Annotated in this window: 27 protein-coding genes and 1 pseudogene (2 of these 28 cut by a window edge); 21 read left to right on the top strand and 7 right to left on the bottom strand. The window is 74.4% G+C overall.

Features of this window, described 5'->3' with window-relative positions; translation table 11 throughout:
• The 3 genes and pseudogenes from ACIQWA_RS19375 to ACIQWA_RS19365 form a co-directional block, all read right to left on the bottom strand.
• Positions 1-2,599, bottom strand: a pseudogene (locus ACIQWA_RS19375) (type I polyketide synthase); its annotated part reaches 2,693 nt to the left of the window's first position; the annotation flags it as partial.
• Between the two features lie 89 nt (positions 2,600-2,688).
• Positions 2,689-5,619: a type I polyketide synthase gene (locus ACIQWA_RS19370; RefSeq protein ID WP_402484284.1), complete on the bottom strand. Its 2,931-nt coding sequence runs from the start codon at positions 5,617-5,619 to the stop codon at positions 2,689-2,691.
• A gap of 110 nt (positions 5,620-5,729) precedes the next feature.
• Positions 5,730-7,646: a BTAD domain-containing putative transcriptional regulator gene (locus ACIQWA_RS19365; RefSeq protein WP_402483984.1), complete on the bottom strand. Its 1,917-nt coding sequence runs from the start codon at positions 7,644-7,646 to the stop codon at positions 5,730-5,732.
• Positions 7,647-8,057: 411 nt separating this feature from the next.
• Here ACIQWA_RS19365 and ACIQWA_RS19360 point away from each other — a divergent pair, with 411 nt between their 5' ends.
• Both ACIQWA_RS19360 and ACIQWA_RS19355 read left to right on the top strand, forming a co-directional pair.
• Entirely contained in the window at positions 8,058-8,756 is a 699-nt protein-coding gene (locus ACIQWA_RS19360) for a helix-turn-helix transcriptional regulator (protein WP_402483982.1), read from the top strand.
• 103 nt (positions 8,757-8,859) lie between these two features.
• A complete protein-coding gene (locus ACIQWA_RS19355) occupies positions 8,860-10,200 on the top strand; it encodes an NAD(P)/FAD-dependent oxidoreductase (protein WP_360233786.1) in 1,341 nt (446 codons plus the stop codon).
• Positions 10,201-10,275: 75 nt separating this feature from the next.
• On the opposite strand, the gene ACIQWA_RS19350 is transcribed toward ACIQWA_RS19355, so the two are convergent.
• Positions 10,276-11,823, bottom strand: a complete 1,548-nt coding sequence (locus ACIQWA_RS19350) for an MFS transporter (RefSeq protein ID WP_402483980.1) — start codon at positions 11,821-11,823, stop codon at positions 10,276-10,278.
• A gap of 215 nt (positions 11,824-12,038) precedes the next feature.
• On the opposite strand from ACIQWA_RS19350, the gene ACIQWA_RS19345 reads away from it, so the two are divergent.
• From ACIQWA_RS19345 to ACIQWA_RS19300, 10 genes are all read left to right on the top strand, one after another.
• Positions 12,039-12,440, top strand: coding sequence for a nuclear transport factor 2 family protein (locus tag ACIQWA_RS19345; protein ID WP_360233780.1), 402 nt, complete (start codon positions 12,039-12,041; stop codon positions 12,438-12,440).
• 85 nt (positions 12,441-12,525) lie between these two features.
• Entirely contained in the window at positions 12,526-13,788 is a 1,263-nt protein-coding gene (locus ACIQWA_RS19340; protein ID WP_402483978.1) for an NAD(P)/FAD-dependent oxidoreductase, read from the top strand.
• Positions 13,785-15,041: a cation:proton antiporter gene (locus ACIQWA_RS19335; RefSeq protein WP_402483976.1), complete on the top strand. Its 1,257-nt coding sequence runs from the start codon at positions 13,785-13,787 to the stop codon at positions 15,039-15,041. Before ACIQWA_RS19340 ends, ACIQWA_RS19335 begins: the two co-directional genes overlap by 4 nt.
• Before the next feature lie 27 nt (positions 15,042-15,068).
• Complete coding sequence (locus tag ACIQWA_RS19330) at positions 15,069-16,733, top strand: NAD(P)/FAD-dependent oxidoreductase (RefSeq protein WP_402483974.1); 1,665 nt, start codon at positions 15,069-15,071, stop codon at positions 16,731-16,733.
• Positions 16,730-22,903 carry an SDR family NAD(P)-dependent oxidoreductase gene (locus tag ACIQWA_RS19325; protein WP_402483972.1) on the top strand — a complete coding sequence of 2,058 codons (6,174 nt, stop codon included), beginning with the start codon at positions 16,730-16,732 and terminating at the stop codon, positions 22,901-22,903. Before ACIQWA_RS19330 ends, ACIQWA_RS19325 begins: the two co-directional genes overlap by 4 nt.
• Positions 22,904-22,950: 47 nt before the next feature.
• Positions 22,951-31,848, top strand: a complete 8,898-nt coding sequence (locus ACIQWA_RS19320) for an SDR family NAD(P)-dependent oxidoreductase (protein ID WP_402483970.1) — start codon at positions 22,951-22,953, stop codon at positions 31,846-31,848.
• An 8-nt stretch (positions 31,849-31,856) separates the two neighbouring features.
• Positions 31,857-34,229, top strand: a complete 2,373-nt coding sequence (locus ACIQWA_RS19315) for a beta-ketoacyl synthase N-terminal-like domain-containing protein (RefSeq protein ID WP_402483968.1) — start codon at positions 31,857-31,859, stop codon at positions 34,227-34,229.
• Positions 34,226-35,005 (top strand): thioesterase II family protein, encoded by a 780-nt coding sequence (locus ACIQWA_RS19310; protein WP_402483966.1) that lies wholly within the window; start codon positions 34,226-34,228, stop codon positions 35,003-35,005. Before ACIQWA_RS19315 ends, ACIQWA_RS19310 begins: the two co-directional genes overlap by 4 nt.
• Before the next feature lie 16 nt (positions 35,006-35,021).
• Complete coding sequence (locus ACIQWA_RS19305; RefSeq protein WP_402483964.1) at positions 35,022-35,549, top strand: flavin reductase family protein; 528 nt, start codon at positions 35,022-35,024, stop codon at positions 35,547-35,549.
• A gap of 133 nt (positions 35,550-35,682) precedes the next feature.
• The gene (locus tag ACIQWA_RS19300) at positions 35,683-36,951 is read left to right on the top strand and encodes an AMP-binding protein (protein WP_402483962.1); all 1,269 of its coding nucleotides are present in this window, start codon (positions 35,683-35,685) and stop codon (positions 36,949-36,951) included.
• A gap of 117 nt (positions 36,952-37,068) precedes the next feature.
• Here ACIQWA_RS19300 and ACIQWA_RS19295 read toward each other — a convergent pair whose 3' ends face one another.
• Positions 37,069-38,526 (bottom strand): MFS transporter, encoded by a 1,458-nt coding sequence (locus tag ACIQWA_RS19295; RefSeq protein ID WP_402483961.1) that lies wholly within the window; start codon positions 38,524-38,526, stop codon positions 37,069-37,071.
• 109 nt (positions 38,527-38,635) lie between these two features.
• A complete protein-coding gene (locus tag ACIQWA_RS19290; protein ID WP_402483959.1) occupies positions 38,636-39,838 on the bottom strand; it encodes an MFS transporter in 1,203 nt (400 codons plus the stop codon).
• An 83-nt stretch (positions 39,839-39,921) separates the two neighbouring features.
• On the opposite strand from ACIQWA_RS19290, the gene ACIQWA_RS19285 reads away from it, so the two are divergent.
• The 9 genes from ACIQWA_RS19285 (at position 39,922) to ACIQWA_RS19245 (ending at position 54,663) form a co-directional block, all read left to right on the top strand.
• A complete protein-coding gene (locus tag ACIQWA_RS19285; protein ID WP_402483958.1) occupies positions 39,922-40,548 on the top strand; it encodes a TetR/AcrR family transcriptional regulator in 627 nt (208 codons plus the stop codon).
• 60 nt (positions 40,549-40,608) lie between these two features.
• The gene (locus ACIQWA_RS19280) at positions 40,609-42,849 is read left to right on the top strand and encodes an MMPL family transporter (protein WP_402483956.1); all 2,241 of its coding nucleotides are present in this window, start codon (positions 40,609-40,611) and stop codon (positions 42,847-42,849) included.
• A gap of 328 nt (positions 42,850-43,177) precedes the next feature.
• The gene (locus ACIQWA_RS19275; protein WP_402483954.1) at positions 43,178-45,619 is read left to right on the top strand and encodes a hypothetical protein; all 2,442 of its coding nucleotides are present in this window, start codon (positions 43,178-43,180) and stop codon (positions 45,617-45,619) included.
• The gene (locus tag ACIQWA_RS19270) at positions 45,616-48,156 is read left to right on the top strand and encodes an aminotransferase class III-fold pyridoxal phosphate-dependent enzyme (protein ID WP_402483952.1); all 2,541 of its coding nucleotides are present in this window, start codon (positions 45,616-45,618) and stop codon (positions 48,154-48,156) included. Before ACIQWA_RS19275 ends, ACIQWA_RS19270 begins: the two co-directional genes overlap by 4 nt.
• Complete coding sequence (locus ACIQWA_RS19265; RefSeq protein WP_360233732.1) at positions 48,153-48,425, top strand: acyl carrier protein; 273 nt, start codon at positions 48,153-48,155, stop codon at positions 48,423-48,425. Before ACIQWA_RS19270 ends, ACIQWA_RS19265 begins: the two co-directional genes overlap by 4 nt.
• On the top strand, positions 48,422-49,669 hold the full coding sequence (fabF, locus tag ACIQWA_RS19260; RefSeq protein ID WP_402483950.1) for a beta-ketoacyl-ACP synthase II: 1,248 nt from the start codon (positions 48,422-48,424) through the stop codon (positions 49,667-49,669). Before ACIQWA_RS19265 ends, fabF begins: the two co-directional genes overlap by 4 nt.
• A gap of 173 nt (positions 49,670-49,842) precedes the next feature.
• Positions 49,843-51,723, top strand: a complete 1,881-nt coding sequence (locus ACIQWA_RS19255) for a 2-oxoacid:acceptor oxidoreductase subunit alpha (RefSeq protein WP_402483948.1) — start codon at positions 49,843-49,845, stop codon at positions 51,721-51,723.
• Positions 51,720-52,760 carry a 2-oxoacid:ferredoxin oxidoreductase subunit beta gene (locus ACIQWA_RS19250; protein WP_402483946.1) on the top strand — a complete coding sequence of 347 codons (1,041 nt, stop codon included), beginning with the start codon at positions 51,720-51,722 and terminating at the stop codon, positions 52,758-52,760. Before ACIQWA_RS19255 ends, ACIQWA_RS19250 begins: the two co-directional genes overlap by 4 nt.
• A gap of 106 nt (positions 52,761-52,866) precedes the next feature.
• A complete protein-coding gene (locus ACIQWA_RS19245) occupies positions 52,867-54,663 on the top strand; it encodes an NAD(P)/FAD-dependent oxidoreductase (protein WP_402483944.1) in 1,797 nt (598 codons plus the stop codon).
• 317 nt (positions 54,664-54,980) lie between these two features.
• Here ACIQWA_RS19245 and ACIQWA_RS19240 read toward each other — a convergent pair whose 3' ends face one another.
• On the bottom strand, positions 54,981-57,671 hold the 3' portion of the coding sequence (locus ACIQWA_RS19240; RefSeq protein ID WP_402483942.1) for a ricin-type beta-trefoil lectin domain protein. It continues 123 nt past the right edge of the window; only the last 2,691 of its 2,814 coding nucleotides appear in the window; the start codon falls outside the window, past its right edge — the gene reads right to left on this strand; the stop codon is at positions 54,981-54,983.

Genomic DNA, 57,671 nt, shown 5'->3' with positions numbered 1-57,671 from the left:
CGGGCCCGTACAGCTCCTCGGGCCAGCGCACCGCCACGCCGTCCGCCTGCAGCCGGGCCAGCGCGGCCAGCAGGGTGCGGACCTCGGGACGGCCGCGGCGCAGCACCGTCACGGCGCCCTCGGTGCGGCCCTGGACGCCGCTCTGCTTGACCAGGCCGGTCAGGGTCGCGCCGGGGCCCAGTTCCAGCCAGTTGGCGACGCCCTGGCCCGCCAGGTGCCGTACGCCGGCCAGGAAGCGGACCGGGCGGCGGAGCTGGTCGGCCCAGTGACCGGGCGAGCGCAGCTGCTCGGCGGTGACGGGCAGGCCGGTGAGGTTGGAGACCAGGGGGATCCGCGCCGGGCGGAACTCGAGACCGGCGGCGGCCCTGCGGAAGTCGTCGAGCACCGGGTCCATCTGGGCGGAGTGGAAGGCGTGGCTGACCCGCAGCCGGGTGGTGGTGCGGCCGCGCGCGGCCCAGGCGGCGGCCACCCGCAGCACCGCCTGCTCCTCGCCGGAGACGACCGTCGCCCCGGGGGAGTTGACGGCGGCGACGGACACGGCGGGCTCGGCGGCCAGGGTCTGCGCCAGCTCCTCCTCGGTGGCCTCCACCTGCACCATGGCCCCGTTCCCGGGGGCGGCCTGCATCAGCCGGGCGCGCGCGCCGACCAGCGCGCAGGCGTCCGGCAGGGACAGCACCCCGGCGGCGTACGCGCCGCTCAGCTCGCCCACCGAGTGGCCGAGCAGGAAGTCCGGCTCGACGCCGAAGGAACGGACCAGCCGGTACAGCGCGGTCTCCAGCGCGAACAGCGCGGGCTGCGCGTAGCCCGTCCGCTCCAGCAGGGCGGAGGACTCCTCGGACTCCTCGGCGAACACCAGGTCGCGCAGCGGGCGGTCGAGCAGGGGGTCGAGCAGCGAGCACGCCTCGTCGAAGGCGTCCGCGAACACCGGGAAGGCGGCGTGGAGTTCACGGCCCGTGCCGGGCCGCTGGGCGCCCTGGCCGGAGAACAGGAAGGCGGTCCGGCCGGGGCGGGCCACGCCGCGCACGGCCCCGGCCGGGTCCTCGCCGCGGGCGAGCGCGGCCAGGCCGGTCAGCAGGTCCTCGCGGCCCTCGGCGAGCAGCGTCGCGCGGTGCTCGAACAGGGTGCGGCCGGTGGCCAACGAGCGGCCGAGGTCGCGGGGCTGCGCCGCCGGGTCGGCGGCGAGCCGGCGGTGCAGCCGGTCGGCCTGGGCACGCAGCGCGCCGGCGTCACGGGCGGCCAGCGTCACCGGGACGGGGTGCGGCGCGGGGGCCTGCTCGGCGGCGGGGGCGGGGGTCTGGTCGGTGGCGGGGGCCTGTTCCAGGATCAGGTGGGCGTTGGTGCCGCTGATGCCGAAGGAGGAGACCGCGCAGCGGCGCGGCCGCTCGGCGGCGGGCCAGGCGGTGGGCTCGGGGACGAGCGCGATCCGGCTGCCCTCCCAGTCGACGTGCGGGGTCGGCCGGTCGGTGTGCAGCGTGGCCGGGACGATCCCGTGCCGCATCGCCAGCACCATCTTGACCATGCCCGCCGCACCGGCCGCCGCCTGGGTGTGGCCGAGGTTGGACTTCAGCGAGCCGACCAGCAGGTCGGCCGCCTTGCCGCGCCGCTCGCCGCCGTACGCGGCGATCAGGGCGCCGGCCTCGATCGGGTCGCCCTGGACGGTGCCGGTGCCGTGCGCCTCGACCACGTCGACCTCGGACGGGGTGAGCCCGGCGGCCTCGAGGGCCTTGCGGATGACCCGGGTCTGGGCGGTGCCGCTGGGCGCGGTGAGGCCGTTGCTGGCGCCGTCCTGGTTGATCGCGGAGCCGCGGATCACGGCCAGCACGGGGTGGCCCTCGCGCTGCGCGGTGGAGAGCCGCTCGAGGGCCAGCATCACGGCGCCCTCGCTCCAGCCGGTGCCGTCGGCGGCGGCGGCGAAGGGTTTGCAGCGGCCGTCGGGGGCCAGACCGCGCTGGCGGGCGAACTCCAGGAACATGCCGGGGTGCGGCATCACCGAGGCGCCGCCGGCCAGCACCAGGTCGCACTCGTCAGCGCGCAGCGACCGGCACGCCTGGTGCACGGCGACCAGGGAGGAGGAGCAGGCGGTGTCGAAGGTGACGGCGGGGCCGGTCAGGCCGAGGGTGTACGCGATCCGGCCGGAGGCGACGGCGTCGGAGGTGCCGGTGAGCAGGTAGCCGGCCGAGTCCCCGGTGGACTCGGCCAGGGTGCCGCCGTAGCCGTTGTGGCTGAGCCCGACGAAGACGCCGGTGGCGCTGCCGCGCAGCGAGGCCGGGTCGACGCCCGCCCGCTCGACGGCCTCCCAGGCCGTCTCCAGCAGCAGCCGCTGCTGCGGGTCGGCGGCGGCCGCCTCGCGCGGGGAGATGCCGAAGAAGGAGGCGTCGAACTCGGCGGCGCCGTGCAGGAATCCGCCGCTGCGGGTGTATGTCGAGCCGGGGCGGCCGGGCTCGGGGTGGTAGAGGCCCTCGACGTCCCAGCCGCGGTCGGCGGGGAAGTCGGTGACGGCGTCGCGGCCGTCGACCAGGAGCTGCCAGAGGTCCTCGGGGGTGTCGACGCCCCCGGGGAGGCGGCAGCCGATCCCGACCACGGCGATCGGTTCGGTGGCCCGCTCCTCGGTCTCGCGCAGCCGGGCTTCCGTCGCGTAGAGATCGAGGGTGACCTTCTTCAGGTACGTGCTGAGCCGGTCCGCGTTCGTCACTGTTGGCCTCTGTTGTCGATGAGATCGAGAATCTCTTCGGTGGTGGCGGAGAGGATGGCCTGGGCCAGGCCGTCGTTCGTCGCCTCGGGCGGGTCGATCTGCCGGAGCAGGGCGCGCAGACGGGCCGCCGCGGCGCCGCGGGTGGCCCCGTCGGTCTCGGCGGCGAGATCGGGGCCCAGGGCGTCGATCCGGTCGAGCAGGGTCGGGGCGGCCTCGGCCGGGTCGGCGAGCAGGGTGTCCAGGTGCTCGGCGAGGGCCTCCGGGGTGGGGTGGTCGTAGACGAGCACGGTCGGCAGGTCGAGGTCGAGGTCGACGCCGAGCAGTTCGAGCAGCTCCTCGAGGCCGAGCGAGTCGAAGCCGAGGTCGCGGAAGGGCACGCCGGTGGGCAGGTCGGCGGCCGCGCGGCCGAGGACGGTGGCGGCGTGGGCGGTCACCAGCTCCCGGACCCGGCGCGGGCCTTCGGGGGCGGCCGTGGGCGCGGGCTCCTCGGCGGCGGGCGCCGGGGCCGGTCGGGCGGGCGCCGGGCCCGGTCGGGCGGGCGGGGCCTCGTCGAGCCAGTGCCGCTCGCGCTGGAAGGCGTAGGTCGGCAGGTCGATCCGGCGGGCGGGCGCGCCGCCCAGGACGGCGGCCCAGTCGACCGGGGCTCCGTGGAGGTGCGCCTCGGCGAGTGCGGTGCGGAAGCCGGCCGGGTCGGCGGGGCCGGGGCGCAGCGCGCTGCCGGTGAAGGCCCGTCGACCGGTGCCGGTGGCGGCCCGCTCGAGCGGGCCGAGCTCCAGCAGGACGGTGTGACCGTCGGCCAGCAGGGTGTCGACGGCCTTGTCGAGGGGGCCCCGGCTCGGTACACCGCGCCGCCAGTACGCGGCGGTGGGCCCGGCGTCGGGCCCGGCGCCCGGCACCGGGTGAGGGCGGGCGGCCAGCCGGGCGGCCTCGTCGAGGGTGAGCGCCCCGGCGGCGTGGGCGGCGGCGGGTTCGCCGTCGCCGGTGCCGAGGACCGCGTCGGGGTGGACGCCGGCCCGGCGCCAGAGCTCCGCGAGGGCGGTGGTGAGCGCGAACAGCGTCGACCGGGCGACGTCCTCCCGGGCGAGCAGGGCCGGGTCGGCGGCGGTGCCGGGCCGCAGCAGGTCCAGCAGCGACCAGTCGGTGTGCGGGGCGAGCGCGTCCGCGCAGTCGGCCAGCCGGTCGGCGAACACCGGTTCGGTGGCGATCAGGTGGTCCAGGACGGGCTCCGCGAAGATGCCGCGCCACCCGACGCCCCGGCCGGGGAACAGCAGGGCGACCGTGCCGCCGGTCGCGGTGCCGGTGAGCAGCCCGGGGGCCGTACGGCCTTCGGCGAGCGCGGCGAGCGCGGCGTGCCGGGTGGCCCGGTCGGTGCCGATGACCGCCGCGCGGTCGGGGAAGGCCGTACGGGTGGTCGCGAGGGCATGGCCGACGGCGGCGGGGTCGAGTTCGGGCCGGTGCTGGGCGAACTCCAGCAGCCGGCGGGCCTGGCCGCCCAGCGCGGCGGGGCTGCGGCCGGAGAGCAGCCAGACCACGGGCGCTGGGTCCGAGGCGCCGTCGGAACCGTCGGCGTCGACGGAACCGTCGGCGTCGACGGAGGCTTCGGCGTCGACGGAACCGTCGTCGCCGACCAAGGCTTCGGGCGCGGCCAGCACCATGTGGCAGTTGGTGCCGCCGACCCCGAACGAGCTGACCCCGGCCAGGAGTCGGCGCCGCGGATCCGGCCAGGGCCGGGTCTCGCGGACCACGGCGAGGTTGAGCGCCTCGGTCGGGATGTCCGGGTTGGGCCGCTCGTGGTTGAGGCTGGCGGGCAGCAGCCGGTGCTCGAGGCTGAGGGCGGTCTTCAACAGGCCGACGATCCCGGCGGCGCCCTCCAGGTGACCGACGTTGGTCTTGGCCGAGCCGACCAGCAACGGGTCGCCGGCGGGGCGGACGGCGCCGACGGCCTCGCCGAGGGCGGCGGCCTCGATCGGGTCGCCGACCCGGGTGCCGGTGCCGTGCAGTTCGACGTACTGGAGGTCGGCGGGGGAGACGCGGGCCTGGCGGCAGGCCGCCCGCACGGCCTCGCGCTGGGCGGCGGCGGACGGTACGGTCAGGCCCTCGGAGGCGCCGTCGTTGTTGACGGCGCTGCCGAGGATCACGCATCGAATCCGGTCGCCGTCGGCGAGGGCGTCGTCCAGCGGTTTCAGCACGACCAGGCCGCCGCCCTCGCCCCGGACGTACCCGTTGGCGCGGTCGTCGAAGGTGTGGCAGCGGCCGTCGGGGGAGAGGCCGCCGAACCGGAGGACCCGGAGGGTGGAGTCCGCGAGCAGGTTGAGGTTGACACCGCCGGCCAGGGCGATCGCGGACTCGCCGCGGCGAAGGCTCTCGCAGGCCAGGTGGACGGCGACCAGCGAGGAGGACTGCCCGCTGTCCACGACCAGGCTGGGGCCGCGCAGGCCGAGCACGTACGAGAGCCGGTTGGCGATGATGCCGCGCTGGGTGCCGGTGAGGGTGTGGCGATCGATGCCGGCCGCGCCCAGACGGTCGGTCAGGGCGGCGTAGTCGTCGAGGATCGCGCCGACGAACACGCCGGTGGGAGTGCCCGCCAGGGCGGCGGGGAGCAGCCCGGCGTGCTCGAGGGCCTCCCAGCCGAGCTCCAGCAGCAGCCGCTGCTGCGGGTCGGTGGCGGCCGCCTCCCGGGGGGAGATGGTGAAGAAGTCGGCGTCGAACAGGTCGATTCCGTCGAGGAAGCCTCCGAACCGGATGTCCTCGGCCAATGGCTCGTCGCGTCGCCAGCGGTCTGCGGGGGCTTCGGACACCGCTGACCGCGCGTTTATCAGCGCATTCCAGAAGGAATCCGGATCAGGCGCACCGGGAAGTCGACAGGATAAACCGATGACAGCTATCGGCCGTGCCGCCGACGACAATTCGGGTGCAATTCGCCGCATAACCCCGTGCTCCCCCGATGAGTTCTTCGCCACCGCGTTTCTTCCGGTCCGTCGGCGGGGCGGTTGAAATTCTGCACGATCCGTTGAACGCATTGCATCTCCGATATTGCTCAGCCGTCCCGCTCGGTGGAGCAGGCGACCAGCTCCGGCAGCCCGTCGTCGGCCGGGACCGGCTCGCGGTCCAGCCGGTCGCGGGCGGTGGCCCGGTCGGTCCGCTGGCCGCGGGCGCACTCGGCGGCGTACAGGCCGATCAGGTTGTGGAACCGGTAGCGGTCCCGGCCGACCTCCTCGAGCAGGTGGTGGTCGGCGAGGGCGGCCAGGCGGCGGGCGGCGGACTCCCGGCCGGTGCCGGTCAGGGCGGCGGTGAGCTCGACGGTGATCAGCTCGTTGCCGTGCTGCCCGAGGGCGCTGAAGGTCCGTGCGACCTCCGCGGTCAGCGAGCGGACGGAGGCGGCGAAGGCACTGCGCAGGCTCGCGGCGACGTCGTCCTCGATGGCCAGGCGGTCGAGCCGGGCGGTGTCGTCGGCGGCGTCGTCGACCAGTTCGGCCAGGGTGACGGCGGGTTTGGCGACCAGGCCGACGGCGGCGATCCGCAGGGCCAGCGGCAGGTTGCCGCAGATCCGGGCCAGGCTGTAGGCGGCCGCCTGCTGGTCGGCCACCCGGTCCTCGCCGAGCAGCCGGGTCAGCAGTTCGACGGACTCGGTGGGGGCCAGCGGGGCCAGTTCGAGGCGGTAGGCGCCGTCGCGGGCGGCCAGGCCGAACTGCCGCCGCCGGCTGGTGACCAGGACGCAGGCGGGGCCGCGCGGGACCAGTGGGCGGACCTGTTCGGCGTTCAGCGCGTCGTCGACGACGATCAGCACCTTGCGCCCGTGCAGCAGGCTGCGGAACAGGGTGGTCCGGCCGGGCAGGCCCCGGGGTAACTGGTCCTGCTCCACGCCGAGGCTGCGCAGCAGCAGGGCGAGGGCGCCGTGGGCGTCGACCGGCTCCTCGCCGGGGCGGGAGCCGCGCAGGTCGACGTAGAGCTGCCCCTCGGGGTAGTGGTCGGCGAGCCGGCGGGCCAGCCGCAGCGCGACGGCGGTCTTGCCGACGCCGGGCGGGCCCTCGACCACGGCGGTCACGGCGTGCTGCTCGGAGCGGCCGTGCTCGCGCAGGACGACGTTCCGCAGCCGGGCCAGCTCCTCCGTACGGCCGGTGAAGTCGCGGGTGCCGGGCGGGAGTTGGGCGGGCTTGACCAGCGGCGGGGCGATCGGCCGGACGGTCGGGGCGAGCGGTCGGGGGCCGGGGGCGGGCAGGTCCAGGTCGGCGTGGTCGCCGAGGATCTGCTGGTGGAGGCGGCGCAGTTCGGCGCCGGGGTCGATGCCGAGCTCCTCCTGGAGCAGCTGCCGGGTCTGCCGGTAGACGGTGAGCGCGTGGGCGCGTCGGCCGGCGCGGTGCAGGGCGAGCATCAGCAGCCAGCGCAGGCGTTCGCGCAGCGGCTCCTTGGCGACGAGGTCGGTGAGCACGGTGGTGGTCTCCGCGTGCCGGCCGGTCTCCAGGGTGGCCTCGGCCCACTCCTCGACGGCGGTGAGCCGCAGCTCGTGCAGCCGGGCCTGCTCCAGGGCGGCGAACGGGCCGGGGACGTTGGCGTACGCGTCGCCGTGCCAGAGCGCCAGCGCGCTCTCGTAGGCCGCGATCGCGCCGTCCCGGTCGCCGGCCGCGAGCAGCCGGCGGGCCCGGGTGTGCTCCGTGGTGAAGCGGTCCACGTCGACCGCTTGGGGGTCGAGCCGCAGCGCGTAGCCGCCGCCGGCCGATACCAGGAGTCCGCCGGACTCGCGTGGTCCACGGTTCGGTTCGAGCGCGCGGCGCAGTCCGCCCACGTACGTGTGGACGCCGTTGACGGCGGTCGGGGGGACGTCGGTGCCCCAGACCGCGTCGATGATCTGGTCGATACCGGCCACCTGGTTCGGTCGGCTCGCCAGCAATCCGAGGACGGCCCGCTGCTTCGGCGGCCCGAGGACGACCTCGCGGTCCGCGTACCACATTCTCATCGGGCCCAAGAGCTCTAGGTGCATTCTTCCCCCGGATCTTCGGTCGCCGAAATGTTCGGAGCCTTCACTATGCTGTTCCGGTTGAATTCCCGTCACCGCCGAGATTGCTCACTGCCGTGGAGTTCGGAGTCAGCGGCTCCGGTTGTGTGCAAACTCAGTGTCCGGTGAAGGCCCGGTTTGCCGCACGGTGTGCGGCGGTGGTGTCGGTGGTGTCGGTCGGTGCCGTCCACGATCGGGACGTCCGCGACCGAGCGGTCGCGCTCGCCGGGACGGTCCTTGACGACGGCTCCGCCCTCTGTTTCCCTGTCTCGAACTGATCCTGGCCGCAAGGCCGTTGGTCGACGGGGGATTCCGATGAGAGTGGAGATCGAACGGGTTGTCAGTGGAATAAGAGAGGGGTACGCCGAGGGGTTGACCCTGGCGGAACTCGGGGAGATGGCGCGGCTGAGCCCGTTCCACATGGCGCGGCTGTTCCGGCAGGAGACCGGTCTGCCGCCGGCGTCGTTCCTGACCACGGTGCGTCTGGAGGAGGCACGGCGACGGCTGCTGCGCAGCTCCGACAGCGTCGCCGACATCGCCGTCCGGTGCGGCTACACCAGCGTGGGGGCGTTCACCACCCGGTTCACCAAGGAGGTGGGCGTACCGCCGGGCCGGTTCCGGCGACTGTCCAGGCTGGGCGCGGAGGCGGTGGAGTTCGTCGCCGGCGGCGTGGAGTCGGCCTGCGCGTACGGGTCGGTCCGGGGCCAGGTGGAGCGGTCCGACGGGCTGGTCGACGAGCCGGTGTTCGTGGCGGCGTTCGCCGCGCCGTCCGGCGGGCAGCTCAAGCTCGGACGCGCCGCCCGGCCGGCCCGCTGCCACCGGATCGCGCAGGCCGGGGCGTGGCGGATCCCGCACGTCCCCGAGGGCACCTGGGTGATCCAGTCCGTGTCCCGCGCGGGCGGGACCGGCCGGGACGCGGTGGTGGTCGCCACCGCCGGGCCGCTGCGGGTGGTGGCGGGCGAGGGCGTCGTGGTCCGGCTGCGGCTGGCGCCGCCGGACGGCGACCACCCGGACAACGACGTCCGGGCGGTGCTGGGCTACGCCCTGCCGGACCTCTTCGTGTCCAGCTGATCCACGGTTGAGCAACCCGGGAGGCGACAGCCTCCCGGGGGCTCGCACAGACTCCCGATGATGCCGCGAACCAGCGTGGCGTCTCTGCGAGTTGGGAGTGCTGATGGGTGTGATCGGCGGCCACGCGGTGGTGATCGGCGGATCGATGGGCGGCATGACGGCCGCTCGGGTGCTCGCCGACAGATACGGGCGGGTGACCGTGCTCGACCGGGACGCCCTTCCGGACGGCCCGGCCGACCGGAAGGGCGTCCCGCAGAGCGGCCACTCCCACGCCCTGCTGATCAGCGGGAAGATGATGCTGGAGCAGCTGTTCCCCGGCCTGTCCGCCGAGTTGGTCGCCGGCGGCGCGGTGCACTTCGACCCCGGGAACGACCTGCTGTTCCACCAGATGGGTGCGCTGCGCACCCGGTTCAACAGCGGCAAGCTCGGGATCAGCCTCACCCGGGCCTACCTGGAGTACGTGGTGCGGGGCCGGGTGCGCGGGATCGGCAACGTCGACATCCGGGAGCGGACCACGGTGAGCCGGGTGATCGGCGGGCCGGGCCGGGTGACCGGGGTGGAGACCGACACCGGTGAGGTGCTGCGGGCGGACCTGGTGGTGGACGCCACCGGCCGCAGCGCGGGCCGGTCCGACAAGTGGCTGGCGGACCTGGGCTGCGACAGCCCGGAGACCGTCACGGTCAAGATCGACGTCGGCTACACCACCAAGCTGCTGCACCGGAAGGCCGGTGAGCGGATGCTGGACGGCGGCCTGCTGTACCTGATGTCGGCCGTCCCGCCGCAGGACAAGCGGGCCGCGGCGGTGTTCGCGGTCGAGGGCGACCGCTGGGTGGTCACCCTGGGTGGCTGGCACCGCTCGCACAGCCCGGTCGACCCGGCCGGCTTCCGGGCGTACGCCGAGAACCTGCCCAGCCCGCACGTCGCCGAACTGCTCGGGCGGTGCGAGCCGACGGAGCCGGGCGACGCCCGTAAGTTCACCTACCCGCAGGCCCGGCGGCGGTACTTCGAGAAGGTGCGCCGGCACCCGGCCGGGTATGTGGCGCTGGGCGACGCGATCTGCAGCTTCAACCCGCTGTACGGGCAGGGCATGACGGCCGGCGCGATGGAGGCGGCGGCCCTGGGCCGGACGCTGGACCGGTTCGGGTCGGCCTCGCCGGAGATGGCGCGGGCGTACTACCGGGCCGCGTCGAAGATCATCGCGACGCCCTGGCAGATGGCCACCGGCGGGGACTTCATGTACCCGGAGACGGAGGGCCCGAAGCCGCTGGGCGCGGACCTGCTGAACCGCTACGTGAAGCGGGTGATGCTGGCCTCCCACGTCTCGGCCGACGTGCACCGGGTGATGCTGGACATGCAGCACCTGCTGGTCCCGCCGACCGCCGTGATGCGGCCCGCCACGGTGGTCCGTTCGCTGCTGGCGGCCGGCCGCTCGCCCGCCGCCTGACCCGCCGGGAACGACCGAGCGCCCGCCGCCCCGGGGAAGGGCGGCGGGCGCTCGGTCGTGCGACGCCGGCCGGGATCAGACGGCGGCCATGCCGGCCGCGCCGCTGAGCGCGGCGAGGTCGCTGCGGCGGACCTTGATCACGAAGATCGAGGTCAGCAGCGCCAGGCCGATCAGTGCGGTGCCGGCCCAGTAGGCGGTGGCCACCCCGTGGGTGAGCACCGCGTGGCCCCACTCGCCGGGCAGCATGTGGGACTTGGCGAAGTCGGCCTGCTGCTCCGGGGTGGCGGAGGCCATGAAGGACGGGATCTGCGTCTTGGCCTCGTCGCGGCTGGCCGTGCCGAACACGGTGACCAGGATGGACAGGCCGAGCGCGCCGCCGACCTGCTGGGTGGCGTTGAGCAGGCCCGAGGCGGCGCCGGCCTGGTCGGCGGAGATGCCGGAGACGGCGGTCAGGGTCAGCGTGACGAAGGTCAGGCCGAGGCCCAGGCCGAAGAGGATCATCGGGCCGAGCACCCCGGTGGTGTAGCTGCTGTCCGGCTCGATCTGGGTGAACCAGAGCAGTGACGCGGTGGTGAGCACGGTGCCGGCGACCAGGAACGGCTTGGGGCCGACCCTGGGGAGCAGCGGCTGGCTGACCCCGGCCGCGATCAGGATCGCCACGGTGATCGGCAGGAAGCTGACGCCGGACTTGATCGCGCTGTAGCCCAGCACGTTCTGGACGTACAGCACCAGGAAGAAGAACAGGCCGAGCAGGGCGGCGCCGAGCCCGAGCATGATCACGTAGCTGCCGGAGCGGTTGCGGTCGGCGAAGAGCTTCAGCGGGGTGATCGGCTGCGGGACGCGCCGCTCGACCAGGACGAACGCGATCAGCAGGACGGCGGCGGCGCCGAAGGAGGCCATCGTCCAGCCGTCCCGCCAGCCCTCCTCGGAGGCGCGGATGAAGCCGTAGACCAGGGAGGCCATGCCGAGGGTGGAGGTGAAGGCGCCGGGGAGGTCGAAGCGGCCGGGCCGGCGCTCGGCCTCGGCGATGGCCACCGGGGTGAGCAGGGCGATCGCCAGGCCGATCGGCAGGTTGATGAAGAACACCCAGCGCCAGTCGAGCCACTGGGTGAGCATGCCGCCGGCCAGCAGGCCGACCGCACCGGCGCCGCCGGAGACCGCCGCGTAGATGCCGAGGGCCTTGGTGCGCTGCGGCCCTTCGGTGAAGGTGGTGGTGATCAGCGCCAGCGAGGTCGGCGAGGCGATCGCGCCGCCGACGCCCTGCAGGGCGCGGGCCGCGAGCAGCTGCCAGGGCTCCTGGGCCAGTCCTGCCAGCAGGGAGGCGAAGGTGAACAGCAGGATGCCCGCGGTGAAGACCCGGCGGCGGCCGAGGATGTCGCCGACCCGGCCGCCGAGCAGCAGCAGGCCGCCGAAGGTCAGCGTGTAGGCGTTGACCACCCAGGACAGGTCCGAGGTGGAGAAGTCCAGGGCGCGCTGGATGTGCGGGTTGGCGATGTTCACGATCGTGGAGTCGAGGACCACCATCAGCTGGCAGCCCGCGATGACGGTGAGGGCGAGGCCGGGTCGGCTCGTCCGGGAGGTCAACGCGGGCACCTCCTCGGCCTCGAACTGATCAATCGTCACAGTCCTTCTCCTCCTGGAGAGATGAGCGAATCGGGCGGCTGGCCAGGTTTTCGTAGCGCGAAACTAGAGTTCAACTCTAACTATGCCGAGCGGAACCGTCCCAGGCAACTCGCCAATTGCGCAACCCGGGAGATGACGCCCTGTCACCCGCGCCGCGAGACTCGGCAGACGCGGGCCGCTCCACCGGGGTGGCCGTGACACGTGAGGAGACAGTGATGTCGGAGCAGACCAGGGCCGTCGTGGAGCGGCTGTACGAGGCCCTGTCCAAGGCGGACGTCCCGACCCTGATGGAGATCTTCGACCCCGAGGTGGACATCACCACCCCGGCCGCACTGCCCTGGTCCACCGGCCACTACACCGGCACCGCCGGAACCGCGCAGTACTTCGCCGGGGCGCTGGAGTACCTGGAGGAGACCGCCTTCGAGGTGACGGAGCTGCGGGTCAGCGGCGACTGGGCGGCCGCGATCGGCAACTGGACCGGCCGCTTCCGTCAGGGCGGCGGCGAGTTCGACGTGCGCTTCGTGCACTTCTGGGAGCTGCGCGAGGGCCGGGTGGTGCGCACCGAGGGCATCTCCGACACGGCCGGCATCGTCGCCGCCCACGCCGTCGGGGCCTGATCTTCAGACGGCGTCCAGAGGCTCTTCAGGTGCCCCGATCAAGACTGTCCGTACCGCACCGACTGAACGCAGGAAAGGACTTGGCATGCCGTCCACACTGTTCGGGGTACCTGAGGAGTTCGACGTCATCGTGATCGGCGGGGGCCCCGCCGGCTCCACCACCGCCGGGCTCCTGGCCAAGCGCGGCCACCGCGTCCTGGTGCTCGACAAGGAGCGGTTCCCGCGCTACCACGTGGGCGAGTCGCTCATCCCCGCCTTCATGCGCCCCATGGAGGAACTGGGCCTCACCGAGCGGATGGACGCCCGGGGCTTCGAGCGCAAGTACGGCGGCACCCTCGTCTGGGGCAACCAGCAGATCCCGTGGCACTTCTCGTTCGTCGAGGGCGGGGCGCAGCCGTACGCGTACCACACCCGCCGCGCCGACATGGACTCGATGATCCTGGACCGGGCCCGCGAGCTCGGCGCGTTCATCATCGAGGACGCGACCGTGAAGGAGCCGATCGAGGAGGACGGCCGCGTCGTCGGCGTCCGCTTCAACCTCCGCGGCGCCGACCAGCAGTACGAGGCCCGCGCCAAGCTCGTCGTCGACGCCTCCGGCCAGTCCCGGCTGCTCAGCCGCCGCTACGCGGACGTGACCTGGCACGAGGAGCTCCGCAACGTCGCGGTCTGGACGTACTTCGACAACTGCGAGCGCCTCCAGGGCGACGAGTACACCAACATCCTCATCGAGGGCCTGGACGAGGGCTGGTTCTGGGCGATCCCGCTGGACAAGGGCACCATCAGCGTCGGCTACGTGACCCGCTCCTCCGAGGCCAACAAGGACGGACAGTCGCTGGAGGACCTGTTCAGGTCCGAGGCCCAGCGCACCACCAAGCTCAAGCGGATGCTGACCAACGCCAACCAGGCGGCCGGCTGGCGCACCGCCCGCGACTGGTCGTACACCAGCCACACCTTCCACGGCAACGGCTGGGTGTGCGTCGGCGACTCCGCGGCCTTCGTCGACCCGCTGTTCTCCACCGGCGTGGCCCTGGCCACCCTGGCCGGCAGCACCCTGTCGAAGATCGCCCACCAGATCCTCGAGCACCCGGAGATCGAGGAGCAGGCGCTCAAGCGCTACGCCACCGCCTACCGCGCCTTCTTCGACGAGATCCGCACCTTCGTCGAGCGCTTCTACGACCGCACCAAGTACAAGGAGTTCTACTACAGCCTCGCCCAGGAGCTGGTCGACCCGGAGAAGGAGCGCACCCCCTCGGCGGACTTCGTCACGCTGATCTCCGGCCTCAGTGGCAAGCACCCGATGCTCAACCTCTCGCTGGACGACCTCATCGGGGGAGCGGAAGCCCCGTGACCAGTCACCAGGTGGAGCTGCTGTTCGTCGACATCGCGCTGATCCTGTTGCTGGCCCGCGGGCTGGGGCGGCTCGCCGTGCGGATCAACCAGCCGCCGGTGGTCGGGGAGATCCTGGCCGGGGTGCTGCTCGGACCGACCCTGTTCCACGGGGCGATGTCCGACGCGTTGTTCCCCGGTGACATCCGGCCGCTGCTCACCGGGATGGCCAATGTCGGCGTGGCGCTGTTCATGTTCGGCATCGGGCTGGAACTGGACGGCGCGGCACTACGCGGGCGGGGCCGAGCCACCGCCGGCACGGTGCTCGGCTCCACCCTGGTGCCGTTCGTGCTCGGGATCGCGCTGGCCCTGTACCTGGCCCGCGACCAGGCCCCGCACAACAAGGCGGCCTTCGTGGTGTTCGTCGGGCTCGCCGTCTCCGTGACGGCGTTCCCGGTGCTCGCCCGGATCCTCGCCGACCGCGGGCTCACCACCACCGCGGTCGGCGGTCTGGCCCTGGCCACCGCGGCCGCCGTCGACGTGATCGCCTGGGTGGCGCTGGCCGCGGTCCAGGCGTCCGTCGGCGGCGGGTCGGACCACTGGCTGGTGGTGCTGATCCTGCCGTTCATGGGCGCGCTGGTGGTCATCGTCCGGCCGCTGCTGCGGCGCCTGCTGATGCCCGGTGGCAAGCCCGGCACGCTCTCCGCCGAGAAGCTGGCCGCCGTGCTGATCGGCGCCCTGCTGTCGGCCGCCGCCACCGAGGCCCTCGGCATGCACTACATCTTCGGCGCCTTCATGTTCGGCGTGGTGATGCCGAAGGCCGGCGCGGACGGCCTGCGGCTGGAGATCCACCGGTGCACCGAGCAGGTCACCGGCCTGCTGCTGCCGGTCTACTTCGTCGTGGCGGGCCTCAAGGTGGACCTCAGCGGGCTGAACTCGGGTCAACTGGTCGACCTGGCCCTGATCCTGGCCGTCGCGGTGGTCGGCAAGTTCGGCGGCACCTACCTGGGGGCACGCTCCCAGCGGCTGGACCCCCGGCCGGCCGCCGCGCTGGCCGCGCTGATGAACACCCGCGGTCTCACCGAGCTGGTCATCCTCGGCATCGGCCTCCAACTGGGCCTGCTGGACGGCTCGCTGTACTCCCTCATGGTCGTCATGGCGGTGGTCACCACGGCCATGACCGGACCGCTGCTGTCCCGGGTCTTCACCAAGGCGGTGGAGGTCCCCGTAGTCCCCGAGCGCGGCCGCGAGCGGGCCGCCGCGGGCCGGAGCTAACCGCAGATCAGACGGAAGGAACGGAAGATGGCAGGCACGAGGCGGGCACAGCAGCAGCACAACGCCTACGACGTGGCGATCCTGGGAAGCGGCATGGCCGGCGGCATGCTCGGCGCCGTACTCGCGCGCAACGGCGTCCGGGTGCTCCTGCTCGACGCCGGGACGCACCCCAGGTTCGCCGTCGGCGAGTCCACCATTCCGTACACCTCCGGGATGACCCGGCTGATCGCGGACCGGTACCAGGTCCCCGAACTCATGCCGCTGTCCAGCTTCAAGGGGATCCGGCAGCGGGTCTCGCGCAACTGCGGCCAGAAGCAGAACTTCGGCTTCGTCTACCACCGGGAGGGCTCCGCCCAGCGGCCGGACGAGGTCAACCAGCTGGTCGTGCCCTCGGCCATCCGCACCGAGACCCACCTGTTCCGGCAGGACATCGACGCCTACCTGTTCCACGTCGCGGTGAAGTACGGCGCGCACCCCCGGCTCGCCACCCGCATCGCCGACGTGGAGATCGACCCGGACACCGGCGCCGTGCTCCGCACCGACAGCGGCGAGGAGTTCCGGGCCAACTACGTGGTCGACGGCAGCGGCTTCCGCTCGCCGCTGGCCGACAAGTTCCAGCTGCGCGAGACCCCGACCCGGGCCAACACCCACTCCCGGTGCCTGTTCACCCACATGGTCGGGGTCAAGCCCTTCGACGACTCGCGCACCGCCGCCAAGCACGGCCAGCCCAACCCCTGGCACCACGGCACCCTGCACCACGTCTTCGACGGCGGCTGGCTCTGGGTGATCCCGTTCGACAACCACCAGGACTCGATGAACCCGCTGTGCAGCGTCGGGCTCACCCTGGACCCGCGCAAGTTCCCCAAGGGCGAGCTGTCCGCGCAGCAGGAGTTCGACGACTTCCTGGCCCGCTTCCCCGAGATCGCCTGGCAGTTCGAGGGCGCCAAGGCCGTCCGTCCGTGGGTCTCCACCGGTCGGCTGCAGTACTCCGCGCACCAGGTGGTCGGCGACCGGTTCTGCCTCACCTCGCACGCCGCCGGCTTCATCGACGCGCTGTACTCGCGCGGGCTGACCAACACCCTGGAGCTGGTCAACGTCCTCGGCTGGCGGCTCATCGCGGCCTCCCGCGACGGCAACTGGTCGCGCGAGCGGTTCGACTACGTGGAGAACCTGCAGCAGGGCCTGTTCGACTTCCACGACGACCTGGTGTTCAGCTCCTTCGTCGGCTTCCGCGACTACGAGCTGTGGAACGCCGTCAACCGCACCTGGATGCTCGGCACCATGCTCGGCAACGTGATGCTGGAGGACGCGTACTACCGCTTCCAGCGCACCGGCCGCGACGAGGTCTTCCTCGACCTGGAGCAGAGCAAGCAGCCCGGCTCCCCGCTGCCGGTCAGCGCCGGGTTCAACGAGATGGGCACGCTCACCCGCGACCTGTGCCTGGCCGTCGAGGCCGGCAAGGTCAGCACCGGCCGGGCCGCCGAGCAGATCCTCCAGCACATCAAGCACGCCGACTTCATCTCGCCCGGCTTCCGGCTCGGCGAGCGCGACACCCGCTGCTTCAACATGTCGCCCGGCAAGATGGCCAAGAACGCCGTCTGGTGCCGCCGCGAGGCGCCGCCGGAGATCGGCCCCCGCATGATCAACGCCTCCAAGGGCCTGGTCCGGATGCGCCTGCGGGGTGGCGAATGACCGCGGAGGAGCCCATCGCGGTCGTCGGGATGGCGGGCCGGTTCCCCGGCGCCCCCGACACCGACAGCCTGTGGACCCTGCTGATGGGGCGCGGCGACGCGATCGGCCCCGTCCCGGCCGACCGCTGGGACACCGACCGCCCGCTCGACCCGGAGAAGGACGTCCAGACGGTCGGCGGCTTCCTGGAGGGCATCGACCGCTTCGACGCCGCCTTCTTCGGCGTCTCCCCGCGCGAGGCCGCCGCCATCGACCCCCAGCAGCGCCTGCTGCTGGAGGTCGCCTGGCGGGCCCTGGAGGACGCCGGCGTGCCCGCCGCCGCCCTCGCGGGCAGCCGCACCGGCGTCTACGTCGGCGCCTCCTGGCACGACTACGAGCTGCTCCGGATCAACCGCGGCGCCCGCCCCACCCCGCACAGCCTCTACGGCAACGCGCTGGACGTGGTCGCCGCCCGGCTCTCGTACGTCCTCGAGCTGCGCGGCCCCAGCCTCACCGTGGAGACCGGCTGCTCCTCCTCGCTGGTGGCCCTGCACCTGGCCGCCCAGGCGCTGCGCAGCGGCGAGGTCGAGGCCGCCCTGGTCGGCGGCGTCAACCTGATGGCCGACCCGTACGTCACCGTCGGCCTCACCCACTTCGGCGGGCTCTCCCCGGACGGCCGCTGCCAGGCGTTCGCCGCCTCCGCCAACGGCTTCGTGCGCGGCGAGGGCGTGGCCGCGCTCTGCCTCAAGACGCTGTCGCGCGCGCAGGCCGACGGCGACCGGATCCACGGCCTGGTGGTCCGCACCGTCGTCAACAACGACGGCGGCGGCGACAGCCTGGTCACGCCCAGCCCCGAGGGCCAGGAGGACCTGCTGCGGCAGGCGTACGGCACCGGCGCGGTGCCCGTCGGGCAGCCCGTCTACGTCGAGGCGCACGGCACCGGCACCGGACGCGGCGACCCGATCGAGGCCACCGCGCTCGGCACGGTGCTCGGCCGGCACCGGGACCCCGCGAACCCGCTGCACATCGGCTCGATCAAGACCAACATCGGCCACCTGGAGGCGTCCGCGGGCCTGGCCGGCCTGTTCAAGCTGCTGCTGGCGCTGCGCCACCGCACCGTCCCGCCGAGCCTGCACTCCGCCGAGCTCAACCCGGCCATCCCGTTCGAGGACCTGAACGTCCGGGTGGTCCGCGAACCACTCGCGCTGGACCCGGAGGGCCCGGTCCACCTCGGCCTCAACTCCTTCGGCTGGGGCGGCACCAACGCCCACGTGGTGCTGGCCTCCCCGCCCGCGGCCGGGCCCGCCGAGCCGGCCGCCGCCCCGGCGACCGGCCTGCCCGCCGTCGTCCCGCTCTCCGCCCGCGAACGCGGGGTGCTCGCCGAGCGGGCCCGCGAACTCCTCCCCCTGGTCCCCCAGGACCCGCAGGGCGTACGGGAGTTCGCCGGTACCCTGGCCTGGCGTCGGGACCACTTCCAGGTCCGCGCCGGACTGGTCGCCGACACCCCCGAGGAACTCCGCGCCGCCCTGGAGACCCTCGCCGCCGACCCGGAGACCGAGGGCGCCGGACGCGCCGTACCGCGCGGCCGGACCGCCTTCGTCTTCCCCGGCCAGGGCTCCCAGTGGGACGGCATGGGCCAGGAGCTGTACCGGGACAGCCCGGTCTTCGCCGCCACCGTCACCCGCTGCGCCGAGGCGCTGCGCCCGCACACCGACTGGGACCTGCTGGAGGTCTTCGCCGGCCGGGCCGGGGACGAGTGGACCACCCGGATCGACATGCTCCAGCCCGTGCTGTGGGCGATGTCCCTCGGCCTGGCCGAGCTGTGGCGGGCCAACGGCGTCGAACCCGACGTCGTCCTCGGCCACAGCCAGGGCGAGATCACCGCCGCCACCCTGGCCGGGATCCTCAGCTACGAGGACGCCGCGCTGGTGATGGCCCGCCGCAGCGCCATCGCCCGCCGCACCTCCGGGCGGGGCCGGATGCTGGCCGTCGACCTCGACCGGGAGGGCGCGCTGGCCGCCCTGGAGGGCTTCGAGGAGAGCATCTCGCTCGCCGTCCACAACGGCCCGCACTCCTGCGTGCTCTCCGGCGAGCAGGAGGCCGTGCTCACCCTGAAGGAACTGCTGGAGGCCGAGGGCACCTACTGCCGGCTGGTCAACGTCGACTACGCCTCGCACAGTCCCCAGATGGACCCGCTGCGCGAGGACCTGCTGGAGGCACTCGCCCCCACCGCCCCCCGGGGCGGCGCGATCACGCTGATGTCCACCGTCCGGGTCCGGCAGCTGGACGGCCCCGAGATGGACGCCGCCTACTGGGTCGAGAACCTGCGCAGCCCCGTGCTGTTCGCCGACACCATGGCGGCCCTGCTCGACGAGGGCGTCACCCACGTCGTGGAGATCAGCCCGCACCCCGTGCTCGCCCCGGCCATCGAACAGCTCACCGCCGACCGCGCCGAGCCCGCTGCCGTGCTCACCACGATGCGCCACCACCAGGGCAGCCCGGCCGACTTCGCCCGGGCGCTGGCCACCGCCTACACCGCCGGGCTCGAACCGTTCGGCGCGCTGCCCCGCGACGCCCGCCTCGCCCTGCCCGGCTACCCGCTCCGGCAGGACCGGTACTGGATCGACGAGCGGCCGCGCAGCCGCGCCGCCGCCCCCGGCCTCGAGCCGGAGCTGACCCCCGCGCCCGGCCGACCCGGCCGCCGACACGGCGCGTTGGAGCCCTCGACGGCCGACCTGCCCTGGCTCGCCGACCACCAGGTCCACGGCACCCCCGTGCTGCCCGGCGCGGCCGTCCTCGGCATCGCGCTCGCCACCGTACGGGCCCGCACCGGCCGCCTGCCCAAGGCGCTGGACCAGGTCGCCTTCCGCAAGGGCGTCCCGCTCGGCGACACCCCGGCCCGGCTCACCGCCGAATGGACCGACGACGCCGCGGAAGGCGGCGCGTTCCGGCTGCTCGCCCTCCCCGAGGGCGGCGAGCAGTGGGAGGAGAGCGCCACCGCCCGCGCCGTCCTGCGCGAACTCCCCTGGCAGGCACCCGGGTTCCCCGACTGGGGCGAGAGTGCCGACCCGGGGGCCGCGGAGGCGCTCTACCGCACCTGGGCCGCCCGGGGGCTGGAGTACGGCCCGGCGTTCCGCACCGTCGGCGCGCTGGCCGTGGCCGAGGACGGCGAGCAGGCCGTCGGCCGGGTCGCCCTGCCCGAGCGGCTGCGCCCGGCCAACCGCCCGTACGGGCTGCACCCCGCGCTCTGGGACGGGGCCCTGCAGGTCTCGCTCGCCCTCTGTGTCGCGGACGGCCCCGGCGACGCGGTGGTCCCGACCGGCGTCCAACGCGTGGTGGTCGTGGGCGAGTTGGCGGAGGCCGTCACCGATCTGTGGTCGCACGCCCTGCGGCGCGCCGATGGCCTGATCGACGTCCACCTGTTCACCGCCGAGGAGCGCACCCCGCTGCTCAGCATGATCGGACTCACCCTCACCCCGCTGCCCACCGCGGACCGGGACGGGCGGACCGACGCCGAACGCCTGCACCGGATCGACTGGATCGAACTCACCGAAACCTTCACCGACACCGAACTCACCGAAACCGAACTCGCCGACACCGAACTCGCTGACACCGAAGCGAGGTTGCCGGCCGAACCCGGCCGCTGGGTGGTCTGCGGCGACGGGCCCGCGGCCGAGGCACTGGCCGAGGCGCTCGCCGCCCGGGATGCCAAGACCGCCCGGATCCGCCCTGGCGAGGAGATCGGCGCCGCCGACGGCGTGGTCTTCCTCGCCCCCGGCGCCGAGGCCGGCCCCGCCGCCCAGCAGCAGGGCCTGCTCCACCTCGCCGCCCTGGCCACCGCCTGCACCGCGCAGCCCGTACCGCCCCGGCTGGCCGTGGTCACCCTCGGCGGCCAGGCCGTCCTGGCCGCCGACCGGCCCGACCCCGGCGCCGCCCTGTACTGGGGCTTCACCCGGGTGCTGCGCCGCGAGCACGGCGAACTGACCCCCCGGATCATCGATCTCGACCCGAACGACGAGGGCCTGGCCGCCGCCTGCGCGGCCGAGCTGCTCACCGACCCGGCCGAGGCGGACGACCAGCTGGCCCTGCGCCCGGGCCGACGCCTCGCCGCCCGGCTGGCGCGCGGCGCCGCCGCACCGGCCGAGCTGCCGGCGCCGCTCACCCGCCGTCAGCCGTTCCGGATCGACCCGGACGGCCGCCCGGCCGGGATCGCCCGCCGCGCCCCCGGGCCCGGCGAGATCGAGATCGAGACCGCCGCCGCGACCCTGCCCGGGCGCGCCGCCGGAACGGCCACCGGCCTGGTCGGCCGGGTGGTCGCGGTCGGCGAGGGCGTCACCGGCCTCGCCGTCGGCGACCGGGCCGCCGCCGTCACCGCCGACGGCCCCGTCAGCCACCTGACCGTCCGGGTCGACCACGCCGTGGCCGTCCCCGACACCCTCGGCGACGCCGAGGCGGCGGCCCTGTCGCCGGCGGTCGCCACCGCCCACCAGGCGCTGGTGGAGGCGGCCCGGGTGACCGCCGGGGACACCGTCCTGGTGCACGTCACCGACGGCACCGGGCTCGCCGCCGCCGCCCTGGCCCGGCGGCTCGGCGCCCGGGTGCTCGCCACCGTGCCCGGCGGCGCCGCGACCGGCCCGCAGCTCGAGGGCGTGGAACTGCTGGACGCGGAGGACCCCGGCTGGCCGCAGGCCGTCCGCTCCGCCACCGGCGGGTCCGGCGCGGACGTGGTGCTCGGCCGGCCCGCCGGGGCCACCCCCGCGCGCGCCCTCGCCGCCCTGGCCGCCGACGGACGGGCCGTCGCCCTCGACGGCCTGCGCCCCGGGCCCGAGGAACTTCCGGACGGCGCAGCCCAGTTCGCCGTGGACGCGGTCGGGTTGCTGCGCCGCCGCCCGGACCGGTTCGCCGCCGCGTTGGCCGCCGGCTGGGCGGGCGCCGCCGCCGCGCCGCTGCCGGTCGCCCCCCGCGGCCTCGCCGAGGCGGGGGAGGGGGCCGGGGCACCCGGCGCCACCACCGTCCTGCTGCTCGGCCCGGCCGCCGTCGAGGCCGTCCCGGCCGCCCCGCTCACCGACGGCGCCTTCCGGGCCGACGGCAGCTACCTGATCACCGGCGGTCTCGGCGCCCTCGGCCTCTCCCTCGCCGGATACCTGGCCGAGCACGGCGCCGGAGCCCTCGTCCTGCTCGGCCGCTCCGCCCCGACCCCGGCTGCCGAGGCCGAGATCGAGCGGATCACCGCGCTCGGCGCCACCGTCAGGGCGGTGCGCTGCGACGTCGCCGACGTCGCCGCGCTGGGCGCCGCCCTGGAGACCGTCCGCGCCGAACTGCCGCCGCTGCGCGGGGTGGTGCACGCCGCCGGTCTGCTCGACGACGCCACCGTCCGCAACCTGACGGCGGAGCAGCTCGACCGGGTGCTGGCGCCCAAGGCCACCGGCGCGCGCCACCTGGACGCGCTGACGGCCGAGGACCCGCTGGACCTGTTCGTGCTGTTCTCCTCGGCGGCCGCCCTGGTCGGCAACCCCGGCCAGTCCGCCTACGCCGCCGCCAACGCCTACCTGGACGCCCTGGCCGAGGCCCGGCGCCGGTGCGGCCGCCCCGCCCTCAGCGTGCAGTGGGGCCCGTTCACCGACATCGGCCTCGCCGCCACCGACGGGACCCGCGGTGCCCGCCTCGCCGAACGCGGCATGGGCGGCGTCCCGGCCGAGGAGGCCTGGCCCGCCCTGGTCCGGATGCTGGAGCGCGACCGGCCGGTGGCCGGGTACGTCCCGATCGACCTGCGCCAGTGGTTCGACGCCAGCCCCGACACCGCCGCACTGCCGAGCTGGCAGCTGCTGCACGCCGCGGGCCGGGCCGGAGTGGCCACCGGCGGCGAGTTCCTCGCCCGGCTGCGGGCCGCCGCACCGGAGGAGCGGACCCCGCTCGCCGCGCGGCAGATCCGCGAACTCGCCGGACGCGTCCTGCGGCTCGATCCCGAACGGATCGAACCCGACACGCCGTTGAAGGCCCTCGGCCTGGACTCGCTGATGAGCCTCGAACTGCGCAACCGGCTCGAGGGCGCGTTCGGCACCAGGCTCTCGCCGACCCTGCTCTGGGCCTACGGCACCGCCACGGCGCTCGCCGAGTACCTCTGCGCCGAGTCGGACGGCGGGCCCGCCCGACCGCCCCGGACACCCACCGGTCCCGACACCGACCGGTCCTGACACCGACCGGTCCAGACACACCGGACCAGACCGCGAGGAACCGATCCATGCCTGAGACAAGCACCACCGACGGATCCCGCCAGACCCCGCTCACCCGGGCACTCGCCACGATCCGCACGCTGCGCCGCCAACTCGACGAGCAGCAGGGCGGGCAGGCGATCGCCGTCATCGGCGCCGGGCTCCGCCTGCCCGGTGGCATCGACGGCCAGGACGGCTACTGGACGGCCCTCGCGGAGGGCCGCGATCTGGTCGGTCGGCTGCGGCCCGAACGCAAGGGGCCGTTCGCGGCCGCCTGGGAGGGCCTGCCGCAGCGCGGCGGGTTCCTGGACGAGGTCCTGGACTTCGACGCGGCGTTCTTCGGAATCAGCCCGCGCGAGGCCCGGCACCTCGACCCGCAGCACCGCCTGCTGCTGGAGGTCAGCTGGGAGGCCCTGGAGAACGCCGGCCTGGCCGCCGACCGCCTCCAGGGCAGCCGGACCGGCCTCTACCTCGGCATCATGTGGCAGGACTACCGGGAGTGGCTGGCCGGGGACCCGGACGCGTACTGGACCACCGGCAACGGCCACAACTTCGCCGCCGGCCGGGTCGCGTACGCGCTCGGCCTCACCGGCCCGACCGTCTCCGTCGACACCGCCTGCTCCTCCTCGCTGGTCTCCGTCCACCTGGCGGTCCAGGCGCTGCGCCGCGGCGAGTGCGAGACCGCGCTCGCCGCGGGCACCAACCTGATCATGTCCCCGCAGTCGATGCGGCTGGTCCAGGAGACCCGCTCGCTCGCCCCCGACGGTCTCTGCAAGGCGTTCGACGCCCGTGCCAACGGCTTCACCCGGGGCGAGGGCTGCGGCGTCGTGGTGCTCAAGCGCCTCGACCACGCGCTGCGCGACGGCGACCGGGTGCAGGCCGTCATCCACGGTTCGGCCGTCAACCAGGACGGCCGTTCCGGCGGGTTCACCGCGCCCAACGTGCTCTCCCAGGTCGCCCTGCTCGAACAGGCCCTCGGCGACGCCCGGTTGGAGCCCGCCGACATCGGCTACGTCGAGGCGCACGGCACCGGAACCTCGCTCGGCGACCCGATCGAGCTCGAGGCCCTGGCCACCGCCCTCGGACGGCCCAGCGGCGGCGCCCCGCTCGTGGTCGGTGCCGTCAAGACCAACCTCGGCCACCTGGAGTCGGCGGCCGGGGTGGCCGGGCTGGTCAAGACCATGCTCTGCCTGAAACACCGTCAACTCCCTCCGCTGGTCCACTTCCGCACCCTCAACCCGCGGATCGACCTCACCGGCACCGGCATCATCCTGCCCACCGAACTCACCGACTGGCCCGCCGGGGCCGGCCGCTACGCCGGCGTCAGCTCCTTCGGCATGAGCGGCACCAACGCCCACGTCATCCTGGGCGCCGCCGACCCCGTCGAGGCGCCCGAGGCCGTCGAGGTGACCGGCTTCGACCTGTCCGCCCGGACGCCCGAGGCGCTGCGCGAGCTCGCCGTCCGCTACGCCGAGCGGCTGGACGGGCTGGCGGCCGCCGACTACCCGGCGTTCGCCCACACCGCCACCGAGGGCCGGGCCCGCCACGAGGCCGCCGCCCGGATCCTCGCCGCCGACCCCGCCTCCGCCGCCCGGGCCCTGCGCGCCCTGGCGGCCGGCGCCGAGGACCCGTCCGTGGTCCCCGGCCCGAACGCCCCGTTGCCCGCCCTGCCCCGCCGGGTCCTCGATCTGCCGACCTACCCGTGGCAGCGGCAGCGCCTCGCGCCGGAGACGGCGGCCGCCCCGTCCGCGGCCCCGGCCACCGCACCGGCCGCCGCCCACCAGCTGCGCTGGCAGGACCACGACCCGGCCGCCGCCGAGGCGGCCGAACTCCTCGTCCTCGCGGGGGACGACACCCGGACGCTGGAACTCATCGCCGGGGAGGCGGCGGCCCGGGGGCACGAAGGTGTGCTCCTGAGCCCCGGCCCGCTGAACCCGCCCCCGGGCTGGCGGCGCGAAGCGCTGCCGGGGGACCGAACCGCCTGGACGGCCCACTGGGCCCGCCAGGTCGAGGCCGCGGCCGGTCTGGTCCTCGCCTACCGGCCGCGGCCGCTCACGGAGGCCGACCCGGCCACGGCCCAGGCCGCGCTCTGCGCCGCCGTCACCGACGCGGTCGTCGCCGCCGCGTCCGCCGCCGACCGGCCCGGCCTCCGGGTGCACGCCCTGACCCGGGCCGTCCGGCGGACCGCCGAGGGCGAGTCCACCGAGGCCACCGACCACGGCGCGCTGCACGGACTCGGGCCGGTCCTCGGCCTCGAGTTCGGCACCCGCTGGGGCGGCCTCGTCGACCTGCCCGCCGAGCCGACCCCGGCCGACGCCCGGGCCCTGCTCGCCCTGCTGACCTCGCCCGACCGCGCCGAGGACCTGGCCGCCGTCCGCGCGGGAACCGTCCGGGTGCCCCGGCTGGCCCCGGCCCCGGCCACGGCCGCCCCCGCCGCCACCGCCGAGCTCCGCGCGGACGCCACCTACCTGGTGACCGGCGCGCTCGGCGGAGTGGGCCGTGAGCTGACCGCCGAGCTGGTCGCGCGCGGGGCCCGCTCCCTGCTGCTGATCGGCCGCCGCCCGGAGGGTGAACTGGAGCCCGCCGCAAGGGACTTCCTTGCCGAGCTGGCCGCCGGCGGCGTCCGCGCCGTCTACCGGGGCGGCGGCTGCGACACCGCCGAGGCGCTCGCCGAGGCGTGCACCGCCCTCACCGGCCTGCCGCCCGTCCGCGGCGTCCTGCACGCCGCCGGCACCCTCACCCGCACCCCCGCCGCGGAGCTCACCGCCGAGGGCTTCGCCGACTCGCTGCGGGCCAAGGCCGGGGGCGCCTGGTGGCTGCACCGGGCCGCCCTGGCCGAGGGCTGGGAGCTGGACTTCTTCGTCCTGGTCTCCTCGGTCTCCGCGGTCTGGGGCACCGAGGACTGCGCCGCCTACTCCGCCGCCAACGGCGCCCTGGACGCGCTCGCCGCCCACCGGGTCGGACTCGGCCTGCCCGCCGTCTCGCTCGGCTACGGGCCGTGGGCGCTGGCCGGTGCCGACCGCGCGGGCATGGCGGACGCCGCCCTGCTGGAACGTTCCGCCAGGCTGGGCGTCGGCTCCTTCGACGCCGCCTCCGGCCGGGCCGCCCTGGCCGTCGCCGCCGACGGGCCGGAGGCCCACCTGATCGCCTGCCCGCTGGACCTCGCCCGGCTGCGCACGGTGCTGGCGGGCCTGCGCCCGCGCGGCGTGCTCGGCACCCCCGCCGCGAGCGGGCCCGCCGTCCGGCACGAGGCGTCGGTGACCGCCCGGCTCGCCGCCCTGCCCGAGCGGGCCCGGCCCGCCGCCGCCCGGACCGAGGTCGCCCGGCTGCTCGCCGCGCAGCTCGGCCACGCGGGCGCCGAGGACATCGACGAGACCGCCGGGTTCCTCACCCTCGGGCTGGACTCCATCGCGGCCGTCGACCTGGCCGCCCGGCTCGGCGAGGCGTTCGACACCACCGTTGCGGTCGGCGAGGTCTTCGACCACCCCACCGTGGTCCGGCTCACCGAGCACCTCCTCCGCCCGGAAGCACCGGCCGCGCGCACCGCGAAGGCCGCCCCGCTCCGCCCGGCCGAGCCGTCGGCCCCCGCCGCGCCGACCGCCGCGCCGACCCCCGCCGAGGCGGTGCCCACGGGCGCCCCCGAGCCGATCGCGATCGTCGGCATGGCCGGGCGCTTCCCCCAGGCCGACACCGTCGAGGAGCTGTGGCAGCTGCTGCGCGAGGGCCGCGACGGCATCACCCGCGTCCCGGACGACCGGCCCGCCCTCGCCGGGCTCGGCGACGGCCCCTCCGTCACCGACCAGGGCGGCTTCCTGCGCGACCTGGACCGCTTCGACGCCGCGTTCTTCGGCATCCCGGCCCGCGAGGCCGAGAACCTCGACCCGCAGCAGCGCCTGCTGCTGGAGTCCGCCTGGCACGCCCTGGAGGACGCCGGCACCGACCCCGAGCGGCTGCGCGCCACCCGTACCGGCGTGTTCGTCGGCGTCAGCTACGCCGACTACGCCCGGCTGCTCGCCGAGGCCGGACCGGACGAGGTCGACGCGTACTACAGCACCGGTACCGCGCTGAACGCCGCCGCCGGGCGCCTCGCCTACACCCTCGGCCTGACCGGCCCCGCCGTCGCGGTGGACACCGCCTGCTCCTCCTCCCTGGTCGCGGTGCACCTCGCGGTGCGCTCGCTGCGCACGGGGGAGAGCGAGGCCGCGCTCGTCGGCGGCGTCAACGTGCTGCTCGACCGGGCCTCCTGGACGGCCGTCAGCCGGGCCCACATGCTCTCCCCGGACGGCCGCTGCCGGACCTTCTCGGCGGACGCCAACGGCTTCGCCCGCTCCGAGGCGTGCGGCGTGCTGGTGCTGAAGCGGCTGGGCGACGCCCTGCGCGACGGCGACCGGGTGTACGCGGTGATCCGCGGCAGCGCGATGAACCAGGACGGCGCCTCCTCCGGCCTGACCGCGCCGAACGGCGCCGCCCAGGAGGCGATGCTGCGGGCCGCCCTCCAGGACGCCCGGCTGGAGGGCCGCGAGGTCGGCTACCTGGAGGCGCACGGCACCGGCACCACCCTCGGCGACCCGATCGAACTCGGCGCCGCCTGGCGGGTGCTGGGCGAGGGGCGCCGCCCGGGGGAGACCCTGCAGGTCGGCTCGGTGAAGAGCAACCTGGGGCACTGCGAGTCCGCGGCCGGGGTGGTGTCGCTGATCAAGACGGTGCTGTCCCTGCACCACGACGTGATCCCGGGCAACCTGCACTTCACCGAGCCCAACGCGCACGTGTCCTGGGCGGACATGAACGTCCGGGTGGTCGAGACCACCTCGCCCTGGCGGCGCGGCAGCACCCCGAGGGTGGCCGGGGTCTCCGGGTTCGGCTTCACCGGCACCAACGCCCACGTGCTGCTGGCCGACCCGCCCGCCACCGTGACCACGCCCGGGACCGTGACCACGCCCGCCACCGTGACCACGCCCGCGCCCGGCGGGCCGGACACCGCGCACCTGCTGACGCTCTCCGCCCCCGACGAGGACGGCCTGGCCCGGCTCACCGAGGCGTGGCAGCGGGAGCTGGCCGGGGCCGCCGACACCGACCTGGCCCGGCTGACCGCCGCCGCCGGGGCCGGCCGCCGCCACTTCCCGTACCGCCGGGCGCTGCTCGGCAGCAGCCGCGAGCGGTTGCTGGCGGGGCTGCGGGAGGCCGCGCCCGCCGGTCCGGCGCTGCGCTCCCCCCGGGTGGCCTTCCTGTTCTCCGGCCAGGGCAGCCAGTACTTCGGGATGGGCCGGGAGCTGTACGAGACCGAGCCGGTGTTCCGCGAGACCTTCGACCGCTGCGACGCGGTGCTGGCGCCGCTACTCGGCGCCTCGCTGACCGAGCTGGTGTTCTCCGGCGCGGACCGGGCCGCGATCAACGAGACCCGGGTCACCCAGCCCGCCCTGGTCACCCTGCAGACCGCGCTGGCGGCGCTGTGGACCTCCTGGGGCGTGACCCCGGCGGTGGTGATGGGCCACAGCGTCGGCGAGGTCTCCGCCGCCCTGCACGCCGGGGTGATGGACCTGCCGGCCGGCCTGGCGCTGATCGCCGAACGGGCCCGGCTGATGCAGGCCACCGAACGCGGCGCGATGCTCGCCGTGGTCGCCGGCGAGGAGCGGGTGGACGGGTGGATCCGGGGCCGCGCGCTGGACTTGGCGGCCGTCAACGGCCCCGAGTCGGTGGTGGTCGCCGGCCGGCCCGAGGAGATCGACGCCCTGGCCGCCGAGCTGCGCGAACAGGGCGTCCGGGCACGGAAGTTGAGCGTCTCGCACGCCTTCCACAGCCGCCTGCTGGACCCAGCGGTGGAGGGGCTGAGGGCCGCTCTCGCCCCCCTGGAGTTCCGCGCCCCGGAGATCCCGGTGGTCTCCAACGTCACCGGCCGGCTCGCCGGACCGGAGGAGTACGACGCGGACTACTGGTGCCGGCACGCCCGCCGCCCGGTCCGCTTCCTGGACGGCCTGCGGTCGATGGCCGGCCTGGGCATCGACCTGTGCCTGGAGATCGGCCCCGACCGCACCCTGGTCAACCTGGTCAACGGCGCCGGGCTGGCCCCGACCGCCGGCCTCGCCTCCTCGCTGCGGCGCGGCACCGGCGAGCGCGCCGCCCTGCTGGACGCGGCCCGGGTCCTCTACCTCGGCGGCCAGAACCTGGACTGGCGCAACGTCAGGCCCGGCGCCGACCGCACCGGCGGCCCGCGCTACCCGTTCGCCGACACCCGGTACTGGACGCCGGTCAAGCCCGGCCAGGCCACCCGGCCGGTCGCCGCGCAGGGCCCGGCCTGGGGCACCGAGCTCAGCTCCCCGGCGCTGGACGGCCGGGTCTGGGCCACCGAGCGCAGCCCCGAGTACCCCGCCCACCTGACCGACCACCGGCTGTTCGGCACCGTCTCGGTGCCCGGCGCCTCGCAGACCGCGACCGCGCTGTCCGCGCTCGGTGCGGCCGGTGAACCGGTCGTCCTGGAGGACCTGCACTTCCCCCGCGCGCTCGTACTGCGCGAGGGCGAGCGCTACCCGCTCCAGGTGATCGAGGGCCACCGGGAGGGCGGCGGGCGGACCGTCAGCGTGCAGAGCCTGGTGGACCCGGCCCGGCGCCGCTGGCAGGAGCACCTGTCGGCGCGGGTCGTCCCGGAGGGCCGGCGCCGGGCCGACCGGGCCGTCCCCGTCCCGGCGGCCTTCGCCGCCGCCGCCGAACGCCGGCTCTCCGGCGAGGACTTCTACGCGCACCTGCGTACCCTCGGCTACCACCTCGGCCCGTCCTTCCGCTGGATCGGCGAGGTCTGGGTGCGCGGCGACGAGGCGCTGGTCCGGTACCAGGAGCCCGAGGACCCGCGCGAGGACCCGGCGGGCTGGCAGATCCACCCCGGCCTGCTGGACTCCTGCCTGCAGAGCTCCGTCACCTTCGCCGTCGCCGAGGCCGACCCGGCCGCGACCGTCGAGGAGGCCGCCCTGGCGATCCCGTTCGCGGTCGCCCGGCTGTCCTTCCCCGGCCGCCCCCGGCCCGGACGGCAGCTCTGGGGCCACATCCGGGCCCTCGGCCGGGACGCCGACGCCGACGGCCTGATGCGGGTGAGCGCCGCCGACATCCACCTGTTCGACGACAGCGGCGCCACCGTCCTCGACATCGAGGGCTTCCGGTTCCGGCGCGCCCCCCGCGCCCTGCTGGAGAGCTCGCTGCGCGACGCCCCCCGGCACGCCTACGTCCTCGACCGAACCGACCGCGAGCCGGGCGGCGCCGCCGGGCCGCAGCGGGTGGCCCTGCTCGGCGGCGGGACCGGGACCGGCCGCACCCTGGCCGACGCGTTCCGCGCCCTCGGACACACCGTCACGGAGCAGGAGAGCGTGCCGCCCGTCGGCGCGCCCCTCGACCTGCTGGTGGACGCTCGCTTCGCGCTCGGCAGTGGCGGGCCCGCCGAGGCGCTGGCCGCCGCCCGTGGCCTCGCCGACACCCTGCGGGCCGCCGACCCGGCGCTGCCGTACGCGGTGCTCGGCCTGGCCACCGCCGCGGCCGCGCCCGTCCGGGAGGCGCTGTGGGGCATGCTCGCCTCGCTGGAGGCCGAGCAGCCCCGGCGTCGGCTGGTCCGGCTCGGTCTGGCAGCCGACTGGGACGCCACCGCCGCCGCCGGGGAACTCGCCCGGCTGGTCGCCGAGGAGGTGCCGGAGACCCGGCTGGAGATCACCGGAACGACCGTCCGTACCACCCGGCTGGCGCCCTGCCCCGCCGAGGCGGCGCCCGGCGCGCCCGGGGCGGTGCTGATCACCGGCGGCCTCGGCTCGCTCGGGCTGAGCGCGGCCGGGTTCCTGGCCGGACTGGGCGCCCCGGCGATCACCCTGATGGGCCGTTCCGCGCCCGACGAGGTGGCCCGCGCCGTGCTGGACGGGCTGGCCGCGCGCGGGATCGAGGTCCGGACCGTCCAGGGCGACGTCACCGACCCGGTGGACTGCCGCCGGGCGGTCGAGGAGGCCGACCGGACGGCGCCCCTGGGCACCGTGCTGCACCTGGCGGGCGTGGCCGCGGACGGGGCCTTCGAACAGCTCACCGAGGACGCCTGGACCCGGGTGTTCGCCGCCAAGGCGCACGGCGCCGCCCACCTGGCCGAGGCCCTGGCGGGCCGTCAGGACGTCACCCTGGTGCTGTTCTCCTCCGCCTCCTCCGTGCTCGGCTCCGCCGGGCAGGTGAACTACGCGGCCGCCAACGGCTTCCTGGACGGCCTCGCGGAGCGGCTGAGCGAGCAGGACGGCCTGCGGGCCGTCGCGGTGGACTGGGGCCCCTGGATCCCGGAGGCCCGGCGCGGCCTGGCCGGCACCGCCGCGACCGAGCGGGCGATCGCCCGCCGGGGCGTCCGGGCGCTGGGCGACCAGGAGGCCGAGGAGCTGCTGCGGCTCGCGCTGGCCGGCCGCCGGCACCGCCTGGTGGCGGTCGCCGTGGAGGCCGAGCAGGCGGCGGGCGGGCGGCTGTTCGCCGACCCGGTCCGGCCCGGCGAACGGGCCGAGCGCCCGGGCGCGGTACGGACCGAACCGCGCGGCGGACTGCGCAAGCAGCTCGCCGACTGCCCCGCCGAGGGGCGGGAGGAGCTGCTGCGGCAGGCGATCCGGGAGATCGCCGGAGCCGTCCTGGGCGCACCGCTGACCGGCGACGACCACCTCGGGTTCACCGAGTGCGGCCTCGACTCGATCATGGTCATCGACCTGCGGGCCAGGCTCGGCCACGCGCTGGCCGAGGAGCTGCCCGCCACCGTGGCGCTGGACCACCCGACCGTCGCCCAACTCGCCGCCCACGCCCTCGCGCTGGTCCTTCCCGAGGAGCCCGCCCCGGCCGTGCCGGAGGAGCCCGCCGAAGACCTCCCGGGCCTGGCGGGCCTGTCGTTCGAGGACCTCGTCCGGGCCGTGCGGACGGACGTCGCAGAAGAGGGGTGAGCACCGACATGGACACCGATACGATTCGCCGACTGATGGAGGACCAGCTCAAGCTGTCCCATCGCCTCCGGAGCCGGGTCCGGGAGCTGGAGGAGGAACGGCACGCCCCGCTGGCGGTGGTGGGCACGGCCCTGCGGCTGCCCGGCGGGCTGGACTCGCCCGACTCCTACTGGGAGTTCCTGCGGGGGAGCGGCACCGCCTACTCGGAGATCCCCGAGGACCGGCCCGGCCTGCGGGCCGTCCACGACCCCGTGCCGGGCCGCCCCGGGCGCTCCTACGTGGACCGGGCCGGGTTCCTCACCGACATCTCGCACTTCGACGCCGAGTTCTTCGGCATCTCCAGGCGCGAGGCCAAACTGCTCGACCCGCAGCAGCGGATGCTGCTGGAGACCGCCTGGGAGGCGCTGGAGCGGGCCGGTGTGGCCGTGCGCCGCGCCGACCGGCTCGACGTCGGCGTGTACCTCGGGATGATGGCCTCCGAGTACAGCGAGCGCCTGGAGGACCGGAGCGACCTGACCAGGATCGACCCGTACTACACCACCGGCGGCGGCCTCTGCTTCGGCGCCGGGCGGATCAGCCACGTGATGGGCTTCCGCGGGCCGGTGCTGAGCGTGGACACCGCCTGCTCCTCCGCGCTGTCCGCGCTGCACCTGGCCGTGCGCGGCCTGCGCGGCGGGGAGTGCCGGTACGCCCTGGTGTGCGGCTCCAACCTGCTGCTGTCGGCGAACCTGATGGTCTCGCTCTGCCAGACCCGGGCGCTCTCCCCGGAGGGCCGCTCCAAGTCCTTCCTGGCCTCCGCGGACGGGTACGGGCGGGGCGAGGGCGTCGGCGTGCTGGTGCTGATGCGGCTGGCCGACGCCGAGGCCGAGGGCCGGCCCGTGCTCGCGGTGGTGCGCGGCACCGCCGTCAACCACGACGGCGCCGCCTCCGGCCTGACCGTGCCCAACGGCCCCGCCCAGCAGGAGGTGATCCGGGCCGCCCTGGCGGACGCCCTGGTCGAGCCCGGCGAGATCGGCTACGTCGAGGCGCACGGCACCGGCACGGTGCTCGGCGACCCGATCGAGGTCGGCGCGCTCGACGGGGTGCTCGGCAGGGCCGTCCGCGAACGCGGGCTGCCGCTGGCGATCGGCAGCGTCAAGTCCCGGATCGGGCACCTCGAGGCCGGGTCCGGCGCGGCCGCGCTGCTGAAGGCCGTGCTGATGCTCCAGCACGGCGAGATCCCGGCCGCCCGCTCCGCCGAGGACGGTGAGCTCAACCCGCACATCCCGTGGGAGCGGCTGCGGATCACCGTGCCCGACCGGAACCACCCGTGGCCGGACGAGCTGGACCGGCGGATCGTGGGTGTCAACTCCTTCGGCATGAGCGGCACCAACGGGCACGCCGTACTGGAGTCCTACCGGGGCCCGGAGACCGCTCCCGAGCCGACGGCCGACCCGCACCCGGAGCTGCTCACGCTCTCCGCCAAGGACCCGGTGGCGCTGTCCGAACTGGCGGACGCCGTGGTCCGGTACCTCAAGCAGGCCGACCCGGCCCGGCTGCCCTCGCTCTGCCACACGCTGCGTACCGGGCGGGCCGTGTTCGCCCACCGGATCGCCGTCACCGGCAGCGGCCCGGGGGAGCTGGCCGAGGCGCTGGCGGCGGCCGTGCGCGGCCCGGTCCCGGCGGTCGCCGGGCAGGGCCCGCACCGGCTGGTGCTGCGGCTGCCCGAGGACACCGTCGCCACCGCCGCCTGCCTGGCCGCCCTGGTCGGGGCGTTCCCCGCACTGGCGGACGCTTCGGCGACGGACCCGGCTGCCGCGCTGGCCGCCGCGCTCGGCGCGCTCGGCCCGGCGGTCGTCACCGCCCGCTGCACCGAGCCGGGCCCGGTGCGGCTGGAGTGGGACGCCGGCGGCACTGCGCACAGCACGGCGCTCACCGATCCGGCCGTCCAACTTCCCGGTCTGCTGGCCGAGTTGTTCACCGCCGGCGCGGAGCTGGCGCTGGCCGGGCTGCGCGCCCCGGGCGCCCGGCTGCTGGGCGACCTGCCCACCTACCCGTTCCAGCGCCGCCGCTACTGGGTGGAGGAGCCCGCCCTCGGCGGCGGCTCCGCCCCGGCCCCGGCCGAGGCGGGACCGGTGGCACCCGAGCCGGTGGACGCGGCGGCGGTGCAGGCGTACCTGCTGGCCCAGCTCGGCGCGGTGCTGGACGCGCCGGAGGCCCTGGACCCGGAGCGGTCCTTCCTGGACTCCGGCGGTGACTCCTTCATGTCCACGCTGTTCATCACCCGGGTCGAGGAGCACTACCGGGTCGGCCTCACCGCCGAGGAACTGCCGCTCGACCTGCCGCTCACCGAACTGCTCGGGCGGCTCGCCGAGGACATCGTGGCCGGGGCACGGGCGTGACCGCGTTCGTGCGCCCGCGCCGGGTGGAGGACGCCGAACTGCGGCTGGTGGTCTTCCACCACGCCGGCGGCTCGGCGGCCGCCTACTTCCCGCTCACCCGGGAGCTGCCGGAGAACTGGGACGTGCTGCTGCTGGACCTGCCCGGCCGGGGCAAGCGGCACGACCGGGCGGCTCTGGGCACCGTCCCCGAACTGGTTGCCTCCAGCGTGTCGGACATCCTGCCGTGGACGGACGGGGCGCCGCTCGCGCTGTTCGGCCACAGCCTGGGGGCGGTGCTGGCGTACGAGACCGCCCGGGCGCTGGAGGCGGCCGGCGTCCGGCTGGGCTGGCTCGGGGTGTCCGGCCGGGTGGCGCCCTCCGAGGCGCCACCGCTGGCGCTGCCGGGCCACGAGCTGTCCGACCCGGAGCTGATGACCCAGCTGACCAGGATGGGCGGGCTGCACCCGCGGATCGACGAACTGCCGGAGTTCCGCGACCGGTTCCTCCGGCTGGTGCGCACCGACCTGCGGGCGGTGGCCCGCTACCGGCCGAGCCCGGCGCGGATCCCGCTGGCCGCGCCGGTGACGGCGTTCGGCGGCGTGGACGACCCGTGGGCACCGCCCTCCGCGCTGGCCGGCTGGGCCGCCGAGACGAGGGGGGCATTCCAGTGCCGGACCTTCTCCGGCGGTCATTTCCACTTCCTCGGCCCGGCTTTCCCGGCGTTCACCGCCGAACTGGTCGAGGAGATCCGCCGGTCCGGCGCGCCCGCGGGCCGGACGGAACTCGCAAGCCGTTGAGACCAGGAGGCCCGCCATGACATCCGACCGTGCACCGGATATCCGCCCGCTGATGGCCGGATTCCCGACCGGGGTCACCGTGGTCACCACGACGACCGCGCTCGGCGAGCCCCGGGGGATGACCCTCACCTCGCTGTGCAGCGTCGCGCTGGACCCGCCGACCGTGCTGGTGTGCCTGCGGCGCGGCAGTCCGACCGTCGAGGCCGTCCGGGAGAGTGGCGGCTACGCCGTCAACCTGCTGCACAGCGAGGCCCGTTCGACCGCCGAGCTGTTCGCCTCCGGGGCGGCCGACCGCTGGGACCGGGTCGCCTGGTCCCTCGGGCCGGGCGCCCGGGGGCCGCACCTGGAGGAGTCGGCGCACACCATCGCCGACTGCGAGGTGGCCGACGTGCACGTCGTGGGCGACCACTGCGTGGTGTTCGCCCGGGTTCACGCGGTCACCCTCCTCCGTTTCCAGAAACCACTGCTGTACGGAATGCGTCGGTACGGCAATTGGGCGGAGTCCGGCGAGGACAGCAATCTGCTCTACGACTACATTTCCTGAGGCCCCGAATGCCGCGAATTCACATGCGGCAATCTCGGAGGCGACCCCGGGCGGTACCGGAATGCAACATCGGTGAATGGGTGGGCGCGTTTTGGCCGGCGTCGTTCCCAGCGCGATCCGTACCGCAGCAACCATGGGGGACCAGGTGACCAGTCAGCCCGTACTGCTCCATCACCGCCTGCACGACGCGCGGCGGGACGGAGGAACAGCGGCCACCCGGCCGTTCACGCTCGATTCGGTGTTCACCGGGGCGGCCCGTCGGTGCCCTGCGGCCGTGGCCGTACGGGAGGAGGCGGGCCGCCTCACGTATGCCCGGGCGAACGCCAGGTCGACCCAGCTGGCCTCCGCGCTGGTGCTCGGCGGCCTGCAGCTCGGTGACCCGGTGGTGGTGCACTGCGACGACCACCGGCAGTCCGTGGTCGGGCAGTTGGCGGTGCTGCGGGCCGGCGGGGTCTGCGTCCCGGTGCGGTCCGACCTGGCGCCGGCGGAAGTCGCGAGGACGGCCCTGGTGAGCGGCGCGCGGGTGGTGCTGTGCAGCACCTCGACCCGGTCGAGCTGGCCGGACCCGGGCCTGCTGATCACCCTGGACGAGCCCGGCACCTGGGAGCGGCTGGCGGAGGTTCGGATCGACCCGGCGCTGCCCCGGTCCGGCCCGATGGACGCCGCGTACCTGCTGGTGGACGAGGACGGCGGCCAACTGGTGGACCACCGCGCCTGGCAGTACGTGCTGGCGGCCCGGATGCAGCAGATCGGCCCGGCCCGGGGCCCGGTGGCGGTGCGTCAGGCCCCGGGCGGGCCGCGCACCCTGTCGGCCATGTGGTGGGCCTTCGCCTCCGGCGGCGCGCTGTGCGGCCGGGCCGGGGACGCGGCGGCGGTGCAGGCCCTCGGCGGCGCGGCCGGATCGGTGTTCAGCCCCGAGGAGTACGCGCGGTTGCTGACCGCGGCGGCCGACCGGCCGGTCGGGGCCGGGCCCGGGGCGGTGGTGCTGTTCGGCGGGCCCTGTCCGCCGGAGCTGGTGGAACGCCACTTCGCGGCCTACCGGGCCAGCCGGCTGCGGGGCGAGTTCGCCCCGGACGGGAGCGTGACGCCGTGGACGGCCCAGGAGCTGAGCCCGGGCGGGCCCGTCGGGGCGACGGCCTCCGGCGTCGGCACCCCGGTGCCGAACGTGCACATCCAGGTGACCGAGCCGGGCGGCCGGGTGCTGCCGTCCGGCCGGGTCGGCGAGCTGTGCGCCACCGGGCCCGCCCTCCCGTTCGACCGGATCGGGCTCCCGGAGGCCGGTCTCGAGGCCGAGGACTTCACCGAGTCCGGCCGGGGGTACCTGCACCGCTCGCCCTGGCTGGCCCGCTGGCGCGCGGACGGCACCCTCGAACTGGTCGGCGCGCGCCCGGCCCGGGCCTGACGGCCGCCGCCGTCGCGCCCGGCCCGGGCCTGACGGCCGCCCCGTGTCCGAGGCCGAAAGGCCGGACGGGCAGGGGCGGCCCGGACGGCTGCCCCTGCCCAGCTCTGTGAGCCGCCGTCACTCGGCGGCCACCGGATCCCCGGTGGGCTCCGGAGCATCGGCCGGCTGCCCGGACTGCCGAGGCTCCGGCCGGATCACGGTGAGGGCCACCACCAGCCCGAGGACGGCCAGGCCGGCCGCGCCCAGGAAGGCCAGGTGGTACCCGTCGACCAGGGCCTCGGCGTGGGTGCCCCCGGCGCCGGCCGTCCGGTCCTTCGCCACCGAGGCCAGCACCGCGACGCCGAGGCCGGCGCCGAGCCGCTGGGTGGTGTTGATGACGCCCGAGACGGTGCCGGTCTCCTCGGGCGCGGCGGCCTTCACGCCCGGCATGGTGGAGCCGACGAAGCAGGCCGGCAGGCCCACCGCGAAGACCACCGCGGCCGGGAGGAACCGGGTCAGGTACGCGGCGTCGACCGGCAGGGTGCTCAGCATGAGCAGCGCCACGGTCATCAGCGCCATGCCGCCCGCCAGCACCCAGCGGGGCCCGACCTGCTTGAGCGCCACCGGGATCAGCATCCGGGAGACCGGGATGCTGATCAGGGCGATCGGCAGCACCGCCAGGCCGGACCGGGTCGCGCTGTAGCCGTGCACCTCCTGGAAGTACATCGCGACGAACACGAACACCGGCACGTGGGTGGCGCCGACGATGAAGTTCGCCACCGCGGAGCCGCTGATGTTGCGCTCGCGGAAGATCCGGAAGGGCAGCAGCGGCTCGGCGACCCGCTGCTCGACCAGCAGGAACGCGGCGCCGAGCAGGACGGCCAGCACGGCCAGCGTCCACTGCAGGGCGCCGAGGCCGCCCTCGGTCGCGGCCGTCACCACGTACACCGCCAGCAGCAGGCAGCCGGTGCCGGTGACCAGGCCGGGCAGGTCGAGCCGGCGGCCGGCCTCCCGGGTGTCCACCTCGTCGACGGGGAGCAGCCGGTTGCTGAGCACCAGGCCGGCCACGCCGATCGGCAGGTTCAGCAGGAAGATCCACTCCCAGCCGAGGCCCTGGACGATGACGCCGCCGAGGGCGGTGCCGCCGGCCGCGCCGACCGCGCCCATCGCGCTCCACACGCCGAACGCCCGCCGGCTGGCCTCGGGTTCCGTGAACATCCGTGCGAGCAGGGCGAGTTCGGCCGGGATCAGGATCGCCGCGCCGAGCCCCTGCAGGGCCCGCGCGCCGATCAGCAGCCAGCCCGCGTGGGCGAGTCCGGCCAGTAGTGAGGCACCGGTGAAGATGCCCAGGCCTGCCTGGAACATCCGTCGCGGGCCGAGCAGGTCGCTGGCCCGGCCCGCGCCGAGCTGGAAGCCGCCGAAGGAGACCTGGTAGGCCGTGCTGACCCAGACCAGGGCGACGATGCCGAGGCCGAGCTTGGCCCCGATCGTCGGTAGGGCCAGATTGATGATCGATACGTCCAGGAAGACGATCAGTTCGACGCCGGTGAGCAGCAACAGTGCCGCCCGCCGTCCCGCGAGTACTCCGCCGGCCATCGTGATCTCCTCCTCCCCTCGTTCGTGGGCGGGTGGTACCCGGCCGTTTACTGGAGTCTAGCTCTAGTGAACCGCTCTAGAAAAGTCCCGGTGACCGGAGAACTGGTGTTCAGGCCGCCGCGGCCAGGGTCCTGCGGCCCGCCCGGGCGCAGACCGTGGCCAGCGCGAGCATCGCGGCGACCATCAGCCAGCCGCCGCCGAAGCCCGCCGCACCGTCCGCGAGCCGGCCGAACACGATCGGTCCGACCGCGAACCCGGCGAAGAACCCCATCGACACCAGGCCGGAGGCGTGCCCGGTCAGGCCGAACCCCCTGCCCCGGGTCACCGCGACCATCGCGACCGCGTTGGCCGCCGCGGCCGCCGTGCCGAGCCCCAGGGTCCCCACCCAGGCCAGCCAACTGCCGTGCGTGGAGGCCGGGATGAGGGCGCTGCAGACCGCAGCCGTGCCCGCGATGGCGAGCAGGGCGTCGGAGATGTCGGCCAGTCGGGTGCTGATCCGGCTCCACATCAGCCGCACGGCGATCCCGGCCAGGCCGATCGCCGAGATCAGCGCGCCCGCCTCGGTGGAGCTCATCCCCAGCCGCTGGTGGGCGTACAGCGGCAGGTAGGTGTTGAGCGGGGAGAGCCCGCAGCCGATCAGCAGCGCGTAGGCCATCAACCAGCGGGTGGGGGCGTTCGGCGGCTGGGGCAGGCCGAAGCGCGTCGGCCCGGCGGGCGCCGGGTCCCGGGGGAGCGCCGTGCGCGCCACCAGCGCCGTCAGCAGGGCCACCGGGACCACCACGAGGACCGCGACCCGCCAGGAGGCGGCACCGGCCAGCGCCGGGAAGACGAGCCCGGCGCCCATGGCCGCCAGCGGTATGCCGGACTGCTTCGCGCCTATCGCCAGCGCGCGCCGCTCGGGCGGGAGATGAGCGGCGATCAGCTTGTTGGTCGAGGGATTGGCCAGCGCCTGGGGGAGGCCCGCGAGGCAGAGGGCGACCAGCAGCAGCGCGTACGAGGGGCTGGCCGCCAGCAGGGCGAAGTCGGCGCCGATCACGGCGAGCAGGGCGAGGAACACCCGCCGGCCGCCGAGCAGGTCGGTGAGGTGCCCGGCGTAGAGGGACATCACGGTGGCGGTGCCGAACGCCGCGGCGGGCAGCAGGCCCAGTCCGGAGCGGGTGATCCCGAGGTCGTCGACGATGAACGGGCCCAGCGAGCCGATGGTGTAGAGCACCAGCATGGACAGGCCCATCCCGGTGGTGAGCGCGGGGACGAGCGTCCTGGGTGTCGTCACGAGCTGTTCGTGCTTGGCGCGAGTGGTATTGAGGGGCATGAGCTTGCGTCCTCCTGTGCGCTGGGTATGATTCTAGTGGCACACTCTAGAGTTGTACTATAAAAAAGTGAGCAGTGATCCCCATGGCAAAGACCGACGGCCGCCGGCTGCGTTCCCAGGCGACCCGGCGCAGAATGCTCGACGCGGCGATGAAGCTCTTCGTCGAGCGCGGATACGGCCTCACGACGATCGACTCGATCGCCCAGGAAGCCGGCGTCGCGGTGCAGACGATGTACTTCTCGTTCGGGAACAAGGAGAAGATCCTCAAGGAGCTGATCGACCTCCACGTCGCCGGTGACGAGGAGCCGGTGCCCACCCTGGAACGCCCGCCGGTCGTCGACGCCCTGTCCAAGGAGGACCCGCACCAGCAACTGCGGGCCCTCGCCGCCATCACCCGGGTCATCAACGAGCGGGTCGCCCCGCTGCTCGAAGTGCTGCGCAACGCGGTCATCTCCAGCGGCGACGGTGCCGAGCTGTGGGAGACCAACAAGCAGCAACGCCGAACCGTCCAACGGCACTTCGTGGACGCGCTGATCGCCAAGGGAGCCCTCGTCGAGGGCCTCGACGCGGACCACGCGGTCGACGTCTGCTACGGAGTGCTCGGCCCCGAGATGTACCACCTGTTCGTCACCGAGCGCGGCTGGACCCCACAGGAATGGGAGGACTGGGCGGCCAACGCCCTGTGCTGCCACCTCCTGGGGCGGTGCTGAGCCGCGGCCTCCCCCGTCGCCGCGACGCGGCGGCACCGTCCACGACGACCCGAGGAAGCCATGTCGACAACCATCCGGGCCCGCACCGGAACCGACGGCGAACCCGCCCCGGTCACCGGCCGTCTGGCCTCGCTCGCCAGGACCCTGGTCAACCGCCGGGGCATCGCCATGCTGCTGGTCGCCCTGGTCGCCGTCGCGGCGGCGGTGATCGGAGCCGACGCCGAGAGCAAGCTCTCCAGCGGCGGCTACACGCCCACCAGCGCCGAGTCCCTGCAGGCCGACCGGCTGCTCGCCGACCGGTTCCACGCGGGCGCGCCCAACCTGGTGCTGGTCGCCACCGCCGACGGCGACCTGGACTCCGCCGCCGAGGCCGGCCGCAGCCTCACCGAGAAGGTCGCCACCACCCCGGACGTGGTGTACGCCCAGTCCTACTGGACCACCGGTGACCCGACCCTGCGCTCGCCCGACGGCCGTACCGGCCTCGTCCTGGTCAGGCTCGGCGGGGACGAGAACCACGCCGAGCACCTCGCCAAGGACCTGGTCCCGACCCTGGTCGGACGGCACGGCCCGCTGGACGTCAAGGCCACCGGCACGGCCCAGGTCAACGCCGAGGCCAACGAGCAGAGCGCCAAGGACCTCACCGGCGCCGAACTGATCGCCGCGCCGATCACCCTGCTGATCCTGCTCGCCACCTTCGGCTCGCTGGTCGCCGCCGCCCTGCCCGCCGTGCTCGGCGTGGTCTCCGTGCTCGGCACCTACGCCGTGCTGCGGCTGCTCGCCAGTGTGACCTCGGTGTCGGTGTTCTCGCTCAACATCACCACCGCGCTGGGCTTCGGCCTCGCCGTGGACTACAGCCTGTTCGTGGTCACCCGGTACCGCGAGGAACTCGGGGCCGGGCGCGGCACCACCGAGGCGATCGCCGCCTCGCTGCGCAGCGCCGGACGGACCGTGCTGTTCTCCGCGCTCACCGTGGTGCTCTCGCTGGCCGCCCTGCTGGTCTTCCCGATCTACTTCCTGCGCTCGCTCGCCTACGCGGGCATCGTCGTGGTGGTCCTCGCGGCGGCGAGCTCGCTGCTGGTGCTGCCGCCGCTGCTGGCCCTGATCGGCCACCGGATCGACCGCTGGGACGTGTTCGCCCCGCTGCGCCGCCGCCTGCCCGGCGCCCGCAGCGGCGGTCAGGGCGGCGTGTGGCACCGGCTCGCGGTCACCGTGATGCGCCGCCCGGCTCTGATCGGCGGCACCGTCGCGGTGGTGCTGCTCGCGCTCGCCCTGCCGTTCGTCCAGGCCCGGTTCGCGCTGATGGACGACCGGGTGCTGCCGCGTGGCAGCGCCTCCCAGGTCGCCTCCGACACCATCCGCAGCGAGTTCCACGGGGCGCAGACCTCCCCGGTGGTCGTCGTGCTGCCCGACACCGACCCGGGCAACGGCCAACTCGCGGACTACGCGCAGCGGTTGTCCGCCCTGCCGGGCACCGTCCGGGTGGACGCCGCCACCGGCACCTACGCCCAGGGCGCGCTGGCCGCCCCGCCCGGGCCGGGGGCCGCCGCCTTCTCCGGCAGCGGCGGCACCTGGTTGTCGGTGGTCTCCGACCGCGAGGCGAGCTCGGCGGAGGGCGAGAGCTACGCCAAGGCCGTCCGCGCGGTGCACGCCCCCGGCCGGGCCCTGGTCGGCGGCGACGCCGCGACCCAGGTGGACACCAAGTCCAGCCTGTCCGGCCGCCTCCCGTGGGCGGCCGCGATCATCGCGGTCAGCATGCTGCTGCTGCTGTTCCTGTTCTCCGGCAGCGTGGTGATCCCGTTCCAGCAGCTGCTGCTGAACATGCTCAGCCTCACCGCGTCCTTCGGGGCCATGGTGTACGTCTTCCAGGACGGCCATCTCAAGTGGCTGGTCGGCGACTTCGTGTACACCGGCCAACTGGAGGTGACGGTGCCGATCCTGATGTTCTGCGTCGCGTTCGGCCTGTCGATGGACTACAGCGTCTTCCTGCTCTCCCGGATCCGCGAGGAGTACCTGGCCACCGGGGACAACACCCGCGCGGTCGCCTTCGGGATGGAGCGCACCGGCAGGCTGATCACCGCCGCGGCGCTGATCGTCGCGACGGTGCTGGGCGCGCTGGCCACCTCCGGACTGTCGATCCTGAAACTGCTCGGCGCGGGCCTCGCGCTGGCCGTCCTGGTCGACGCCACGCTGGTCCGCGGCCTGCTGGTGCCGGCCGCGATGCGGCTGCTCGGCCGGGCCAACTGGTGGGCGCCGGCGCCGTTGAAGCGGCTGCACGCCCGGATCGGCCTGACCGAGGACTGAGCGCACGCCGAACGGCCGGACCGCCTCGGCGGTCCGGCCGTTCACCGGTTCCGGCACCGGCCGGAGGTGCCGCGGGGGGCCGGTCGGAGTCTCTCCATCGCTGACCATCCATCACTAGGCGTTTTCCAGGCCAAGTTGAAGGGAAAACGGGGGTTCCACGCGACTCCTGGATTGCTTGGCCGAGGCGCCGGCCCCCGGAGGTCCGCCGGCCCCGTCGCGGCGTGGGCCGCGCGGCCATGCACCGTCCAGAGGATGTGCAGACCGGCTTCAGTCGCGCTGATGCAGACTCCGAGGCGTCAGCAGCACTGCCACCGGGGGGAGTCGGAGAGTGGACGGCACGACCGGCGGCTCGCAGCCGCCGCGCTTCCTGATCGCGGCCGTCGGCAAACGCCCGGCCTTCCAGCGGACCGTCGCCGCCGCGCTCGGCGACCTGGTCGAGGGCTCGGAGCGGACCCTCACCACCGCGGCCCTGCCGGTCGGGCGCAGCTCCTGGCCCGAGCCGTACCAGCGGGCCCTGGACCGCTCCCGCCGCTTCCTCGACCGCGCCCTCCCGAGGGCCCGGGTCGCCCTGGTGCTCGCCGAGACCGTGGCCGAGGCCGCGCAGCTGATCGGCGAACAGGCCGGCGAGGACCCGGCCATGCTCGCCCTGCTGCTGGTGGACGCCGCCGCCGCGGGCCTGCCGGTCGGGCCGCTGGACACCGCCTTCGCCGACGAACTCGCAGCGATGTGCGAGGAGTTGCCGGCGAACGTGGCCTGCGAACCCTCCGCGTACACCGTGCACGTGTACGAGGACGCGCCCGCCCCGCGCGCCCGGATCGCCCAGCCGTACACCAGCCGGCGGCTGCCCGACCAGCTCTGGGTGCTGGCCGCCGACGTGCTCTGTGCCTTCACCGACGTGATCCAGCTCCGGCACACCGGGGGAGCGCTGCGCGCCTCCGCCCGGACGGCTCCGCCCGCGCTGGCCGGCGCCCTCGCCGACTTCCTGGACGCCCGGGCCGGCGACCGCTGGGGCCTGCACTACTACACCGGCTCGGTGGTCTCCGGCCTGATCGCCGCGCTCGACGAGCGCGCCGCCCGGGCGGGCAACCCGGTGCTGCGCGGGCCGAGCGAGCACAGCCTGGCCTGCGGCGCGCTGGCCCGCTGGCAGCTCGACGCGGCGCCCGCGCTGGTCGTGGTCACCAGCGGCATGGTCGACGAGTTCCGCGGCACCCTCGCCAACCTGCGCGAGGCCCGGGCCCGGGGCTTCCTGCTGTGCGCCGACTCGCGGGAGCAGAGCTGGTTCCCGTTCCAGGGCACCGTGCACTCCGCCGAGGACTCCCGCGAGGTGCTGCGGGCCCGCCGGATCCCGTACGTCCACCTCGACGACCCGGCCCGGCTCGACGCGGACCTGGCCACCGCCTTCGCCCGGTACGACGAGGACCGGGGCCCGGTCGTGCTGCTCGCCACCGCCGAGGTCCTGGAGGCCGCCGGCCCCGTGAGCGCCCCGCCGCCGCCCGCCCCCGCCCCGCGCGCCACCGTGGCCGAGGACGCCCTGGCCCCGGTGCTGGAGCTGCTCAACCACGGCCCCGAGCGGGTGCTCTGGCAGCTCGGCCCGCTCTCCGGCCCGGAACGCGACCTGGTCCACGAGATCGCCGCGGCCGCCGGCATCGGCCTGGCCGACTCGCTCACCCGCCCGGGCAGCGTCTCCCGCTACCGGGACGGCGCGGTCGTCCCCGAGTACCTCGGCACCCTCGGCCTGTACGGCTTCTCCGAGCGCGTGCACGCCTTCCTGCACCACGAGGGCCGGCTGCGGCCCCGCTCCGAGCAGTGCCTGTTCTTCGTCAACAGCCGGATCGCCGAGGCCGCCACCCCGTTCTCGCCCCGGGCTCTGGACCGCTCGCTGCGGATCGTCCAGGTCACCCGGGAGGCCGCGCACCTCGCCCCGTTCGCCGACCATCCGGTGCGGGCCGAGGCCGGCGCGTTCCTGAGCGCGGTCCGGGCCCGGCTGGACGTGCCGCCCGCGCTGCTCGAGGCCCGCCGCCGCGCGCTGGCCGAGACGGCCGACAGCGCCTCCGACGTGGTCCACGGCGTGCCGGTGCAGCCGATCAGCCTCAACTACTTCGGCAGCCGGCTCGGCGCCGTCCTCGAGGACCTGATCCTCCACCACGGGTACGGCTACACCGGCGTGTACGACGTCGGCCGGGGCGGGCTCTCCGCGATCCGCAACCTGCCGCGCACCGGCCCCGGCTTCTCCGGCTGGTACGGCCGCGCCCTGATGGGCGACGCCCTGCAGGCCGTCCCGAGCATCGCGCTCACCCGGCCGGGCAACACCCTCGCCTTCATCGGCGACGGCGCCAGCGCGCTCGTCCCGGACATCCTGCCCAGCCTGATCCAGCAGGTCTGCTTCAACGGGCACCGGCTGCGCGGCAACCTCAGCATCTTCACCCTGGTCGACGGCGGGCACTCGGTGATCCGCACCTACCGCGAGGGCCGCAGCGCGGCCGGCGCGGGCCGCCAGACCCAGGTGCTCCACCTGTTCGCCGAGGACGACGAACGGACCTTCGGCCCGCTCACCGTGGTCCGGCGCCGGCTCGACGACCTCGACCCCCGGACGCTCAAGGCGGACCTGCAACGCCGCTCCACCGTCAACCTGTTCGAGGTGCCGATCGCGCACAACAACGAGGGGGACGGCCTCAGCCTGCTCTCCTCCCTCGGCTGGCAGCGCGACACGCTCCCCGAACTCACCTTCGCCATGGCCCGCACCGGGCGCAGCACGGGAGGCACCCGATGAAGTTCGGCTTCCTCGCCCACCCGATCAGTGACGGCCACCGCCACCAGGTCCGCGGCCTCGACCTGTTCGGCCGACTGCTCGACGAGCACCGCGGGATCCCGCGCGAACCCGGGCCCCGGCACCACGTCCCGATCCCCGAGTTCACCCTGACCTCGGCCACCGGCGCCCGGTGCACCGGCGCGGTCCGCTACCTGCCGTACACGGCCGAGCAGATGCTCCGCCGGCCCGGCACCGCCCGGGACATGGTCGCCGCCGAGGCCGCCGAGCTCCGCGACGCCGGGGCGGAGCTGGTCGGCCTCGGCGGTGCCACCTCGATCGTCGGCGACCGGGGCCTGTGGACCGCCAAGGCCGTCGGTCTCCCGCTCACCAGCGGCAACTCCCTCACCACCTACGCCTCCCACCGGGCCGTGCTGGCCTGCGCCGAACGCCTGGGCCAGACCCCCGGCCGGGCCCGGATCGCCGTGGTCGGCTACCCCGGCTCGATCGGCCTGGCGATGGCCCGGCTGCTGCTCGCCGACGGCTACGAGCTGGACCTGGTCCGCCGCCCGAGTGCCCGCACCGACGAGGCGATGCTGCGCTACCTGGACCCGGCCGAGCGGAGCCGGGTCACCCTGTACGACGACCCGGCCGCGCTCTACGGCGCGCCCCGGATCTACGTGACCGCCTCCTCCGTCGGCGGCGTGCTGGACGCGGGCCGACTGCACCCCGGCTCGGTGGTGGTGGACGTGGCCCTGCCGCGCGACGTCGCGGTGGAGCCCGCCGAGCGCCAGGAGGTCCTGGTCATCGACGGCGGCCTGGTCAGCGCCACCGACGCCGTCCGGCTCGGGGACGGCTCCCTGCCCGCCCCCGCCCAGCAGCTCAACGGCTGCCTCGCCGAGACCATCGTGCTCGCCCTGGAGGGCCGCGCCGAGGCGTGGTCGCTCGGCCGCGAACTCGACCTGGACCGGATCCGCACCATCGGCGAACTCGCCACCGGGCACGGCTTCCTGCCCACGCCGCTGGCCGCGTTCGGCCGGCTGGTCCCGGACGAGCGGCTCGACCGGCTGGCCCGCCACTACCCGTCCGGCCGCCCCCCGCGCGGTAGCCGTACCCAGGAGACGGTGCGCCGCTTCCGCACCCACATCAACCCGCCGATGGGGCGCCTGTTCGCCGCCCACGGCATGGACCGGGTCTTCACCCGCGCCGAGGGCTGCACCCTGACCACCGAGGACGGCACCTCGTACCTCGACTTCGTCGCCGGCTACGGCTGCCTCAACCTCGGCCACAACCACCCGGCCGCCACCACGGCCCTGCGCGACTTCCTCGACCAGGGCGCCCCGACCTTCGTCCAGTACGTCTCGATGCCCGCGCACACCGCCGAACTCGCCGAGCGGCTCAGCGAGTTGGCCCCGCCCGGGCTAGAGCGGGTGTTCTTCTCCAACTCCGGCACCGAGGCCGTGGAAGCCGCCCTGAAGCTGGCCCGCGCCGCCACCGGCCGCACCCGGCTGGTGCACACCGAGAACAGCTACCACGGCAAGACCCTCGGCGCGCTCTCGGTCACCGGCCGCAAGGGCCACGGGGCCGCCTTCCACCCCCTGCTGCCGGACTGCGTGGCCGTCCCGTTCGGCGACACCGCCGCGCTGGCCGCCGCCATCGAGGGCGCGGCCGCCTTCATCGTCGAACCGGTGCAGGGCGAGGGCGGCGTGATCCTCCCGCCGCCCGGCTACCTCGCCGAGGCCCAGCGGTTGTGCCGGCGAGCCGGCGCGGCGTTCGTCCTCGACGAGATCCAGACCGGCCTCGGCCGCACCGGCGCGATGTTCGCCGCCGAGCACGACGACCTGCGGCCCGACATCCTGTGCGTCGCCAAGTCCCTCTCCGGCGGCCTGGTGCCGATCGGCGCCACCTTGGCCCGCACCGAACTCTGGGACCAGGCGTACGGGTCCACCAGCAGGGCGATGCTGCACTCCTCGACCTTCGGCGGCGGCAACCTCGCCGCCGCGGTCGGCCTCGCCACGCTCGACACCCTGGTCGCCGAGGACCTCCCGGGGCGCGCCGCCAAGACCGGCGCCCACCTGCGGGACGGGCTGCGCGAGGCGTGCGCCCCGTACGGCTTCGTCAAGGAGGTCCGCGGGATCGGCCTGATGAACGCCATCGAGTTCGACGGCGACTTCACCGGCGCCGCCCAGGCCCTCGCCGACGAGGCCCTGGCCCGGCTTCCCGGAGACCTCCACGGCCTGGTCGACTGGCTCCCGGACGAGGTGCTCGGCGCCCTCCGGCGCGCCGGGAACGCCGTGGAGAACGCCCTCGGCGACCTGATGTGCCTGCGGTTCGTCTCCCAGCTCAGCCGGGAGCACCGCATCCTGGCCTTCGTCACGGCCAACAGCAACCGGACCCTGCGGATCCAGCCGCCGCTGGTCCTCGGCCTCGACCAGGCCGACCGGTTCACCGGCGCCGTCCGGGCCGTCTGCCAGGACTTCGCCCTGCACGCGGACCTGTCCGCGTGGCAGGCCGGCGATCCGTCCCACACCCCGACCAACGACCAGAGGTGGCCGCTGTGACCAACCAGACCGCTGCCGGCGAGGCCCTTCTCGCGCGGATGACCGACCTGCTGTGCGACCGACTCGGGCTGCTCCCCGAGGAGGTCACCTCCGACGCCCGGCTCCGCGAGGACCTCGGCATGGACTCCCTCGACCTGGTCGAGCTGGTCACCATCATGGAGGAGCACCTCGGCGGCACCGTCGACGACGAGGTCGCCCTCTCCCTCACCACCGTCGGCGAGGTGATCGCCCACGTCGTCGACGCGGAACGCCCCGGAGCGCTCGCATGACCGAGAGCGACCGGCGGGTGGTGGTCACCGGGCTCGGCCCGGTCACCGCGATCGGCGTCGGTGCCGACGACTTCCACGCCGCCCAGCTCAAGGGCCTCAGCGGCATCCGGACGATCACCCGGTTCGACGCCACCGACTTCCCGGTCCGGATCGCCGGCGAGGTCGACCTGCCCGAGGACCTCACCCTCCCGCCCCGCCAGGCCGTCAGCGCCGACCGCTGCACGCAACTCGCGGTCGCCGCCGCCACCCTGGCGCTGCGCGACGCCGAACTCGACCTCGCCGCCGAGGACCGCACCCGGATCGGCGCCGTGGTCGGCACCGGCACCGGCGGCGTCACCACCTGGGAGACCAACAGCGCCGCCATGCTCAGGGGGCCGCACCGGCTCGGCGCCCGCTTCATCCCGATGAGCATGGCCAACGCCCCGGCCAGCCGGCTCTGCGTGGACCTCGGGCTGCTCGGGCCGAGCAGCGCCGTCGTCACCGCCTGCGCCTCCGGGGCCGAGGCGCTGATCGTGGCGGCGCAGATGATCGCCTCCGGCGAGGCCGACGTGGTGCTGGCCGGGGGCACCGAGGCCCCCGTCAGCCCCATGATGGTCGGCGGGTTCGCCAAGATCCGCGCCCTGGCCACGCGCAACGACAGCCCCGAGCAGGCCAGCCGGCCGTTCAGCGCCGACCGCGAGGGCTTCGTCCTCGGCGAGGGCGCGGCCGTCCTGGTCCTCGAGTCGGCCGCCCACGCCGCCCGGCGAGGGGCCCGTGTCCTCGCCGAACTGCGGGGCTACGGCAGGACCTCGGACGCGCACCACGTCACCGCGCCCCACCCCGAGGGGGCGGGGGCCGCCCGGGCCCTCGAGGCGGCCCTGCGCTCGGCCCGGCTCGGCCCCGAGGACGTCTCGCACATCAACGCCCACGGCACCGGCACCAGCTACAACGACTCCGCCGAGGCCCTCGCCCTGCACACCGCGCTCGGCCAGGCGGCCCCCCGGATCCCGGTCTCGGCCACCAAGTCGATGACCGGTCACTCCCTCGGCGCGGCCGGGGCGATCGAGGCGGTCGCCTCCGTGCAGGCCCTGGTCCACGGCGTGGTGCCGCCCACCCTCAACCTCGACCGGCCCGACCCGGCGATCGGCCTCGACGTGGTCGGCGACGTTCCGCGCGAACTCCCCGTCCGGGCCGTCCTGTCCAACTCCTTCGCCTTCGGCGGGCACAACGTGGTGCTCGCCTTCACCGCCCCCACCGCGGCCTGACCGCCGCCCCACGCGGTACGGGCCGGCCACCCGCCCCACCGGGGGCCGGCCGTACCCCTCCCCCTCACAAGCCACGGACCTCCTCACAGTCACGGACCTCTCCACAGTCACGGACCTCTCCACAGTCACGGACCTCTTCACGGTCATGGACGTCGACAGCAAGGGACAGCCTCATGGTCGGCACGGTCAGCAGATCCAAGCCGGTGACGAAACTCGACCGGGTGATCATCCGCTTCGCGGGTGACTCGGGTGACGGCATGCAGCTCACCGGGGACCGGTTCACCTCGGAGACGGCGGCGTTCGGCAACGACCTGTCCTCGCTGCCGAACTTCCCGGCGGAGATCCGGGCCCCCGCCGGGACGCTTCCGGGTGTCTCGTCCTTCCAACTGCACTTCGCGGACCACGACATCCTCACCCCCGGCGACGCGCCGGACGTGCTGGTGGCGATGAACCCGGCGGCGCTGAAGGCCAACCTGCCGGACCTGCCGAAGGGCGCCGAGATCATCGTCGACACCGACGAGTTCACCAAGCGCGCGCTGGCGAAGGTCGGCTACGACGAGGACCCGCTGGGCGACGGCTCGCTGGACGCGTACCGGCTGCACCCGGTGCCGCTGACCACGCTGACGCTGGAGGCGCTCAAGGACAGCGGGCTGGCGCGCAAGGACGCGGAGCGGGCGAAGAACATGTTCGCCCTCGGCCTGCTCTCCTGGATGTACCACCGGCCGTCGGGGGGTACGGAGTCCTTCCTGCGGCGGAAGTTCGCGAAGAAGCCGCAGATCGCGGAGGCGAACGTCGCGGCGTTCCGGGCGGGTTGGAACTTCGGCGAGACCACGGAGGACTTCGCCGTCCGCTACGAGGTGCCGCCGGCCAAGCTCCCGGCCGGGCGCTACCGCAACATCTCCGGCAACCTCGCCCTGTCGCTCGGGCTGGTCGCGGCGGGGGAACGGTCGGGCCTGCCGGTGTTCCTCGGCTCGTACCCGATCACCCCGGCCTCGGACATCCTGCACGAGCTGTCCCGGCACAAGGACTTCGGGGTGCGGACCTTCCAGGCCGAGGACGAGATCGCCGGCATCGGCGCCGCGCTCGGCGCGGCCTTCGGCGGGGCGCTCGGCGTGACCACCACCTCCGGGCCGGGCGTGGCGCTCAAGTCGGAGACCATCGGCCTGGCGGTCTCGCTGGAACTGCCGCTGCTGGTGGTGGACATCCAGCGCGGCGGCCCGTCCACCGGCCTGCCGACCAAGACCGAGCAGGCGGACCTGCTGCAGGCGATGTTCGGCCGCAACGGCGAGGCGCCGGTGCCGATCGTCGCCCCGGCCACGCCCGCCGAGTGCTTCGAGGCGGCCCTGGAGGCGGCCCGGATCGCGCTCACCTACCGCACCCCGGTGTTCCTGCTCTCCGACGGGTACCTGGCGAACGGCTCGGAGCCGTGGAAGCTGCCGGAGGTCGGTGAACTCCCCGATCTGCGCGTCGAGTTCGCCACCGAGCCGAACCGTCCCGACGGTTCCTTCTGGCCGTACCTGCGCGATCCCGCCACCCTGGCCCGTCCGTGGGCGGTGCCCGGCACCCCGGGTCTGGAGCACCGGATCGGCGGCATCGAGAAGCAGGACGGCACCGGCAACATCTCCTACGACCCGGCCAACCACGACTTCATGGTCCGCACCCGCCAGGCGAAGGTGGACGGCATCGAGGTCCCGGACGTGGAGGTGGACGACCCGGACGGCGACGCCCGGCTGCTGGTGCTCGGCTGGGGCTCCACGTACGGGCCGATCACCGCCGCCGTGCGCCGGGTCCGTACGGCGGGCGGGGCCGTGGCGCAGGCGCACCTGCGGCACCTGAACCCCTTCCCGGCCAACCTCGGCGCGGTGCTGGCGCGGTACGAGCGGGTGATCGTGCCCGAGATGAACCTCGGGCAGCTCGCCCTGCTGCTGCGCGCCAGGTACCTGGTGGACGTGCAGTCCTGCAACCAGGTGCGCGGACTGCCGTTCAAGGTGGCGCAGTTGGCGGACGTGCTGAGCGCGGCGCTCGGCGGCCTGGACGAGGAGGACCACCGATGAGCGAGCACCCGTTCCCGTCCTTGAGGCTGGTGCCCAAGGCCGACGGGCCGCAGAGCGCCCGGGACTTCAAGACCGACCAGGAGGTGCGCTGGTGCCCGGGCTGCGGGGACTACGCGATCCTGGCCGCGGTGCAGTCCTTCATGCCGGAGCTCGGCATCAAGCGGGAGAACACCGTCTTCGTCTCCGGCATCGGCTGCTCCTCGCGCTTCCCGTACTACATGAACACCTACGGGGTGCACTCGATCCACGGCCGGGCGCCGGCGATCGCGACCGGGCTGGCCTCCTCCCGGCGGGACCTCAGCGTGTGGGTGGTGACCGGGGACGGCGACGCGCTGTCGATCGGCGGCAACCATCTGATCCACGCCCTGCGGCGCAACGTCAACCTCAAGGTCCTGCTGTTCAACAACCGGATCTACGGCCTCACCAAGGGGCAGTACTCGCCGACCAGCGAGCTCGGCAAGATCACCAAGTCGACCCCGATGGGCTCGCTGGACGCGCCGTTCAACCCGCTGTCGCTGGCGATCGGCGCCGAGGCCTCCTTCGTCGCCCGCACCATCGACTCGGACCGCCAGCACCTGCAGTCGGTGCTGCGGGCGGCGGCCGAGCACGAGGGCACGGCGCTGGTGGAGATCTACCAGAACTGCAACATCTTCAACGACGGCGCCTTCGAGGTGCTCAAGGAGCCCGGCACCCGGGACGAGGCGCTGATCCGGCTGGAGCACGGGCAGCCGATCCTGGCCGGCGCGGACCACCACGTGGTGCGGGACGCGGACGGTGAACTGCGCATCGCGCCGCGCGGCGAGGGCAGCGCGCTGGTCCACGACGCGCACGCCGCCGGCCCGCTCACCGCCTTCGCGCTGACCCGCCTCGCGGACGCCGACACCCTGCACCACACCCCGATCGGGGTGCTCCGGGACGTCCGGCGGCCGGTGTACGACACCCTCATGGCCGACCAACTGGCCCGGGCCGCCGCCGAGAAGGGCCCCGGCGACCTCGCCGCGCTGCTCGCCGGCACCGACACCTGGACCGTGGCCTGACCCTGCGCCTCGGCCACGACCCGGGCCCCCGGCCCTGGTTCAGGCCCCGCCACGCCCTTCGGACCCCGGTCGCCCGACCCGGCGACCTTCTCGCAGAGGAGTCATCATGTCCGTGAACGCCCCCGAGGCCGCCGCCCCCTGGGAATCCGTCCGTGCCGACGTGTGCGTGATCGGTTCGGGCATGGTGGGCCTGATCAACGCGATCGCGTACGCGAAGCGCGGGCTGTCGGTGGTCTGCATCGACCAGCCGACCGAGAAGCAGCTGGCCAGCTACAAGGTCGGCGAGTCGCTGCTGATCTACTCCAACTCCTTCCTGCGCGTGCTGGGCGAGTTGGACGAGTCGTTCCAGAAGTCCTTCCACAAGGCGGGCTTCTGGATGGCCCACGGGATGGAGGGGCGGACCGAGTTCGACGAGTCCGTCTCCGAGTGGGGCTTCGAGAGCGGGCTGCCGCAGCACTGGATCGACAAGGCCGTCAACCCGCTGTTCCCGCGCGTGATGTTCGAGGACTCGCAGATCGTCCGCCCCGAGATCGAGGCCGAACTGCGGGAGAAGGCACGGAAGATGGAGGGCATCACCTTCCTGGACCGTGGTCTCGTCCGCGAGGTGGACCTCTCCCCGGAAGGCGGCGACCACCTCGTCACCTGGCAGTCCCGCAACCGCAAGGAGAAGGGCCGGATCGACGCCCGCTGGATCGTCGACTGCTCCGGCCGCACCCGGCTGCTGGCGCGGCGCTTCGGCCACGACCTGCCGCTGGACTCCGGCTTCGAGACCACCGCGGCCTGGGGCCAGTTCTCCCACTGCACCGACGACCTGTTCGACGAGCGCTGGACGTACCACTTCCCGGACGGCGACACCGCCCGCCGCGACCGCAACACCCTCCACCTGTGGGGCGCGGGCTACTGGATCTGGATCATCCGCCTGAACGGCGACCGGGTCAGCGTCGGCGTGACGTACGACCGCAACCGGCCGCCGGAGGAGGGCAACGCCCGCGAGGTGTTCTGGAAGATCCTGCGCCGGTACCCCGTCCTGGACTGGCTGGACGAGAAGAACCTGCTGGAGTTCAGCGCCTACAAGGACGTCCAGCACTGCACCGACACCTTCGTCTCCCCGCAGCGGTACGCCATGGTCGGCGACGCCTCGTCGATCATCGACGCGTACTACAGCCAGGGCCTGTCGCTCTCCATGACCACGTCCTGGCACATCGCCAACATCGCCGAACAGGACATTCGCGACGGCGGGTTGGACATCGACTACCTGAACCACGTCAACCGCGCGGTCACCGCCGACTGGCGGATCATGCGGTCCATGGTGCGGTCCAAGTACAGCGAGGCGATCGCGGACAGCCGGTTCTTCATCCTCGACCACCTGCTCGATCTGACCGTCTTCGGCGCCGCGATGCTGGGCCGCTTCCGGGCCACCCGCTGGCTGATCGAGACCGAGGGGCGGACCGCCGACGAGACCCCGGAGCACGTGCGGCTGCGGACCGGGCTGAGCCGGCGCATGTACCTCTCGCAGTCCGCGCCCTGGCACCACCTCGACCCGCAGCGGGTCGCCGACCTGGTCGAGGCGTGGCACCGCGGACTGGAGCGGCGCGCCAAGTGGCGCCTGGAGAACGGCGTCGACCTCCCCGCCACCAAGGCCGCCATGCGCGCCTACGCCGCCCTGCCGGGCATCTGGCGCCTGCCGTTCATCGACCGGATGCCGAAGGCGGACCTCACCCTCAAGGCGGTCAAGGAGCCCGGCTTCACCTCCGTCACCGGCACCGAGTATCGCCCGCCGGTGATGGCCGTCTCCGGCAGCCTGGTGCTCGCCCTGGCCGGCCTGGGAACGCTTTTCGACATCGCCGACACCAACGCCCGCAAGCTCCGCAAGCTCGTCCGAAGCCTCCGCCGCCGCCGGTAGGGCCGTATTCCGGGTGACGGGGCTGTCGGCCGTGCTGCAGACCGGCCCCGTCCACGGTTGCAGGCAGTACCTGCGGCGGGCCTCGCGGATTTCTCCTCGAACCTAGACATACGTGGCCCGTACGGCTCGGCGGCGCGGCCCTTCGGGCGATGCGGTCGGTCCGGCGGCGCCTGGGGTCGGTGGCGGTCTTGGCGAGGACGGCCTGGTTGGGTCCGGGGCGTCGAGGGCGGATGAGTGCGGCATCGACGACCACGCGTGCCCGGGGGCCGACCACCGTCATTGGTCGGCTCCCCGGGCGTCGCTGCGTCAGGTCCGCGTCAGGGCAGGCGCCAGATCTGGTTGGCGGCGGCGGAGCAGTCCCACAGGATCAGCCCGGTGCCGGCGGGGCCGGCGCCCGAGTCGTCCAGGCACTTGTTGCTCTGCGGGTTCTTGAGGGTGCCGTCGGCCTGGGGCTGCCAGACCTGGTTTCCGGCGCCGCTCACGCAGCCGTACAGCTGGATGGGGGTGGTGTTGCCGGGGTTGTTGCCGGGGGCGGTCATGCATTTGCCGAGGGTGCGCAGGGTGCCGTCGGTGCCGACGGTCCACTGCTGGTTGGCGGCGGTGCCGCTGCAGGCCCAGACGACGATCGGGTTGCCGTCGGCGGTGCCGGCTCCGGAGTCGTCGACGCACAGGCCGTTGATGCCGGTGATCTGGCCGGTGCCGGTGGTCCTGTCCAGGCCGATCTGGACGGTGCCCAGGTGGCTGGCCGCTGTCGCCGGTGTGCCGGAGAGCCGGCTGAACGTCATGCCGGAGACCGGGGCCGACACCTGTTGGACCAGGTAGGACTTGCCGGCCGTGGTCGGGATGGTGAACTGTCCGGCCCTGGTGGGGCGGACGATGACGGTCGACCGGTCGGTGCCGTCGACGACCGACACGCTCCGGCCGGGCCAGGGGTTGCGGATGTTGATGGTGCCGGTGGAGCCGGCCTGGATGCCGACGGTGCCGATGACGCCGCCGTGGACCTGGACGGAGACGGTGCTGCCGCCGTGGATGTACTGGGTGCCGTCGGCGTCCCAGCCCTGGGGCAGGGCCGGGGCGATCCGCAGCAGGCCGTCGTAGTCCTGGACCAGCGACTCGTTGATCGCGAGCGCGACGTTGGCGGCCTGCTCGAGGTAGGGCTCGGTGCCGCCGGACTGGCCCCACAGGTTGGCCAGGCCGGTGGGATAGGTCTGGTACTTCTGGGTCAGGGCGGTCAGGTCGGCGGCGACCCGCGTGCCGAGGCCGAGGCGGGCGGCGTGGACGGCGTCGAAGCTCCAGTCGTTCTGCTGGACGTTGACCCGGCTGTTGTAGGTGCGCTGCGCCAGGGACAGCAACGGCGAGTTGTCGCCGATCAGGTTGTAGGGCCAGACGGCTTCGAGGTCGTCGTTCTCGGTGTTGTGGACCGGCGCGGTGGGCTGCGAGGACTGGCCGAGCACGTCGGTGCCGGAGGCGTCGGCGGCGGCGGTGAGGTTCTGCCGGTGGGTCGCGGCGTCGGTGCGCGGGTAGTCGGGGATCTGCGGGATCGCGGCGCGCAGTTGGGAGATCAGCGAGGCGTCGGTGTTCAGGATCTCGGCGGCGGAGATCGTGGCGGGGAAGAGGACCTTCATCGCGTCGATCATGTTGACCGGGTCCTGCACGTTCCACTGGTTCTCGTGGACGTTGGCCACCGCGTGCCGCTTGCCGTCGGAGCCGACCGTGGTGAAGGCCAGCAGGAACTGGGCGGACTGCTGCAGGAGCGGGTAGTTCGCCGCCAGGAAGGCCTTGTCACCGGTGGTCAGGTACTGCTGCCAGACCCAGAGTCCGACTTCGGCGCCGGTGGAGACCGTGGCACCGTTCCAGGTGGTCAGCGACTGGTCGCAGGAGGCGTCGCCGAACGGGTCGCCGTCGTTCTGGAAGCCGTTGCCGTTGAAGCGCATGGTCTCCGGCACGCAGATCCCGGGCCGGTTGCCCATGTGGGTCCTGGTCCAGGCCTGGATGTTGGCCAGGTTGGAGGTGTAGAGGTTGTAGAGGCCGGTGTTGAGCTCGAAGGCGCCGGCGCCGAGGTTGGCGGCCACCTGTCCGCGGATGTTCCAGAACCAGTAGCCGGCCGGGTACCAGTTCTGGGTGTCCTGGGAGAAGTTGAAGAGGTCGGCGACTCCGGCCTGGGAGCCGGGCAGCGGCCCGCGGGACTCCTCGGCGGTGTAGAAGTAGTACAGGGTGCGCAGCTTCTCCAGGTAGGCGGCGGTGCCGTCCGCCGAGGAGAGCTTCACCAGGCCGAGCTTGCCCCAGTAGTCGTGCCACCAGGCCAGGTGCGGTGCCTGCAGGGCGTCGGAGCTCGCGGTCGCGTCCGAACCCAGCAGCGAGGCGGCGGTGGCGGCGGCGTTGCCGCCGGTCCAGCTCGGGCTGCCGACCAGGATCCGGAAGCTGCCGTCGGCGTTGGGGGTGAGGTTCACCTGCACGGTCTGTGCGTCGGCGACCGTGGCGGTGACGTTGCGCCCGCCGGCGGTGAGTGCGGCCAGCGAGCCGAAGGTCCGGCCGGAGCCGGTGGTGGTGTTGCTGTCGACCCAGGTCTCGGCGAGCGTCGCGACGCCGCCGGAGGCCGCCGCGGCCGGGGTGCGCCCGGACCACAGGTTGACGGTGGCCGACTGGGCGGTGTTCGGGTCGGCGCCGGTCACGTCCACGACCAGCTCGTCCTTGTCGGCGCGGACGTAGATCGTCGCGCTCATCCCGTCGCCGGACTCGCGCAGCACACCGTCGTACGGGTCGACGGTGGCGGTGAAGTCGGCGGCGTTCGTGATCCGCGACAGGCCGGGGATCTGCAGCCGGCCGGGGGACTTGCGGCCCGGCAGGGTGTCGGCGCGGTTGAGCTGGGCGGTGAAGCCGTTGGCGGCCCAGACCGCGGTGCCGAGGGTGCCGTTGCCCAGCGGCATCGACTGGGTCGCCGCGGTGTTCGGGCTGCCCAGGACGATGTTCGCCTCGCGGACGAGGCTCGCGGTGTCGACGGAGAACGC

This window comes from Kitasatospora sp. NPDC098652 (assembly GCF_044760155.1).
Taxonomy (GTDB): domain Bacteria; phylum Actinomycetota; class Actinomycetes; order Streptomycetales; family Streptomycetaceae; genus Kitasatospora.
Note: the sequence above shows the minus strand (reverse complement) of the source record. Positions and strands in the feature narration are given on the sequence as shown.

Coding starts and splice junctions, on each gene's coding strand:
- ACIQWA_RS19325 (WP_402483972.1), top strand. CDS start 16,730: ATGACCGCGGAGGAGCCCATCGCGGTCGTCGGGATGGCGGGCCGGTTC.
- ACIQWA_RS19280 (WP_402483956.1), top strand. CDS start 40,609: ATGTCGACAACCATCCGGGCCCGCACCGGAACCGACGGCGAACCCGCC.
- ACIQWA_RS19345 (WP_360233780.1), top strand. CDS start 12,039: ATGTCGGAGCAGACCAGGGCCGTCGTGGAGCGGCTGTACGAGGCCCTG.
- ACIQWA_RS19305 (WP_402483964.1), top strand. CDS start 35,022: ATGACATCCGACCGTGCACCGGATATCCGCCCGCTGATGGCCGGATTC.
- ACIQWA_RS19300 (WP_402483962.1), top strand. CDS start 35,683: ATGGGGGACCAGGTGACCAGTCAGCCCGTACTGCTCCATCACCGCCTG.
- ACIQWA_RS19340 (WP_402483978.1), top strand. CDS start 12,526: ATGCCGTCCACACTGTTCGGGGTACCTGAGGAGTTCGACGTCATCGTG.
- ACIQWA_RS19320 (WP_402483970.1), top strand. CDS start 22,951: ATGCCTGAGACAAGCACCACCGACGGATCCCGCCAGACCCCGCTCACC.
- ACIQWA_RS19290 (WP_402483959.1), bottom strand. CDS start 39,838: ATGCCCCTCAATACCACTCGCGCCAAGCACGAACAGCTCGTGACGACA.
- ACIQWA_RS19285 (WP_402483958.1), top strand. CDS start 39,922: ATGGCAAAGACCGACGGCCGCCGGCTGCGTTCCCAGGCGACCCGGCGC.
- ACIQWA_RS19365 (WP_402483984.1), bottom strand. CDS start 7,646: ATGAGAATGTGGTACGCGGACCGCGAGGTCGTCCTCGGGCCGCCGAAG.
- ACIQWA_RS19355 (WP_360233786.1), top strand. CDS start 8,860: ATGGGTGTGATCGGCGGCCACGCGGTGGTGATCGGCGGATCGATGGGC.
- ACIQWA_RS19295 (WP_402483961.1), bottom strand. CDS start 38,526: ATGGCCGGCGGAGTACTCGCGGGACGGCGGGCGGCACTGTTGCTGCTC.
- ACIQWA_RS19270 (WP_402483952.1), top strand. CDS start 45,616: ATGAAGTTCGGCTTCCTCGCCCACCCGATCAGTGACGGCCACCGCCAC.
- fabF (WP_402483950.1), top strand. CDS start 48,422: ATGACCGAGAGCGACCGGCGGGTGGTGGTCACCGGGCTCGGCCCGGTC.
- ACIQWA_RS19370 (WP_402484284.1), bottom strand. CDS start 5,619: ATGCGGCGAATTGCACCCGAATTGTCGTCGGCGGCACGGCCGATAGCT.
- ACIQWA_RS19250 (WP_402483946.1), top strand. CDS start 51,720: ATGAGCGAGCACCCGTTCCCGTCCTTGAGGCTGGTGCCCAAGGCCGAC.
- ACIQWA_RS19330 (WP_402483974.1), top strand. CDS start 15,069: ATGGCAGGCACGAGGCGGGCACAGCAGCAGCACAACGCCTACGACGTG.
- ACIQWA_RS19245 (WP_402483944.1), top strand. CDS start 52,867: ATGTCCGTGAACGCCCCCGAGGCCGCCGCCCCCTGGGAATCCGTCCGT.
- ACIQWA_RS19255 (WP_402483948.1), top strand. CDS start 49,843: ATGGTCGGCACGGTCAGCAGATCCAAGCCGGTGACGAAACTCGACCGG.
- ACIQWA_RS19315 (WP_402483968.1), top strand. CDS start 31,857: ATGGACACCGATACGATTCGCCGACTGATGGAGGACCAGCTCAAGCTG.